The organism is Leptospira alexanderi serovar Manhao 3 str. L 60 (genome assembly GCF_000243815.2).
GTDB lineage: Bacteria > Spirochaetota > Leptospiria > Leptospirales > Leptospiraceae > Leptospira > Leptospira alexanderi.
The window spans coordinates 62,501-120,171 of record NZ_AHMT02000053.1 but is presented as its reverse complement, the minus strand read 5'-3'; the positions used below and the strand labels follow the sequence as shown (position 1 = coordinate 120,171).

Sequence of the window (57,671 nt, the reverse complement as noted above, 5' to 3'; positions counted from 1 at the left end):
CCGTCAAGACTGGCGATTATTCTAAATTAGCGTTATATATTCCCGCACAAGTCGGAGGAGCTTTTTTCGGCGCGGTTTTCAATTACTTACATTACCTTCCTCATTGGAAGAAAACAAAGGATCGGGGAAAAATCCTCGCGGCTTTCTCTACCGAACCGGCAATTTCGCATGTCGTGTCCAATTTTTTCAGCGAATTCTTAGGTACCTTTTTACTCATTTTAGGAATCGTTTCTATTTTCTCTCCTACGATGACGGGTTTGACCACTCACTTCGGAACATTCTTAGTGGGAATTCTTGTCTGGAGCATTGGACTTTCCATGGGAGGAACCACAGGTTACGCAATCAATCCCGCAAGAGATCTCGGGCCGAGACTCGCTCATTCTATTTTGCCGATCTCCGGTAAAGGTCCCTCAAATTGGAAATACGCGTGGTTACCAGTTATCGCTCCTCTCAGCGGCGCCGCCTGCGCCGGTCTTTTACTCGGGTATTTGAAAGTTTAAGGAAATTTTCTTTTTTGAATATGTGTAAAGTCCTAACATCTAAACCCTAACCACTTGAAACGTGGAAACTCCCACGTTCTATTACGAATTTGCTGAAGATTGTAACTGATTTCTTTTAAGGTTTTGGGATAAACTCTCACTCTTTTAACCTCGGTAAAAAACAACGACACAAAAAACGAATCTTCTTAATTCTGAAAAAAGCGGAACCTGGTTTTTTCCCTTTGGTCAAAGTTCTATACAATGGAGGAATCCAATGAAAAAAATTTTTAAAGTTTCCGGTCTGGTTCTTTTAGTCCTGGGGCTATTCGCAGGAGGATGCAGACATTACAGGTCTCCCGAAAAAAGAGCGGAGTTCGTCGTTAAAAAGATTACTTCGGAATTGGATCTGAACGATTCTCAGAAGAAAGAACTTTATCATATTAAAGATGAAATCTTGTCTAAGAGAAAAGAGCTTAAACTACAAGGACCGAGAATTCCGTCAGAAGTGCTTGCCGAGTTTCGTCAGCCGACTTTAGACGAGAAAAAAATCAATAAGTCGTTCGAACTCGAAATGAATAAGATGAGTGAGATGAGAACTTTTATGACAAAAAAAGCGATCGAGTTTCATACGATTCTCACCCCCGAACAAAGAAATAAGCTAGTGGATTTGATTACAGAGTTTCAACAAAAACACCGTCATCATGATGACTGAATCCGAATTTACGGAAATTGTAAGTTCCACTCGGGAAATTGTCCTCTCTGCGATAGAAAAAAACCTCGCAGAGAGGTTTTCTTATGCCATCGACGACGTGGCTCAGGAAACTTATTTTCGAGCGTACAAAGCCCTCAAGAAGGATCAGTTTCGCAAAGAATCAAAGCTGAGCACTTGGTTGTACACGATCGCGAGAAACGAATCCTTAAGAATGAACGACAAACTTAGAAAAGAGGAAGAGCGCGCGGAAAAATTGACCAAGTCCAAAAAAGAGGAAGATTTTCTCACAAGCCATACGGACTTAAATGGAAATTCGAGACATTCCGAATGGAACTCCCAGGAAATGATCGGAACGTTGCGCGCTCTTTTAGTTAAAATTCCCGATAAATATAGAAAGGTTCTCGAGTTTTATCTTGCGGGATATTCCGAAAGTCAAATCGCGGAGACGATGGGAATAAAACCGGGAACCGTTAAGTCGAGAGCGTTCCGAGGAAAAGAAATGATAAAACGAGTCAAGGAGAAATTTTATGAAAAATAATCGTATTTTTTCCCTGAAAGAAGAAATCCTAAAAAGAAAAAAAGACGGGAGTTGGGTGAGGGATATTTCTTCGAATGTAATTCGCAGGGATAAAAGAGAAACGAGAAACAAATGTATGTTAGTCGCTTCTCTTGTATTATTCATAGGGCTAAGCGCATACGTCGATTTTTGGGTCCAGGATTTGGATCTTAAAAATCAGGATCTTTTGAGTATAGGAATATTCGAGGAATTGGAAAACGCTCTGGATAAATGAAAATCCATTTCTTTTATATTGGATCGCTCTTACTCATCGAATCGAAACCGGAAAAGAATTTTATTTCCTGAAAGTTTCTTCGATTTCGTGTCGTAAGATAAAAGGATTCCGCTTCTTCCGAAAAAATCGAATTCTTCTCAAAAAATCCAAAATTACGCTCCGTTTGATTTCTACCGAGAACCGTTTTCGGTGAGGAAGAAAATTCAATAGGAGTATGAAGAATGAAAAACTTAGCGCATATCATTTTGGACGGAAATCTCACCTCCGATCCGGAAATCAAAACCTTAAACAGCGGAAAGAACGTAGCCACTTTCACTCTGGCGGTCAATCACGACTATAAATCCACACCGGAAGAACCAGGTGAGGTTTCCTTTGTAGACATCGAATTATGGGATCGCCAAGCCGTAAACGCGCACGAATATCTCAAAAAAGGGAAAAAAGCGACCGTGATCGGCGAACTTCGTCAGGATCGATGGAAATCACAAGACGGAAGTAATAGAAGCAAACTAAAAGTAGTAGGATATACGATTCGGTTCGACGGTTTGCCTGGAAGAAAGGAACGGGAAGCGGCTTAAAGATTTAAAGTAGAATGTAAATCTGCAACGCGACCTATCTCGCGACCCTTCAGGAGCGAGATTTGAGTTTAAGAAGCGTTGCAGAAAATAGATCGAATTTCGAAACAAGCTGAACCAATCGGGAATATTTTTTCACCTTTTTCAAAACAAAAAGACGAAAAACAAAGCCGTAAGATTTGATTAGACCGAAGACGGATTTTAAAAACCTTGGTTTTAGGAGTTCCTACATTCTAAAAACGTCATGAGTTCCCGCAAGATCACAATCCTAGAAGTTCAAGAATCGACCCGGTTGATTGCTTCCCTTTCTCGAATTTTAGAGGAAGAATTACCTCCGTATAGAAACGGTCTTCCCAAAGGATTTAGAGAAGAAGTGGATTGCGACGAGGATACGGTTTTATTTCTACATCCGGATTTTCCACCTTTGAATTTTGAAAAAATACGAGAACTCTTAGTACTTCCCACAAACGAAATGATTCCTATCGTAGCGATCGATGCTCAAAACCAGATTCTCATGCAGGCATTTGGAAATGAAGAAAGCCAAAGGTTGACTTTACAAACCGGTTACGCACATTATTTCAGTCGATCCAGAAACCGACTCTGGAAAAAAGGAGACACTTCGGGACATACGCAAAAAATTCTTCAAATCCTGTCTCCACCCAACCGGTCTTTTTTGGTCTATCAAGTGGAGCAAAAAATTGCGGCCTGCCACGAAGGGTACTACAGTTGTTTTTTTAGGGAAAGAATGCCAGGAGGAGAATGGAATCTATTGCCAATTTCGAGAAATTTTCTTCCAGAAAAAAACTGAAATCGTACTCTGTCCCTAGATTTTTTTTTGAAAGTTGTTGAAGGAAATAAATTGGATTTATGAATATTAAAAAATTTTTGATTTTCTCCGGACTACTCATCGGGGTTTTTCTTCTGATCGCCGTCACAACGTTTTTTGTCGTGGACGAACTCAAAGGAGGCGCCGTCGGATCCGGACAGACCAAGATAGATCTGCTCATCGAATCTGGAGATACTCCCGGAAAGATCGTGGAAACTCTTTCCACTCACGGTATGATCAAATCCTCCAAGTATTTTCTTTATCTGGTTCGTTTTACGAGAAGCGCAGGAAAGATCAAACAAGGTCTTTACGAGATCAATGATGGAATGGACTCCAGAAAAATTCTTCAGGTAATCACCGAAGGAAAAGTAAAACTCGTAAACTTTACGATTCCGGAAGGATATAACAATCGCCAGATCGGCGATCTTCTGGTTTCCAAAAAGATCATCCCGAGGCGCCAAGACTTCTTACTTGCGGCGAGCAAACCCGAACTTTTGAGAGAATTCAACATTCCCTCGACTTCCGCCGAAGGATATCTCTTCCCGGAAACGTACAGCATTCCGATCAATTATCCGGTCGATAAAATCGTTCGAATGATGATCAAAAGATTTTACGTTCGAATTGCAAAGATCGAAAAGGCGAAAAATCTTTCTCCTTCCGAACTTCATAAATTCGTAATTCTTGGTTCCGTTGTGGAGCGCGAGGCGAAAAGGAACGAGGAAAGACCTTTGATGGCCGGAGTTTTCAACAACCGTTTAAAACGGGATATGCCTTTGGAATCTTGTGCCACAATTCAATATCTTTTTGATAAACCGCACAGCAGGATTTTCGAGAAGGACCTCAAAATCGTATCTCCATATAACACTTATTTAAACAAAGGATTTCCTCCCGGACCGATTTCCAATCCAGGCTTTCCCGCTTTGGAAGCGGCATTTTATCCAAAAGAAACCGAATACCTATTTTTTCTCTTAAAAGGAGACGGCTATCATTACTTCGCGAAATCCCTCAAAGAACATTTGGAAGCGAAGAAGAAGTATATAGACGTTCTTTACGATTAATTTAAGGCCTTATCCCAAAATATTAAAAAAATCACGATTTCTATGTCGTTACTACTCGGACGCATGAATAAAATACTATGATAAACTTATTTCGAAAATTAGAATCTTCCTCTAAAAAGTCGAGATTTCCCGATTTGACTTAATCTTTGAGAACCGCTATACTTTTGCAAAACCGACCGCTTATTTTCGAGTATCATTTTCATGCGTCCGAGTAGTAATAAAACGCAGTAGTTTCATAAACCGTCTCTTGGACGGTTTATGAGTTTTTAAATCGTCTTTTTACCGTTAACCATATGGGACAAACTTTCAATTCATGTTTCGAATTAAAGCAACTCGAATGTTGTTAGGTTAAAAAAGTTTCCGTAATAGGAAATTTTATTTTTCCAAACCCGATTTCGTATCGTAGGACTCCTACCTTTTTCAATGAATTCTTTCTCAGTCGGCAATTGAGTTTTGCTCTTTTGAGTTCATGAATCTCAACTTGACAACTTTGAACAATTCGATAAAACCCGAAAAATTCTTCTGTACAAAAAACGGATTATACAATCGAATTTCAAAATAAGATACCCGATCATTTTTTTAATCTTTTCGATCAGGAAAAATCATATGGCCACTCCGGATTTAGAAATCAAAAACGTAACACGGGAATTAATGGAAGTTCAAAAGGCTTTGAACGTTTTTCGGGAAAAGCAGAAGAATCAGGAATCCGTTGACGAAGCGGCCGTGGAGTTCGTAACCAAGGCGGACTTAGTCATCCAAAGAGCCGAAAAAAATGAAATTTTTTTGACCGACGACCAAAAAAGAAGAATTAGGAATAATCTGCTGAAAATCCGCACTTCTTTGGTCCGCAATCAATCTTCCTGAGAGGTGGAAGTTTGACATTGTATTTTAAACAGTTTATGTAGGAATTTAGTGAAAAAAGTCTTTAAAAAAGATTCTTAACAACGGTTTTTTTACTCAATTATCCCTTTACAAGAAATTAGTCTTTGTGGGTTTATTTAAGAAAGCATTACTAATTGGAGTTGTAGCAGGTAAAACTTACCGAAGAAAATCATAAATAGGAATGTTCTAATGCTGTTTTTCTGTGACGGAAGCCAATTTAATTATTTGAGAAACAAGAATATTAAACAAGTAAAATGAAACTCTAATGAATTATAAAAAACTAATACAGGTGTTAGGATTTTCACCTAAAGAAAACACTTCCGATATTTTTCAAAAGAAATATAGTGGCTATGTTATTGAAATTAATTTTGAAAAAGAAACTATAAATTTTGGCAATAAGATAAAGGGGGAAAGTAAAACCACTCAAAATTTTAGTCAAACGGAAAACTGGGTTGTTTTAGAATGCGTTGATAGATTACTTGAAAAGGGATACCGGCCACAAAATATTACCTTAGAAAAAACTTGGAAAACAGGGCACGGTACAAGTGGAAGATTAGACATACTTGTTACCCGAGATAGTGGTTCTGCTTATATAATGATTGAATGTAAGACTTGGGGAGCAGAGTTTGATCAAGAATTTAAAAATTTAGAAAAAAATGGAGGGCAACTCTTTACATATTTTCAGCAGGACAAAGATGCAGATGTATTAATGCTCTATGCTTCGGGATTGGATGGGCCAAATATTAAGTATAGAAACGAAATTATTAAAATTGAAGAAGATTACAGGCAAGCAGGAAATGTAAAGGATTTCTTTGAACGCTGGAATAAGCTTCCAAAAGCGAATGGAATTTTTGACAATTGGGTTTCTCCTTACGAATTTCAAAGTAAAGCATTAACCAAAAACGACTTAAAGACTTTGAAGCAAGAAGATAGTAGCTTTATTTTTAATCGTTTTTTGGAAATTCTGAGACACAACGTTGTTTCTGATAAACCCAATGCTTTTAATAAAATATTCACACTTTTCCTTTGCAAGATTGTAGATGAAAATAGAAATCCTGATGAGCAATTACACTTTCAATGGCTCGAAGGAGAAGATAATCACATTTCATTTCAAAAAAGATTAACGGACCTTTATAATAGGGGAATGCTTGAGCTTTTGGAAAAGAAAGTTACTGACGTAAGCGACATCGAATTCGATAAACAATTTTTACAAGTAGAAGAAAAATACAAAGACAGATTCAAGGAGATCTTAACGGAAATAAGACTTAAAAAAAATAATGAATTTGCGATAAAAGAAGTCTATGATGACGCTTCTTTTGAAGAAAACGCAAAAGTAGTAAAAGAAGTAGTTGAACTACTTCAAGTTTATCAGCTGCGATATAATTACCGCCAACAATTTTTAAGTGATTTCTTTGAATTGCTTTTGACCACGGGGTTAAAACAAGAATCCGGACAGTTTTTCACTCCGGTGCCCATTGCTCGTTTTATTATTAAAAGTTTACCATTTCTAGAAATTACGGCCAAGAAAATTGAACAGGGAAACAAGAATGATTTGCTTCCGAGAGTAATTGATTATGCAGCGGGTAGCGGGCATTTTATTACGGAGTCCATGGAGGAAATTCAAAAGTACATTGATAGTTTAGATGAAGGTAAATTTAATCCAGCGACGAAAAGAGCCGTAAAAAAATGGAAAGAAGACCAATTTGATTGGGCTGAACAATATGTGTATGGAATTGAAAAGGATTATCGTTTAGTAAAGACGGCAAAAGTTAGTTGTTACCTCCATGGAGATGGTTTAGCAAAAGTCATTCATGGGGATGGCCTGGGAGATTTTGCTACTTCAGCTGAATTCAAAGATTTACTGAAAGAAACAGACAGAACCTATCCTCAAGACAATAAACAGTTTGATGTTATTATCTCGAACCCTCCTTATTCGGTTTCGGCTTTTAAAGGGTTGATGGATAGCGAGAAGTCTGAAAAAGCTTTTGATTTATATAAAAGACTAACTGACCAAAGCTCTGAAATAGAATGTTTATTTATTGAGAGAACGAAACAATTATTGAAAGATGGTGGAGTCGCCGGAATCATTTTGCCAAGTAGTATTTTAAGTAATACTGGAATTTACACCCAAACAAGAGAAATTCTTTTAAAATACTTTGAAATTTTAGGTATTACTGAATTAGGTTCCAATACCTTTATGGCGACAGGAACTAATACCGTTACGCTTTTTTTAAGACGTAGAAATAATGTGGATGCTTTTAATATTGAAGAAGCCATTAAAAAGTGTTTCATCAATCTAAAAGACGTTACGATAAACGGTATTGAAAAACCCATTAATAAATACATTGCTCATGTTTGGGGTTCGATTTCTTATGAGGATTATAAAACCTTATTACAAAAGATACCAAATAAAAATATTGAACAGCACGAGATTTATAAGGAATACGTTAAGAAAATTAAAGCTAACAACGAGCAGGAACTTTGGAGCAGTATTTTAGCTTTAGAACAAGACAAACTGCTTTATTTTATCCTTGCCTATCCTCAAAAATTAGTCTTGGTAAAAACTGGTGAAAAGGATGCGGAAAAACGTTTTCTCGGTTATGAATTTAGCAACCGCAGAGGAAGCGAAGGCATACATGCCATTCAACGTAGTAAAAGTATAGATGAATGTACTCAATTGTATGACGCTGATAGCTTTACTAATTCCGGAAAGGCAAGCACCTATATTTACAAAGCTTTTAACAATGAATTTGATTTAGACCTGCCTGAAAATTTGCAGCAAAATGTAAGCTACCATAATTTGGTCGATAAGCTAATCTTTGATCGAGTGGATTTTGAAAAAAGCATTTCACTTTCTGCTAAAAAAAAAGTAAAATTTGAGGAGGTTTGGAAAACTGCTAAGCTGGAGTTTTTAAGTGATATCGCTGATATTCAAAAAGGTAAAACAATCACGGAGGAAAAAGCCGTCAAAGGAAATATTCCTGTAATAGCGGGGGGTCAAAGTTTCTCTTATTATCACAATAAATCAAATAGAGAAGGCAATATTATTACTGTTAGTGCTTCGGGAGCTTATGCAGGATTTATAAACTATTTCGATATTCCAATTTTTGCTTCAGATTGTAATACGGTTAAATCAAAAAACGAAAAAAACATATCGACTAAATTGATCTTTCACTTTTTAAAATCAATTCAAAGAGAAATATATCAATTACAAAGAGGGCAGGCACAGCCTCACGTCTATGCTGATGATTTATCAAATGTTAAAATACCCCTTCCTTCGTTCAGTATTCAGAAAAAAATAGTTTCTGAAATTGAGAAATTAGAAAAGCAAGAGCAAGAGTCAGTTGAAAATTTAGAAAAATTAAGACAAAGCATAGGAAAAATAATTTCCAAATCATCGGGAAAGCTAACTAAACTCGAAGAAATAACTTCTAAGATAGGCAGTGGAGCAACTCCAAACGGAGGAAAAGGTAATTATCAAAATAGCGGGATAAGTCTAATACGCAGTCAAAATATTTATGACAATGTTTTTGTTGAGAAAGGACTTGCATTCATTAATGAAGAACAAGCTAAAAAATTGGACAATGTAATCGTTGAAAGAAGTGATATTCTATTTAATATTACAGGTGCTTCAATAGCAAGATGTTGTATTGTTGATGAAAAATATTTACCTGCAAGGGTTAATCAACACGTTTCCATAATTCGCACAAATGAAAAAGCATTACCAAAATATGTGCAGGCTATCCTGGTTAGTTACGAATACAAAACCAAGCTTTTAGAAATTGGAGATGGAGCTACATCAAGAGAAGCAATTACGAAACTCCAATTAGAAGAATTTAAAATTCCATTACCAACAATTCCAGAACAGAAAAGAATAGTTTCTGAAATCGTAAAAATTGAAAAGAAAATAACAGAGTTAGAAAAACAAATTGACTTGATCCCGAAGCAGCAAGAAGCAATCTTGAAGAAGTATTTGGTATAAAAATCATCACTTTATCTATCTACTATCACTGCACAGATAATCGGTTAATTTTACACTTTTTCTAGTCTTTCTCCCGGATCGCTCCTCCAAATCGTTTTTGACATCCTTAGGCCTCTAAAAATAGCATATCCCCTAAGTGGCAAATATTGAAGTAGGTGTGATCGCTGCGGCCGGTAAAGGAACACGAGCCTATCCCAGAACGACATACATTCCCAAACCCTTATTCGAATTTCAGGGAAAAACGATCCTCGAACGAAACGTCGAGCTGATGCAGAGCACGTTTCGTGTTAAAAAAATTTATATTATAGTTGGCCACCTCAAAGAAATGGTACTTTCCGAAATCGAAAAAATTCGGAAGAATCATCAGAACGTGGAAATCATATCCTCTCCTTGGACCACCAAAGGTCTTGCGAGCGATATCGCCAGTTTGGAATCGCAGATTCGTTCTCCGTTTATTACGATCCTGGGGGACGAGTTTTACTTTCATCCGGATCATAAAAAATTCATACAAACGTTTCGAAAACATCCGAAACTCATCGCCTCGATTGGCGTTCAAAAAACCACCCTTCTTTCCAGAATCCGAAAAAATTATTCCGTGGAACTGAAAGGGGATCGGATCTTGGAACTCGTGGAAAAACCTTCCGACCCTCCGAACAATCTCCTCGGTCTGGGAAGCTATCTTTTCACTCCCGCTTATTTCGAATATTTTAAACAAACTCCCCCTTCGGCCAAAAACGGAATCATCGAGATCACGGACGTAATCGACCTGATGGCAAAAAAAAGCCGCAAAGTTTTCGCGACGGAACTCGACGTGGAATACTTCAATATCAATTCCATGCAGGATTATCATCACGCGGTTTACGAGATCCGAAACGAGGAATTCGCACGTTTTAAAACTACGCTGATCGTCCCCACAAAAAACAACGAAAGATCCATTGCGGACGTGATCGTGGATTTCCGGGGGAAGGTAGACGAAATTTTGGTGGTCGACTTTGGCTCTACGGACAAAACATTAGAAATTGCTAAAAAAGAAAAAGCGAAAGTTCTTTCCTTTAAAACCGAAGGGGGCGAAAATCATTTCGGAAAACAAATTCGTGAAGGAATCCGGGCCGCTTCCGGGGATATCGCGATCATTATAACCCCCGACGGATCGTATCGATCGAAGGATTATCCCAAACTTTTAGAATATCTAAAAGACTCCGATATGGTGATCGGAACCCGAACCACAAGGCAGATGATCGAACAAGGTTCTAATCTTCTTCCCGGAGTTCGTGTGGTCAATCTGATCCTCGGAAAACTCATCGAGGTTTTTTGGTGGGGAATGGAGCCGCGTTTTACGGACGCGATGTGTTCTTACTTTGCGATCTGGAAGGATTCTTACTCTAAAATAGAGCCCGATTTGGAAATGAATGACCGGAGAATCATTCCCGAACTGATGATGGAAACCGTTCGTTCTTACATGCGTTGTATCGAAATTCCGATCTCCTATTATCGTCCGATCGAATCCGTTCCGAAGAACACAACCCGCGAATTCCTTTCAATCGTCCGTTTGATGCTGAAGAAAAAATGGTTCGGAAACTAATTTAGAATTTTGTAATTATAAAATATGAAAAAGGGATATTTATGGCAAAAAAAGTTTTAGTGACAGGCGGGTGCGGATTTCTGGGTTCCCACGTTTGTGAAACGTTTCGTAAACAAGGTTGGGATGTTGTCAGCTACGACAGTATGACCAAATACGAGTTGAAAAGAACCGGATATGGAACTGAAGCGACTCGCGAATACAACTGGAATTTTTTAAAAGCGCTCGGTGTTACGATGGTGAAAGGGGATATCAGAAACCTAGAACATCTTACCGATCGTACGGAAGGTTGCGATTTTATCGTTCATACGGCCGCGCAACCCGCGATGACAATTTCCTGGGAAGATCCCGAACTCGATTTTACCACAAACGTATTAGGAACCTTTAATGTTTTGGAAGTCGCCCGTAAACGGAATATTCCGGTCGTTAATACGAGTTCCATCCACGTATACGGAAATTCAATCAACGACACTCTCAAAGAAGGCGCTACATCCTACGAAAGAAGTCCTGTCGCGATCGGAGAAGATCAGCCGGTGATGGTGGGAGAAATTTCCCCACTTCATGCTTCTAAGATGAGTGCGGAACACTACGTAAAAACGTACGTGGATATGTATAAGATAAAGGCCGCTTCGTTTCGTTTTACCGGAATTTACGGCGAACGCCAGTTTGGCGGAGAGGATCACGGCTGGGTGGCGAACTTTGCGATTCGTTCCGTATTCGGTTGGCCTTTGCGGATTTTCGGAACCGGTAAACAAGCACGCGATATCCTTTATGCCGCGGACGGAGCGGAAAGTTATCTCCGATGGTTTGAAAATCCGACTCCCGGAGTTTTTAACATCGGCGGAGGTCCGGATCATAAAATTTCTTTATTAGAATGTATTCATATGATCGGAGATATACTCGGTAAAAAACAGGAGATCGTATTTGACGTAGAAAGACCGGGAGATATGCGCTATTTTATCTGCGACATCACCAAGGCGAAAGGATTCGGATTCAATCCTAAATTCAAACCGAGAGAAGGCGTGGAAAAACTGATCCGCTGGATCCAAGCGGATAAATCCGTGTTCGAAGTCAAAAAATGAAAAATCTCGTCGTCATCCCCGCTTACAACGAGGAAGAAACGATCCGCGAAGTTGTCGAACGAGCTTTGAAATATTCGGACGTGATCGTTGTCGACGACGCTTCCAAAGATAAAACGCCGGAAATTTTAAAAGTGCTGATTCGCAAATATCCGAAGAACTTGTTTACGATTCGCCACGAAAAGAACACTCATATTCCCGGTGGGATTCAAGATGGAATGAAGTTCGCAGTCGAAAAAAAATACGATTCGGTTGTGACGATGGATGCGGGCCTTTCCCACGATCCGGATAAACTTCCCGAATTCATCAAAACGGAAGCGGACCTCGTGATCGGAAGTCGTATAACTACCGACGGGGTTCCACTTTACAGAAAGCTAATATCTTTCCTCGCGGCCAAGGTGATGAATTACTGTATTTCTCCGGGTTTGTTCGACGTATTCGGTTATCGTTTGAGGGACTGCACCTCGGGTTATAGAAAGTACTCTAAAAAAGCGTTTACTTGGATCGCAGGGACCGAATTGGAATCGGTCGCGTTTGATTTTCACATGGAGGCTCTTTCGATCGTCGCTAAAAACAAAGGAACGATCCGGGAAATCGGAATTCACTACGTGTTTTCCAACTCTTCCTTCAATCGAAGGGTTTTAAAACAAGCGATTCGGTTTGCGCTAAAATTATTAAAAAGAAAACTCGGTCTCGGCGGTTAAGAATATGCAGAAACTTGAATCTTTATTTCGAAAAATAGATTCTCCCCTAAAAGGCCTGATTGTTCTCGTTTCGTTATACGGTTTTGTAACACTTGCACTTTGGTCCCGTTACGAGTGGAATCCTTCCGCGATGGTGAATTTTGGAGAGGAATTCATTAAAAAGAACGAAGCGGAAACCCCGAGCGGAGTGATCGCATTTCAGGGAAAAGAAGGGGATTTAGGAGCCGGTTACGACGGTCAGATTTTTTACTATTATTCCAGATCAATTTCCAATCTGAGTCTTCAATGGCCGGAAGGTTTCGACGCCACATACAGGGCTCCTAGGATCGGTTATCCGTTGTTAATTTCTCTCTGGGGAATTTTCGGTACATGGGGAAACATCGCAGGGATGTATGTCTTAAGCATTTCGCTGCTTTATCTTTCTTATTTGGCTCTTCGCGTACTTTTAAAGGAAAAATCTCATTGGGCGATTTTATATCTCGTCTCTCCGTTTACGCTGGCGAGTTATTCCGTTCTTGTAAGCGATACGATCATGGTTTCGTTGATCGTTCTTGCGATTTATTTTTACGAAAAGGAAAACTACGTTCTATTCTATGTTCTCTCCGGTCTCGCTTTGGTTACGAAAGAACCCGCGTTATTCTATCTTTTCTCGTTGGGACTTGCGGCCTTGTCCCGCAAAGACGTGAAGAAGATGTTGATCGTAGGTTCCACTTTACTCGTTCCCATTCTCTGGCAGATTTATCTCAAATATACTTTGCCGAATTGGACTCCGACAAGACTTGCGGTTTTTATGATTCCGTTCGAAGGAATTTATAAATATCTAATGGAGTTGGCTGCGAGTTTTATGAGCGGAGGAGGAATCAAACAGATCGTTCGATCCTTTTCCAAGTTTCCCCTCGTGCTCCAGTTTCTGACAATGTTCTTGATTCCTTTTACGGGATCCTGGAAGAAGGGAACTTTTTATAAGGTAGGTTTTTCTCTGGTGATCTTGATGATCGCGATCGCCAATCACTATCATTTTTGGTCGGAATATATCAATACGATTCGCCTTTTTACATTTGCGATTCCCTTCTATCTTTTTATCAAAGCAGAGGACGAGGAAATCGTCGATCGTCCGTTTTTGTATCTGTTTGGTTTGAATTTGATTTTGATTTTGGCGAGACTTACGGTTCTCTACAAAGTTCAAGATTATGTTGTAAGGTAAAATTTTAAATTTTGTGAAGGGAAATTTCGGAATCATAACTTTATATACATTTAAATTATAAGTTTTTCTTAGGATCCGGTAAACTTTTTACTCCAAGATTCTCCAAAGAAGATTTTATCTCTCTTAAATCGATGGGCGGAATAGTTTTATAAAACCAATAACCTAGATAAATTTTTTGCATGTCATCTAAATTAATAATTCCTTTAAATTCAATTTTTTCTTTATGTTGTTGGATTTCAATTTGTTGAAGAGTAAATATCCTCTCTTGAAAGTAAATAAAACAATCCGAATCAAAAAATGCGTATTTATCTTTATCAATTTTGAAATATGCATTTTGAGAAATTTTATCTGAATGATATGAGGTCGTTGTTGTAGCTAAGTGGAAATAAGATAACCCAGATAGAATGCCATTTTGCCCAATACAGATTAACCACCTTGCTTTATTCTCACCGGCATACTGATGAAACACATAGCCATCCCATCTATAGGTATGCGGTATCACTAACATTAGTGATTACTAAAGTTTATTTTTTTAATTCTTTGTAAAGTAGAAATAGTTCTACTTCATGAGGAAGATTTTCCAAAGACTCAAATTCATCGGTATAATCCATTGGTGAATCCGGACCGTTGCCATAATAAGCCTTTTGCCAAGATTTTATATCAGCATGTGATCGATTTGAGATATCTTCAGCCTTTGAAGAATCGTCCACATGCTCATTTATAATTGAACGCATTATATTTACATCATCCTGATTGAAGTAATCAAGATCTGCTTTTATAAGAGGTTCGATCAATTTCATTGAGTAAGTTTCTGTTTTTTTATCGATAACTTCAAAAGTGATAAATTTATTTTGTTCTTTGATTTCATTATAGATTTCAATTGGAACTGGGCCTCTATCCATTGCTACGTATTTTAGTCCAAGTGTAGGAATACCATATTTTTTGAGGGAGGTAAAGTCTACATATGCAAGAAGTTTATATAAAAATGTTTGAGATATTGGTCGTCCTGCTTTTTCTTTAAATCCTTCAGCAAGGAAGGTGATCGCATTTTGAATTTTAATATCCATTGAAGCTCAGTTTATAATTCTAAAATTATACTATATATTTGTATAGTATCATACTATTCCTGTCAGCATTGACAACAACTTTTTTTAAACTTTTGCAACTCTTAAGAACACTCTGCTTCAGAATTTTATCCAAAATCTCATTCATTTGGTCCCTATTAGAAAAGCTAAATGCTTCCTCCCACAATAGAGTTCCATATACTTTGGATTGATTTTATGGTAGGTCCCGTAATGTATTCTTTTCAAAAGACTCCAAAAACACTCAATATTATTAGTATGAGTTCCATCGGCTGATATGAATTCCTTACTATAATCTACAGTGAAATGTTTTCTTTTAAGTCTATCTAAGATTTTATATCCTTTAAATTCATCGGTAAAAATTTTTGTGTTATTGGACAAAAAGTAAAATTTCCCGCAAGCGATTGATAGAAGAACTCAGCGAATGGCTCTCTAGGGATCGCGTTTCAGATCATTCGGCGTAGTCAAGAAATTGCTTTCCCTATATATCTTCGATTTACGCAGATCTCAATTTCTTGACTGGAGCGGAAAGCGCGGTTCCGTTCTGACTTGTCAGAACGGAATGCGGCCTGATTTTTTGGGCGTCTTTCGACATAATGAACATTTGACTTTGATTTCGAAGTGTTGTATATGTCCCCGGGAAGGTTCGTTCAAAAAGCAAATGACAGTGGTAGAAGTAGTGATTTTGTAGGTTTCAGATTCGAATTTTTTACTTCAGGATTAAAAACCCATGAGCGCAACCCATACCGTCGTTGATCAAGCGACCGCGAAAAAAGCACTTTCCGTTTCCGCAGGAATTATCGAAGAAGTTACGAAGGCCCTTGCGGCACGTTGCAATGTAAACGGAAAAGTTTCCGTTGACAAGATGGACGAAAACCAACTTGTTCAATACCAAATCGCCTGGCTTACATCCGAACAAAAAATCGCGGAAAAGTTTATTGAATACGCTTGGGATACTTCTCGCGGAACCGGCGATCTCGAACAGGAAATGGCGGTCGTGTTTGCGGCTGAAACCGTGAACCACGTTCGTTCCGAAATCAGTTCCCGTCCTACCGAGTACGGAATCAAAGCTTCCGACCTCGTTTCCAAAATTTTCAACGAAGAAATCAATCGATTTTTAGAAGGCGCGATGGCGATCCAAAACTACAACCAGATCGCGGACAAGATCGTAGCTAAGGGTCACTTCGGCGCTTACGGTCTGGACGACGATCACGAGATGTTTCGCGAGACTTTTAAAAAGTTTGCGGAAGACGTGGTTATGCCTCACGCCGAACACGTTCACAGACACGACGATATCATTCCCGAAGACATCATCGGCGGACTTAAAGACATGGGTTGTTTCGGTTTATGTATTCCCGAGTCGTACGGTGGAATTCAGCCGAACGATAAACCGGACAATCTTTCCATGCTCGTCGTTACCGAAGAACTTTCCAGAGGAGGTTTGGGAATCGCGGGTTCCTTGATTACAAGACCCGAGATCATGTCCAAGGCTCTACTCAAAGGCGGAACCCAAGAACAGAAAGACAAGTGGCTTCCGTTACTCGCATCGGGAGAAAGAATGGCCGGAATCATGGTGACCGAACCAAATTACGGTTCCGATGTAGCGGGAGTTTCCGTTACCGCCAAACCGGCCAACGGCGGTTGGGTGATCAACGGTGTTAAAACCTGGTGTACCTTTGCGGGTTATGCAAATCTTCTATTGATTCTTTGCAGAACCGAGTCCGATCCTTCCTTGAAACACAAAGGACTTTCGATTCTTCTTGCGGAAAAGCCGAGCTTTCCAGGTCACGAATTTACTTACACTCAACCGGAAGGCGGAAAGATCGAAGGTAAGGCGATCGGAACCATCGGTTACCGAGGAATGCATTCTTTCGAAGTTTCTTTTGACAACTACTTTGTTCCCGCCGAAAACCTGTTAGGCGGAGAAGCGGGTAGAGGAAAAGGATTTTACTTCCAGATGGAAGGATTTGCGGGCGGAAGAATTCAGACCGCTGCTCGTGCACACGGAGTGATGCAGGCCGCTTTGGAAGCGGCGCTACGTTATGCGCAAGAGAGATCCGTATTTCAAAAACCGATCTACGAATACAATTTAACGAAATACAAAATCGCAAGAATGGCGACCATCCTTCAGGCTTCTCGTCAGTTCGCAAATCATGTAGCGAATCTTTTGGATAATCACAAAGGCCAGATGGAAGCGACTTTGATCAAGTTTTACGCTTCCAAGGTTGCGGAGTGGGTAACTCGCGAAGCGATGCAGATTCACGGTGGTATGGGGTACGCGGAAGAATACGCGGTATCCCGTTACTTCGTGGACGCTCGAGTGTTCTCGATCTTTGAAGGCGCCGAAGAAGTGATGGCCCTCAGAGTAATTGCAAAATCTCTAATGGATCAATACGCAGGATCGTAAAAACGACGAACCGACAAATTTAAGGAGATTGGACGGTAAGCGGCTAATGCCTTGAAAACTGCATTCCGAAATCGTAATGCAGAAGTTGGTTCTTTGAAAAGGATAAGCGGTAGTGGATCGGTATTTATAGAAAATATGCTCTTACAATTCTGTACTCAGTCCTTTGAAAGGGGAAAGCCTTCCCCTCGCTTCAGACACTTCGTGTCTTTCGCTAGCTACCCTGAAACGCGAAAGCGATGCGCTGAGTTTGCCGGGCAATTCAATCTTAGAAAGGGCCCGAACCCAACTTTTACGCGCGAAATTATGAAATCAAAACCTTGGAGTAAACTACTCGGGTTGACGCCAAGAAAATCGAACGCGCGATCGGTGATTCTTTAAATACTTCGAAACCTGAAGAGCCTGCGAACCACGGCGTTGTCTAAGAAGTTCGCATCGTTGTTTTACGGAATTTTAAAATCCGTAGAGTGTCAATAGAAACGAAACAAACATACGCCGCGAAGCAAATGCGTTGTTTCTCAAGCATAGCTGAGATAAGCGATCTGTGGAGAGCGAAACACTGAGTTTCATTCTATTGACCATTGTTTCTCTTATTTTTAGTAAATTTATTTTCGAATGAACTAGGTGTCTCAAAGAGAAGCGACTCATGCGGTCTAACATTGTTGTAAAGAGAAACCGCTTTGGGGAGCATTTTTGAAGCCGTTCGAAGGAACTCACACCGTAAAGGAATTAGGTATTTAACGTGAGTTCGGTACAACAAAATACGAAAGCGATTATATGTTTCGACCGTAGGGAGAGCATTGAGTTAAAGCGCGGGTCGCGAGCCATTATCTATGAAATTCGCGAGCTGCGACGACGCCCATAGCGAGTCGCTGCACTTTAGTTTCTTATTCCCCCAAACTTTCTTACGCTGAACTCACGTTATTATAATATCGATTATAAATGGTTCGGGAGAGATAAATCTCTCAAACTATAATATGAGTTATCCATGGGGGCAAATGAATCAAAAAATCATAGACTCTGTGCTTTGTTTGAGTCACTCTGGTTAAAATTTTGTAGGCGGTCTATGGTGAAAAAAAACATTTTGTTGGTTAGTATATTACTATTTTTTAATTCTATCTTTGCGGTGGATATAGTAAATAAGGACAAGAGTTCGTATCGAATTCAGTATGATGATGCGGGTACAAAACACGATGAGGTTTTAAATCCGGGGAAGAAACTGAGCAGTATCTGCGGAGAATGTACGGTTCGTATTTCCGGTCTTGGCAGTTTTCAAGCTGCGGGGAGCGATAAGATTGTAATTCAGAACGGAGAAGTGAAAGTCGAATAAGGAATAGTTTAAAGTCCCTAGGTAAATTCGGATCAAATTTGACTAAGACACAAAGGAAACTAAAAATGAATATTTTAAAGAAAGTAGTAACGATTGCTATCGTTCTGATAGTTAATTTTTCGGTAGCTGCTGTGAACCATGGTACATTCGCCAATATCAAAGGCCGAATCGATAAAGAAGGTTTTAGTGATGGCAAATTGTCGGTTTTGAAATCGGAAGCCCCTAGAGCGACATTCACCGCCGAACAAGTGGCGGAATTGATGGATTTGTTTAGCTTTTCAACGGACAAAATCAAAGCTCTTACTTCACTTCGGAATCGAATCGAGGATCCTGAAAATGCATATGTGATTGTTGAACGTTTTTCTTATGATAAGGATAAGAAGAGCGCGGCAAGTTTATTGGATGGCATAGAATCCGCGCTACCAAAGCCCCCAAAAGTGACGAAGAAGATCGTCTGCTGGGGAGAAGGACCGGGACGCTATTGTTATACGGAATATACGGAACAATAAGAAGGATATAATAATTTATGAAGAACACAAAAGGAATTTTTATTCTAGCGATTACTTTAATGTTTAGCTTGGCTGGTTGTATTTCAGTGCAGGCTTTCAAAGGGAATCAGCTCAAAATGAAACAAGTAAAGAGCATTTCGGTGATTCCGACGGTGCAAGACCCTAAATTAAAAAGAGAAATTACGACTACTTCTCAATCAAAACATACTATAAATACGGGCGGAATATCCGCGGTCGGTATAGGCCGCGATTTCGCATACGCATTGAGTATTACGGGACCGAGTGCGAGTTCCGAATATAAAAACAGTCGCACCGTAAAAGGCGACTTCATCGACCCTGAAATTGTGGCTAAGAATGCGGCAACATTAGAAATTGCCGATACTCTTGGTTCTACTTTTATAGACAACGGTTATAAACTAGTCGAAAGAAATCAATTGATATCGGTCCTGAATCAAAAGAAGCCGAAGTTATCCGGTTCCACAGTAGAAGAGAACGCGATCGAATTGGGAAAATTGGCGGGGATTGACGCCGTTTTGATGATTGAAGTCACTAAGCTCGCACAGAAAAATATTTTTACTACGGATATGAGTACAGGTGAGAGAGTTTCGAAAACGCAATACGAACTTAAATATCAAATCAAGCTCGTTTCCACACAGGATGGTTCGATCGTTATGACGGGGATTAGCCCTCCGACCGGCAGTAGCACCTTTAGCGATTCTCTGGAAGAGTATGCGCAAGGGATGGCCCATGCGGTCGCACGTGAATTGGACGGAACTTTGAAAGCTTGGAAAGAAGGAAGTGTGAATTAATCGAGGGTGTCAATATCTTGTAGCCTATAGATTTTCATAGGCTACTCTTCTTTCTATTGGTTACGCTCTTCTGGATAAAAATCGTACTTTAGTTCTTGTCCAAAGGAGAATAAATATTCCTTTCTCCGCTAATTCCTTTCAGTCGTTTTGCTCCTACAAATTCAAAATTTTCTTTTCCGGCTTTGATTGTAAATTCTTCGGTGGTAAGGATGTTCTTTCCTAAATCCTTGCACAACGACTCCACCCGAAAGGCCTGATTGACTGCGTTACCGATCACGGTAAAATCGAGTCTGTCCTTTGCGCCAACGTTTCCGTAAACTACGTCTCCAACATTCAGAGCCATACCCAAATGAATTTGGGAATCCGGATGTTCCGTATTCCATCGTATTACAGAATTCTTAATTTTCTGAGCGGCATTCAAAGCCGCTAAACAGGCTTGATTCGGGTCGGTTTCCGCGGGGAAAACGGCAAGAATCGCATCTCCGATGAATTTTAAAATTTCCCCTTTTTCTTCTTGAATCGGCTGTGCAGTAAGTTCGAAATAATTGTCCAAAATTTCCACGATTTTTTTGGGAGAATTGTTTTCGCTCAAATAGGAAAAGTCCCTTAAATCCGCACAAAGAATTGCGGCGTACATCGTTTCACCGGTCCCTCTTCTAAATTCTCCCGACAAAACTCTTTTGGACGCATTGGAACCTAGATATACTTCTAAGAGTTCGTTGATGGCAAATTTCCTGGATTCCAGGTCCAAACGTAAGCAGAGAACGTTTCGAATCGAATTCAAGAATTCGATTTGTTCCTCCGAAAACCCTCCGGGAGCGTCCGTGCTCCAGGACATAGCGCTTCGAATATTTGTTCCGAATACGGAAGCGAAAATACAATAATCCGTTCCGCCCTTTTCGTATAAATCGACACAAATCGGGTACGAAAGATCCGCGTCCGGACCGGTCAACTTGCAACGAATGAAATCCTTTTGTTCTTCTCGAATGAGATAGATAGGACTATCCTTGTATTGCTGCTGCTTGAGTCCCTCATGCGGAATGAATAATACTTGTGTCTCCTCTCCCCTCGTCCAGATGAGAGAACGCACCATCACCTCGGGATGCATAGTGGGAATACTTGTAAAAAATCTCCAAACCGGAACTCCCGCCTCTATAATATTTCGATTCAGCATCTCTATCAGTTCCTTTGCTTCCAGGGCTCTGGATTCCGGGCTGGTTAACCAATTCAGAATACTTTTCATTCCCTCATCACTTGCAAACGTTATGTTTTGTTTTAGATTGTTCATGCGGTTTTACACTTTTGTTTTAGACGGTTGACCTATGATTTCGATTTTATTCAAAGTTGATGTCTAAAATTCCTCTCCTAAATAAGAATTCGTTTTAAAATTCAGGATACCCTACTATGTAGGAATCAGAGTTTCGGAAAAGACGTTGGCATTGAATCTTTCCATTCGGAAAACGACCCGTTATTTTGCATTATGTTCTTTGTTTGAATCGAATTATCGATCAAAAAAGAATCATACAAAATGTAAAGATAATAGTTTTCATATTCAAAAATCTTTGTCTTGGTTTCGCAATGAACGATTCGTTCTCAGAACAATTCCAAAACAATATAAAGCCTAACCTGTCTTTTTACCTTTTAGCCCGCCTGTTTTCATTCATGGAATTCTAAAGCCTTTGTTTGTGAAGAAACAAAAACCCTTTTAGGAAAAAATCGCTGAGACTCTCAGGTCTTAACAAGAGTATATTTCAATCCTCGTTTTAAAGCTCCGTTTTAAAAAGCTGTGAACCGTTCTCCGGATATGGGCACCAGAAACAATTTACAACTTTTACTTGCTCCTTAGGCCGAACTCACGTTAGATTAGTTAGGAAATAGAGTTGCTCAAGAGTTTGTTTTTTGAGGTATAGTTGGAAAGAAGAACGTGGATTCTCCTTAAAAAAACAGGCATATGAGCGATTCTCAAACAAACGGCAAAAACAAACCGGCCATTGATGAAATTCAAAAATGTATCCGGCTTCTGGAATCATTGACGGAAAATCCCGAACTGCTAACGTCTATTCCCGAAAAAGAACGAATCGCATTGATGACTGTTGCGGGTAGGATTTCCCGACCTAACCGGAACGAAATTCGGATTCGAAACAAAACGATCAAACATTCCAGAAGAAAAGAGATCGTCGCTCAGGAAAGAAAAGCGAGAGCGGCGACCGGAATCCGAACCGCAAGAACGACCCCAGTATTTAAGGCGCCTCTACAAATCACCGATCAAACTGATATCTGGAAAAGCGAGAACGCACCGGAACTTTCTTCGCCTCGCAACTGTTATATTTGTAAAAAGGAATATACCCGGCTTCATTTTTTCTACGACGCCATGTGTCCCCCATGTGGAGAATTGAATTATAAGAAAAGATTTCAGACAGCGTCTTTACACGGCCAAGTCGCATTGATCACCGGTTCTAGATTGAAGATCGGTTATCAAGCGACCCTAATGCTTTTAAGAGCCGGTGCGACCGTGATCGCGACCACTCGTTTTCCCGTCGATGCCGCATTACGATTTTCTAAAGAAGACGATTTTTCCAGATGGTCTGATCGCCTCCAGATTTTCGGTCTGGACTTAAGACATACTCCAAGTGTGGAACTTTTTGCGAGTTATATAGAACAAACCGTGGATCGTTTGGACATTCTCATCAACAACGCGGCCCAGACGGTTCGTAGACCTCCCGGGTTCTATACTCATCTGATGAAATTCGAATCATTAGACTTTCATGATATACCGAAAGAAGCGGGACAACTTCTAAAACTTCATAGAGATTGCAAACGGAAACTTGCGTCTTTCGGAGGAACCGACCTTGCGAACGAGGCCGCGCTTCCCGTAGGTTGGAACGGAAAAATTCCCGGAGTGGGAATCCGTTCCTCCGCACAACTTTCACAAATACCTTACTCCCACGATACTTCCTACGAGTGGAGTACGGTTTTTCCCGAAGGCCAAACGGATGCGGATCTTCAACAAGTCGATCTTAGAAAAACGAACAGTTGGCGGCTTAAGTTAGGCGAAATTCAAACTTCCGAGATGTTGGAAGTTCAGCTCGTAAACGCGGTCGCTCCTTTTGTACTTTGCAATCGTCTTGTTTCCGTTATGCGACGTGAGAACACGGGCCTGAAACATATCGTAAACGTTTCCGCGATGGAAGGAAAATTTCATCGTTTTAAAAAAGAGGACAGACATCCTCATACCAATATGGCAAAAGCCGCGTTGAACATGCTTACGCATACTTCCGCGATTGATTTTGCAAAAGACGGAATTTATATGAACGCCGTCGACACGGGCTGGGTAACCGACGAAGACCCGATCGAGTTATCCCAGAAGAAGCAGGATCTCCATGATTTTCAACCTCCTTTGGATATCGTCGACGGCGCTGCGAGGGTCTGCGATCCGTTCTTTGACGGAATTCTCACCGGAAAACATTGGTGTGGTAAATTCTTAAAGGATTATTTTCCGATCGATTGGTAAAGAAAAAGAATACATTATATTTAACGCGAATTCGACTTAAAAAAGTTTGGGCGAATAAGAAACTAAAGTGTCGCACTTCCTAAGGGGCGTGCGACAGGTCGCGAATTTCATAGAAAAAATGACGACCAATCGAACGATCTATCGGGAGTGAGATTGCCAAAGGCCGCGCTTTCTACTCTAATCAACAAATTGAGGGTTTGTTCGAAAAATGAAATTCTTTCGTCGCTCCAATTTGTTGATCTTAAAACACGACCCATAGGGAGTGTTTTGCTTTAGTTTCCACCTTCAATCGCTTTCGCATCAATTATATCGAAATCGCGTTATTTACTTCGAAAGATCTTCGGGTTCTATCTTTTTTAGTCCTTTGAAATAGCGGAAGAACTCGTTTTCGATCGTTTCTCTTCTCGAATTCTTAGCGGCACCCAAAACCAACAAACGGTCCTTTGCTCTCGATAAACCCACATAGAGAATTCTCCTTTCCTCTTCGATCGTTTCCAAAGGAGAATCGTATCTGGCGTTCCAGCCGTCCGCGATGTCCGTAAAAACGGTATGAAATTCTAAACCTTTACTAGAATGAATCGTCATAAGATAACGATCTGGTATTCCAATTCTTATATATTCAGAAATTCTAAAATTAGATCTACATAAAATTTTCAAATCTTCCCCGGAGCTGGGAATCGCTCGAATTAAAAAAGGAATCAGATCGGCCGCTTCTTCCATGAGGATCTTACCGACGAAAGCTTTCCCTTGACGCGAAGGAAAAACCTCTTTTTCGATTTTTTCCCGATTCTTTCGGATCGGAATCGCAGACGTTTGAATGATCTCCGGTAAGGAGCGATAATTCGTATTTAAGAAATGAAGCTTGCAAGGTTGGAAAAGTTTTTGAAAACTTAAAAACGCTCCGGGTGCGGTTCCCCGGAAACTATAGATCGCTTGGCTGTCGTCCCCTACAACGACAATTGACGCGCTCCGGGATAACAACTGAAGAAACTCAAGTTGTTCCAAATCCGTATCTTGAAATTCATCTACAATGATTTTTCGAAGTATATTTCTGGATTCATGAGTCCATTCTTCCTCATTTCGAAGACCGTCCAAAAACATTCTTACCAGATCGTCGAAGTCTAAAAAACCATTCTCCTTTTTGTATTTTTGATAAGCGAATTCGAGATTCTTTTTGAGCTCGGCAAAATTCTCGCGGATATAAGGAATATTCTCTGCCCAAAAAAGTTCGTAGGGAATCCCTCCGATTTCATTTCGTTCTTTTTTTAAGAATTCGCGATAGAATTGATTTTTCTCTTCCAACGGAAGGATCTTCGGTTTTTGAACTATAAATCTAGGATGCCAGCGACCCAGCACATACAAACAATACGCGTGAAACGTCTGGACTCGTATGGAATTTTTCTCGGTAGACTTTTGAATTCTATTCGAAATTTCTCCGGCCGCTTTTCTCGAAAATGTTAAGACTAAAATAGATTCTTCTGGAAACAGATTTTCAACCAAGATTCGTTCAATGATCCCTACCATCGTGCTTGTTTTTCCGGAACCCGCCGCAGCTATAACTTGTACGAATCTTGAATTCTCTTCGATCACCGCTTTTTGGGCCGGGCTATATTGAACTTCCTTTTTCATTTTTTCTCCTCTTACGAATACGGTTCCGGATTTCAAATCTTGGAGAGGGAAAATTCAATTTTTTTAATGTTTTTTACCGGCTTAGAAGCAAGGGTAAGAACTCTTCTTTGAAACTTAAAAGAAGAATTGTATCTAAAAATAGGAAATTGCTCACTCAATCTGTTTTCTACGATTGATTGCCGATTACCTCCGCAATCGTTCGGAGCTCCGCGAATTTACAATCAGGGGTTAGAACCCGATTTTCCGCTTTGTTACCTCAGTGATTTTAATTCCGACTTGGATCGCAAAAATTCCTTTGGTATCTTTGGCCGCGATCTTGGTTACAAACTTACGGATTACAGGATTTTGCAGACGCAGTTTAAAAAGGAATGGCTTACGGAACCGAGGCGAAAATCGATCTTTCCGAAGACGTTTCCTTTTTGAATAAGCTGGTATGTCGTATGAGTTAGATAATGTTCCGGATAACGCGCATCCGATCATCGATGGTTCTAAATCCAAATACATAGATCCGGACGCCGTGGAAATTACAGAAAACTTTAAGATTGTGGCAAAGTCGCGCAAAACAAAATTTGAAACAAATTATTAAATTAAAATGTACATTTCAAAGCAGAGTGTGGCATTACGATTGAAAGCGGATTGATAGTTGGATAATTTGAGAATAATTCCTAAATTGATGTATAAAAATTACTTTAGAATATTTAAATATAATGTTTCTTATTTTTATATATTTATACAGACCACCACTCGTGAGCATGAATATAATACTATGATAAACTTATTTCGAAAATTAGAATGCCGGAATCTTCCTCTCAAAAGTCAGGAATTCTCGATTTGACTTAATTTTTAAGAAACGCCACACTTCTGCAAAATCAATCGCTTATTTTCGAGCATCATTTTCATGCGTCCGAGTAGTAAGTTAGTCAAAATTTACTTTAATTATTTTTTATTTTCGTATTAACGTTTTTTTAGATTTTTTTGTACAGAAATTTCACTTGAGTAATCAATTGCATTACATGAAATATTACCAAAGCTACACATACCTTATTCTATTTATATAGAATGAATTTTTATTTGATATTTTATGATAGCCGCGCAATGTGTTCATAAAAACATTTTTTCATTTCTTTTTATTAGAATATTCTAAAAAATGAAAATATCTGTTTTCATTTAGAAGCAAAAAGAATGGTAACATGTTAAAACGACGTAGTATGTTTTCCACTCAATCGGATAGTCCGACTTATCAACAAACCGGTTCGGACAAAATTTGCCAGGAATGTATGTTTGTCTTATATCCCTAGCGTGCAAACTACGTCTTAATTTTTCAAAAAAAGGAGGTAAGAATGGGTCGTTGGATAGTTCTGACGGTAGTTTTGTTAGTTTCAATTGGAGTTAGTTTTACTTACGGGGGAAACTCTATTTCATCGAGTGGTATCCCAGGTTCGATTGTTCAAAAGCCTACTGATAAACCAAATGATAAACCTATTAAGATCGTTGCACATAATGGGAAAAATTATTGTTACACTCCTATGTTTAACAGTAATGAAAGTTATATACAGCTTCAGGGGTGCGGGGATAAAACTCCTAAAGCAAGATACGACGTGTTTCAAAGAATTTCTTATTACATTAATAACACGTGGCTATGTGTTACCACTCCAGAGAAAGTAATTAAAGGGGAAACAAACTGGGATTATGTGAGCCTCAGACCTTGTACTATCAATGATCCTCAACAAAGATGGATAGTAAAGAACAACGCCTTTTGGACTGCGGATGGGCGTTATCGGTTGAAGGATGTGCACTGGCTTGCCTATATCTCAAAAACCTCCAAGGATAACTACGACCACACCTTAGACTCTACGATGAATGATTGGGTTAAGACAGTGGCTACTCCTGGAAACGTTAGTATTCAGACTTCCATAGCTTGGGATTCGAATTGGGGCGATGGGCTTTGGAATAATATAGCCGGCCGCTACTTTATTCGTTCGGGAGGTTCGGATAGAAATACTACGCCTATCTACTACAATCCCGAAAATGGACATCTTGCCCAATTCAATCCTTCTAGTGGACTCCTCACTTGTATGTATTCTAAGGTAGGTAAATATAATTGGAATTGGGTTTATTGGGTACCGTGTAGTGACGCACCTGTCACCAGTAAGGAGAATTCCGCGTATTGGAACATATATTTTGAGACAAAAGAAGGAGGGATGATTACAGATTATCAAGGCAATATACTTAGAGTTACCAAGGCCGGGCCGCATTGGGGTGTTGCTTATACAGTTAAACCCTCTTATTTGGAAACAGATACTACCCATAGTCCTACGTCTCTGTTTTTTGTTGATAAAGATTTATTGAATTGGGCACGTTACACAACCGGTAATCTTGGAAATACAGAACAGTACTGTCCAGCCGGCAATAAGAAAAGCCATGCGTATAAAAGAGTAAAAAGGAACCTACCATCTGACTTTCAATTAACTGATGATTGGATTAGAAGGTTTTATGACATAGCTAGATCAGCCACATATGAATCTGCAAGACCCGGTTACAGACCCCAGCAGGCGGGGGTGTGCGGCGTTTGCCTACTGCATAGCTTTCAAATGTTAGCAGAACTCCAGGAGTATCATTCTCAAAGACCACTTCAAAGTGGAGGCTATTTCTTCGATACAGCTCCTGATAGGGATCCTTTTATTTCGTTTAGCCGACGTTATCAGGAATTGTACAGGTTACTTACAAATGTGCCTGCGACATACGCTAACAGAGGCAGAGTGTTGGCATACGCATCTACTGCGATTATGATGCCTCAGTACGAATGGGAAAGTTCTGCTCCAATGACCACTCGGCCTGAAATGTTATCTCATATTAGATCACTCATAAATTCACCTCCTGGAAGTATTTGGTTGGTATTAATGAGAAGGCAACGTACGAACGGAGCTATTTCGGGACATGCTGTTCCAATTATTAGGACCTCTGAGGGGTTAGTGGCAATTCGAACAAACACACCTACGACATCGTTTAACGACTACAGGTCATCTTTAATGCCCAGGACTAATCCGGAGGAGATACTTTCTAATCTGGAAGGACCGGACAGAACTATGCTAGTACTTACAACGATACAGCCGGTGGGAGCTTACGAAAGTGTTTTTGGCCTCATGGTTTCTAACAGAGATTGCACTGGAGAAGGAGACGACAGAAGAGGTTCGAGAAGATATCCAATCAGCTCGTTAGTAAATCAGTGTTCGGGAGGCAGGTGCACGTTACAGTAAATGATCTAGTTTAAAAACTATAATGGATGTTAAGTATCGAAATCGCATTACTTAGCATCCACTAAAGGCTTTACTTGGGGATCTTCTGCCGATGGAGATTTGTAGATAGCCTTTAAATCAATCACCAACTCTTTCTTCTGTTTGTAAGAAATCCATTTCAAAGAATTCCTAACCATAGGAACGATACAAAGTTGAACTTGTACATTAGGAAAAACGGATACAATAGTTTCCGGAAATCCCTTCAAACCGTCAACACAAGCGATTAGGATATCTTCAACTCCGCGAGACTTTAAATCGGTTAAGATCTGAAACCAGAACTTTGCTCTTTCGGTGCGTTCTACCCAAACGCAAGAATCTCTTTTATTCCTCGCAGATTGATTCCTAAAACCAAATAAAAAACTTTGTTTAACACGAATCGACGTAAGAAAGTCGGGCGAATCCAGCCCTTGCATACAAGGGCTGGACCGCGCTTTTCGCTCCGATCAACAAATTGAAGGATCATTCGAAAAACGTAATGTTTTTATCATTTCAATTTGTTGATCCCGCTACAATCGCTTTCGCATTTGTTAAACCGAACTCACGTTATTCGCGAAATGATTGCTATCTCGAACTTTTACGATCAGCTCTTCTGGGATTTTTCCTTAGATTAACTCATCGAATAGTTCTTCCGTTCGATTCTTTGATTTGCTCATTCTTGTGACTTTTTGTTTATTCACAAGTCATTTACACACTTAAACGAATACAATCGCTAAAGGTGTTATTAACAATCTTGTGTAAATGACGTTTCTTACTACTCGGACGCATGAAAATGATACTCGAAAATAAGCGGCCGGTTTTGCAAAAATACAACGGTTCTCAAAAATTAAGTCAAATCGAGAAATCTCGACTTTTTAGAGGAATATTCCAACATTCTAATTTTCGAAATAGTTTATCATAGTATTTTATTCATGCGTCCGAGTAGTAAAAAACGAATCGAGACAGATTCGATCACCGAAAAGAAGCAGTAAAATCGTTTTAGAAAATTCTTGATCTTGAATTGGAGTTTATCCAGAAGTTCATTGCCTTTTCCGCTCGAAGTAAAAATCGATCCGATTCTGAAAATTTTAGGACAACATTTAAAGTTTTTTCGGGACTGAATTTTTAGACTTGGCAAACACATGATATATAAAACGATATTCTTCAAGATTCCAAATCGTTGTTCCTTAAATTTGGATCCCAATCAAACTTCTTTTTTCAGAAATACGACGAAAGAAAGGTTATAAGATAAAATGACGGCGCAAAACTCGATTCACATTCTCCCCCGCAAAAGAACCCGCTTTCGCGGAATGGTTGGGTCGATCCTACATCATAAAAATCCGGAACAATCCCGAATTCTATTGCAGGATATTTGTCTTTTAATTTCTGGAAAATCGATCATCCAATCTCAGTTGTTTTATTTATCCCGAAAGTTTCAAACCATGGATCTTCAATTAGGAGACGAGGTTGAGTTCGACGCGAGAATCAAACCGGATCGAAAAGGCATTTCCTCAAATTCGATCCGATTGAATTATCCGACAAAAATTTTTCGTTATAATCCGGAAAAAGAGCGTTTGCTTTTTTAGGGTTTTACGCGTTTGACTTACCCGCTCCCGGATAAATCCTATCCTAAATTCAATTCACAATAGGACCTCGTTCTTTCGAACAAGGGAGGCAATTTGGAAACTCTTCAGTTTTTTCTCGATCTCTTTTTAAATTTGGAAACACATTTGGATGCGATCATTCAGACGTATCAAAACTGGACTTACGTTATTCTATTCTTGATAATTTTTGCGGAAACCGGTTTGGTCGTAACACCTTTTCTTCCCGGAGATTCCCTACTTTTTGCCGTCGGAGCGTTTATTGCGAGAGGTTCTCTGGATCTGGGAAGCACGTTGATTCTTCTCATCATTGCCGCTATTTTAGGAGATACCGTAAATTATTCGGTCGGGAATTTTACCGGAGAAAAGATATTAGAAAAAGAAAAAATACCGATGATCAAAAAGGAACACTTGGAAAAGGCACATCGGTTTTACGAGGTTTACGGCGGAAAAACGATCATCATCGCAAGATTCATTCCGATTATACGCACTTTTGCGCCCTTTGTCGCCGGAATCGGAACGATGACCTACGTTAAATTTATTACATATAATGTCGTAGGTGGAATTCTATGGATCTCTATTTTCATTCTGGGCGGGTATTATTTCGGGAACCTGGACTTCGTAAAAAGAAATTTTAAAATTGTAATATTTGCAATTATTATTATTTCTGTCATGCCAGCGGTGGTCGAATACCTGAAGGAAAGAAAAAAAAGTCGGGCTTAAATTTTTTCGATCCAAAAAAGCTCGCTCAGATGTTATCGAAAGATGAACTTAAGAGAAAGTTTTATTTCCAAATTCGCGGCGAGCTTTGTAAAACCCAGATTCGAAATCTGGTTTGCGGCCGTTCTCATTCCCGAAAACGACCAGGCTTTTTGGGTCCGATATTCCACACTCAATCCTAGAAACAACCGCGACCTGTTTCCGATGGGAACACTTTGGGCGTCTTTATTTGATCGTAAAAACCCAAAGAATCATCGAACTACGGTGCAGTCTTTTCCCTATGAGGACGTTTTGATCAAAGAACATGCGATCGAATTTCCGGAAGCGTCCGTAGGACCCGACCACATGCGCGGCAAAATCCAAACTTCAAAGTCGGAAGACCTGGCCTGGGATTTGGAATTCAGACATAAGCTGGAACCCAACGGACATCTTCCGCGTTGGTTGGAAAAAACTCCGATTCCCAAAACGAGAAGTATTGTCTCTTCCCCTTTTACGGAGGTTGCCGGTTGGATTCGACTTGCAAACCAAAAATTCACATTCCAAAATGCGAATGGACATTTCAATCATATCTGGGGAACAAATCGAGTTTCCGAATTATTCTGGACCTTCGTTCCTAAATTCGACAACGATCCGGACGATTGGTCGATGGAAATCGCAACGGTCCGCCCCCAGCCGTTTATTCCGACTTTGACCTTTGTCACTCTTCTGAAACGAGGAATTCCGATCCACCAGCATTCCATCCTTCGTTCTCTGAGAAGTTCGACAAAAGTAGAATATCCGAAACTTCGTTTCAAAACACGTCTTAACGACTATGAGATATCGGTGGAAAGCGAAATGGATAAGGATCAAATCGCCGGTTATATCTATCGAGATCCGGATGGAAGTCCTAGATACATAGAGCAAAGCGACATAGGTAACGTGAAGTGCGTTATACGTCATCAGGGAAAAGAAACCGTTTTAAACGCAAAACAAGCGGCGGGAGTGGAGTTTCACGGACTGCGTCCTTGGAGAAAGGATCACGAATATTTAGATCCGTACCGGATTCAATTTTAGAATTTTCTGATTAGAAGCAAATTATCTCAAAAATACTTTATCTTTGTTTAAGACGCCGATTCCAATCATTCTAGAATATTTTTGAGATAACTTCTAGTCGATTATTCTTGAGACAAAGATTCAATGTTCGATTCGTAACGGGCTCTTTCTCCCGGTAAATCCGACTTTCCGGCGAGTTCGATCCCTAAAATGAGATGGTTATTTTCGTCTTTGGCCAACCAGCGAATCAAACCGTGAACCGTAAACGGAGCCTGCATCTTAAAAAAGATGTCGAACACAAAATCGTCCTGTTTCGGCAAAGCTTCGACCAAATGGGGATTTTCGATCTTAACGCAGATTCCCGTCTTAGAAGCGTCCAGGATCTGAAAATGTTCGGCCGTTTTCATCGTATTCGACTCTTTGATTCTATCTACCATTTCGCTAGCAAGAGTTTGAAGTTCTAAAACGTATTTTTCCGTAAGTTCTTGTTCCTTGCTCTGTATTGAAAAGTAACCGATCGGGATTTGTTCTCGCTCGAGATTCAGGTAGATAATCGGAACGATCAATTCGGAAACAATTTGTTGATCCTTATATTCTCTGATGCAGGAGGACAAATCGTCGTCCACTTCCTTTTCGTAGTTGATCCTTTCCGAAGAACCATTTTTATAAGAGCTCTCATCTTGGGTATTTTCTATGAGAAGATACTTGAGCGTTTTTTTAACGATTTGGAATTTACGATCCAAATCCGGTTTGAAAGTATCGATGTCCACGATGTCTTTCGTTTTTTGTTTGAGACGATTCTTATAATCTTCGAAATTTACTTTTACCAAGGTCGGAATATTGAACATATTCGCTTCGATTATGGCTTTGGAAGATACCACGTTAGTCACATACATAACCCCCGGTTCGACCGCAAATCTTTGATTCTCCCTATCTTTCCTCGCGATCGCAAGCTTTTTCACCTTAACAATAAAAAGCGAATTTTCCAATTTCTGAAGAAGGACACATTCCAGTTCAATGTATTTTGCGAGAATCATATAAAGAATAAAGGAACTTCCTTCCTGAAAATTTTCCACATTCAAAAATTGAATGAGAATCTTTCCGTCCTCTTCCAGAATTTTTCTAATCATCGCCTTTCGATCAAAGGGATAAGTTTTGAAAGTGAGTTCTTGTTCTAAAAGATACTTTGCAATGACATGATGCTTCTGTTCAACGGAAGTAATGATATCCATTTCTCTTTCGGTTTTTTGCAAATATTCCATCAGTAATGCGCTTTCAAAATCGATTTAAGATGAGTATCTTCCTTGGAAAAATTCAGTAAACGAAAAAATTTAAATTATAAAAAGATGAAGTTTATTATAATGTTAAAAAATGCTTGAAAATACTCATGGAATGACTTACTGAATATAAGTTAAGATCCAGGTGAAAGCCGCAACGATCTCAATGGAATTTTTTTGTAAATTCGATATTGATTCGATTGTACTAAATCCGATTTAAAACAAGAATTAAGAGTTTGTCCTAAAATCCATCGAGCGCCAATAGAAGCAGACGCCTGAGTTTCACAAAAATGTAGGAACGTTTTAGATGTCAGAGCTTTAGTGGTTAGTGTAGTGTGTAAAGTCCTAAGCACTATGGTGACTAAACCCTCGTTACTAAAACGTGGGAACTTCTACATTTTATTACGAACTTATGGAATGATTGTAACTAATTTTTCCTAAGGTTTTGAGACAAATTCTAAATCACAAGCTTTGCTCGGATTTCAACCAAAAGATTTCCTGTTTGAGTCAAGTGCGTCGATTCTCATGAAAAACGAACGGACTTAGCTTGTAATGCGTCTTAACACATATTTTTAATGAGAATTTACTGTACCTAAAGCGATGTGATTCAAATTTTAAACGAACGACTTGTTTTAAAATGCTTTTTCATTGCAAGACGACTTCCAAAGTGTTCTCATTAAAAAGCCTATGAAATTTCTAAACTGCTTGGGCCATAAACTTTTTGTTTTTCTATACATTGCTCTGATTTTCTATTGTGCGACTGTATGGACCCAATCCAGTGTTTTCGGTAAAAATTCCCCGCCATCAACAGCCGCAAATGAATCTTCCGAAGCCCCAGAAACCGAAAAAGAAAAAACGGCTGAACTCAAACTAGAAGATCTCGTATCTCAAGAAGATAAGTTTACATTCGATTACGATTTAGAAATGGTCCGTTACAGTGACCCGATCGAACAGATTCTTATTCAATATTTTTCGGAAATAGAAAACCCGCCTCCGGAAAACCTCCATCTCTCGATTTAACAATTTCGAAATTTTCGGGCCTTGATCCGAAGGAGTCTATATGAATATCTTATACTTTTTTCCTAACATTTCTTGGGACGACTTGAGACACGATCTTTCCTCTAGTATCGTCGTCTTTTTGGTCGCTCTTCCCCTTTGTATCGGAGTTGCATTTGCATCAGGTACACCTATCGTTTCCGGTTTGATTAGCGGTATCGTGGGAGGTATCGTAATTTCTCTGATCAGCAAATCACCTCTATCCGTGAGCGGTCCCGCCATGGGACTTACAGTGATTGTCTTCGATTCGATTCAAACATTAGGAAGTTTTAACGACTTTCTTTTTGCTTTTTGTTTGGCCGGAGTTTTACAAATCACATTAGGTTTTTTGAAAGCAGGAATTCTAAGTAATTTTTTCCCGTCTTCGGTGATCAAGGGAATGTTAGCGGCAATCGGAGCGGTTTTAATCTTAAAACAGATTCCGCACGCAATCGGTTACGATATGGATTACGAAGGAGATATGGTCTTTTTTCAACAAGACCAGGAAAATACTTTTTCGGAGATCCTGACCGCGTTTCATCGTTTTACTCCCGGGGCAATCATTTTGTCTTCTGTTTCCTTGGTTTTGATTTTGATCTGGGAAAAACTAAAACTCCATAAAAAATTCATAATTCACGGATCTTTAGTCGCGATTCTGGCCGGTGTTTTGTTAAACGAAGTTTTTAAAACTTTCGAATTGGGTATCGCCGTCGGCTCGGAGCATATGATTCAGCCGATTCAACTCAACGGGATTACGGACTTTTTTCAGGGAAATCATTTCCCGAGTTTTTCTCAATGGAAAAATCAGGCGATTTATCTGACCGCGATTAAGATTTGTCTCGTGATGAGTCTTGAAACCCTATTGAACCTGGATGCGATCGAAAAGTTGGATCCGCAAAGAAGGATTGTCTCCAAAAACCGCGAGCTGGTTGCCCAAGGAACCGGAAATTTATTCTCTGCGATTCTTGGCGGACTACCCATCACGTCCGTAATCATTCGAAGTTCCACAAATTTACAAGCCGGAGCGAAAACCAGATTCTCCGCATTCCTACACGGCTTGCTGATTCTTTTATCTCTGATTTTGATCCCGACTTGGATCTCAAAAATTCCTTTGGCTTCTTTGGCGGCCGTACTTTTAGTCGTAGGTTATAAACTTACGGATTATAAAATTCTCCAAACACAATACCGAAAAGGAATGGATCAATTTATTCCGTTTATCTCAACGTTGATCGGAATTGTTTTCTCAGACGTTCTTATCGGAATCGGAATCGGTTGTTTATTTTCCGTGTTCTTTATCGTAAGAAGGAATATTCTGAATCCTTACGAATTCAACAAAAAGGAAATGAGTTACGGAGTCGAGGTAAAGATAGACCTTTCCGAAGACGTGTCCTTTTTGAACAAATCGAGCATGTTGTACAAACTGGATAAGGTTCCGGATAACGCACACTTGATCATAGACGGCTCCAAGTCCAAATATATCGATCCGGACGTTTTGGAAATCATCGAAGACTTTAAGATCGTAGCCGAGTTCCGCAACATCAAAGTGGAGATTATCGACGTGACCTCTTCTTATCAGAAGATTAAAAACAAACCCTTGGACCCGATCATCCAACAAGATTATCAAAAACTTTTCGAGAACAATCGAATTTGGGTAGAAGAAAAACTATTAAAAGACCCGGATTACTTTAAGAATCTTGCTTTAGGCCAGACTCCGAAATATTTTCTTATATCGTGCTCCGACAGCAGAATTTCAGTCAATGAAATGACGGGTACAAACGCAGGCGAGCTTTTCGTTCACAGAAACATCGCAAACCTAGTAATCGATACGGATATGAACCTGATGTCGGTTCTTCAATATTCCGTCGAAGTTCTGAAAGTCAAACATATCGTCGTTTGCGGTCATTACGGTTGCGGCGGAGTCAAGGCGGCGGTAGACGGCAAATATCACGGATTAATCGACGCTTGGCTCAGACATATCAAACAGGTTTACCGAATGAACCGAAAAGAACTTTCCGGAATTTTAGACGAGGATGAAAAACACAAAAAACTCGTAGAGTTAAACGTGAGAGAACAGGTTTATAACCTTTGTATGACTACGATCGTTCAAAACGCGTGGAGTCAGGGAAACGATCTTCAACTTCACGGCTGGGTGTACAATCTCAAAGAAGGTATGCTCCTGGATCTCAACATAGATATAAACAAGGATTTTCGCGACTACGACATTTTCCGATATAAATTCGAAACGCATTAATCATCGTATATGAAAAAGAACTACGATAAGACATTTACTGTTTAGAAAAGTGAGTAAATTCATATTTTTGAATATTCTAACAGAGGGGATTTATTTCGAAGGACGATAAAAAACGACTTAAATAGGCTCGACGGATATTTCGAATTTTTCAAAAATGCTCATTTCGTTTTTAAAGCGAAGTTTTGGGAAATGATAAACAATGATTGAAAAACCTTAAGGTCGTTTTTTCCGTTGACAAGCTCTGAGGTATGGTAAGCTGGAGATATGGTTTCCTCAATTTTTAAAACGTGGATCGGATGCACTTTGTTATCCGTTCTTGTGTTGATTTTGAATTGCGGACCAATCTGCGGATTCGATTCCAAGACAAACAGAATTGTCGAAACTCCGCTATCTTCGGCTTCTTGTCATCAAGAATCGAATTCGGAAAAGACTTCCGGTTGTGAATGGGATTCCAGTTCAATCGTTCTCACGGATTCCCACCTTTTCAAACTTTTAAGGTTCTTCATACCGCTGCGTATTTATTCCGCAAACCCGTCCTTTTCATTCTTTCCTTTGTTGGCGCGGATGGAGTTTGTTTTCGATTTTGTCGAAAACGGTTCGAATGAAATTCGATCTCTCGCTTCCGTCCGTCTTTTAATTTAATCTTTAATCCCCGCAATCTTTATTCTTTCGATTTTGAAATCGGATGGAACGGATATATGTTCTTCCGCTTCAAGAATTAGAAGTAAACGTCTTTTACCGCTTGTTCTAAAGCGTAAATTTTTCACCCTAAAGGACTCAAATGCGAGGTAAACTATGCAGATGAAACGGAGTCGAACTCCCGAAAACATATTCCGTTTTTTTAAATTAGTATGGAACTCGATAAAAAATATTTTTTGGATCGGATGCGTTTTGAAACGTTTCGTAATTCTTACCGTTATTTTAGTCGTTCCGATTCGATCCGAAGCTCATTCCGAATTGGACATCCGGACTATTCTTGACTTGGCGGAAAAAAATTCTCCGTTACTTCTTTCCCTGAATGCGGATTTGGAATCGCTTTTTTATCAGCGTAAACAACAGGGAAAAACTCAAAATCCTTTTTTGACTCTGGATTACGGTCAAAGAAGTGCGGCCAACGAAAGCGGAGCGGAATATGCGCTTCAGTTCGAACAACCCATATATTTTCCGGGCCGCAAGGAACTGCGCCAGCTTTTGGCGGATAACGATTCCAAAATTAAAGAGATTCAACTCGCGGAAGCAAACAATTCGATTCGATTCAACGCGCTTAGATTCACTTATCGTTATTTAGTTTCCGTGGGTAAAAGAAATCACGTCAAAGAACGTCTTAAAAGATTATCGATCTTGGAAAGTTATATCCGCGCTAGACCTTTCATAACCCCGCAGGCAAAGACAGATCTATTTATCATTCAAAGAAAAATTTTGGCTCTGCGAAAACATTTTAACGATCTCGAATTGGATTCGCATAAACAATACGAGGCTATGAATTTATATCTTATGCTCGAATCGATTCCTTCGTTTCGAATCCCTTTTTTTTCGGAAGGAGTGAAGTTTAATTTCAACGAACTTCAAATCAAAGCGCTTTCGCAAAATCTGATTCTCATGGCAGCCAAAGAAGAAATCGAAAAGGCAAAGACAGAACTCAATCTCGCGAACTTAGAAAAATATCCGGACTACTCCATCGTCAGTCAAGTAGGAGAAGACCGGTCGGGAGTCTCTAACCGATTTTACGACTTCGGTCTTAAATTTAGAGTTCCAGTATGGGATCAATTTCAAAATAAGGTTTCGGCCGCCGAGGTCAACGTAAAATCCAAGCAGGGAATTTTTCATCATCAAGAAAACCTCGTAAAGACCGCTTTTAAACAAGCTTTTTTAGATTACGAACAGTCCAAGGCCAATCTCAAACTTTTCAATTTATCAAAGTTAGACGAAATAGAAAAAGATTTGATCTATGCAGACGTGGAATTTAAAAAAGGGAGAATTTTAATGTTGAGTTATCTGGAATTGGAAAACCAACTTCACGAAACTCATCACGCGATATTGGACGCACAAATCGCCCACCTCGAAGCGCTACTCAATCTACTATACATCACGAACGAAAAAGAAATCATAGGAACGTTTCAATATGCTGTCCAAACTTTTGAATATCAGCTTAAATAATCCGATCCTCTCCGTTGGAACCGCATTATTTTTATTTATATATTCTTTTTTTAATTTGAACGAAGTTCCGATCGACGCGGTTCCCGACATTACGAACACTCAGGTAATCGTAACCGTCAAAACGGGTTCCTTGGATCCGGAGCAAATCGAAAAAGTAATCACATTTCCGCTTGAAACCGAACTGATGGGAATGCCGAATCTGATCGACGTTCGTTCCATATCTAAATTCGGACTTTCTAATATATCTTTGATTTTCAAGGAAGGCACGGATATCTATCAAGCCAGAAGTATGGTTTTAGAAAGAATCACAAGCGCTAAAGAAAAACTTCCGAAAGGAATAGTTCCCACGATCGTTCCGAATACAACCGGACTCGGGGAAATTCTCTTTTATACTGTGGAAGCAAAACCGGGAAGTCGCCTAACGTTTCTCCCGGAAAAGGATAGGTTACTTTACTTGAGAACCGTACAGGATTATATGGTTCGTCCTCAGTTAAAATCTCTTGTGCCTGGAATCGTAGAAGTGGATTCCAACGGAGGATACGAAAAAGAAATTCATATCGATCTAAATCCTTCCAAAATGCGGACTCTGGGAATCACAATCGATCAATTGATCGGAGAACTATCTACGATCGGAGAAAGTTTCGGGGGAGGTTTTATCGAAAACGAAGGAAAACTCTCCATTGTCAGAGCGTATGGAATTAAGAAAAACCTAAACTCTTTGTCCGAGCTTACGGTTCGTCGTACTCTCACCGGCTCACCGATCCGAGTTTCCGATATAGCGCAAGTGAAGGAACACGGCAAACAGAGATTAGGCGGAGCAAGTTCCGAAGGAAAAGAAATCGTTTTAGGAACCGCTATGATGTTACGGGGAGAAAACAGTTATCAAGTCAATGCGGACCTGAATCGAGCCGTGTTTCGTTTAGATCTCCCGGAGGACGTACAAGTCAGAGTACTTCTAGAAAGATCGTTTCTGATCCATTCCACAATTCGAACCGTGATTAAAAATCTTTCCGAAGGCGCAATCCTAGTAATTTTGACCTTATGTTTCATTCTTTTCAACATAAGGGCCTCGATCATTGTTGCGACGATCATTCCGGGATCAATGCTTTTGACCGCGATTTTTATGAGGGTTTTCGGAATTTCCGCAAACCTAATGAGTCTAGGAGCAATCGATTTCGGCCTCCTTGTGGACGCCTCCATCGTAATTACCGAAAACGTTCTGATACGATTTGAAAGGAATTCCATTGTCAATCGAGAGGAGAGGATCAAAACAATCCTGAACGCGTCTTTGGAAGTTTTAAAGCCCGTGTCTTTCGGAATCGTAGTCATTATGCTCGTATATGTTCCAATTATAACGTTAGACGGAATATCCGGAAAGATGTTCCGTCCGATGGCCCAAACCGTTCTTCTAGCGTTGGGTTTTAGTTTGATTTTGGCGGTGTTTTTTCTCCCTCCTTTGTTGTTCTTTTTTATTACCCCAACAAAACATATCTCAAGCCGAGAGTTAAAAAAAAGTAAAATTGTAACGTTGTATGAAACGCATCTTTCGATTCTATTGAATAAACCGAAACCGATTGTAATCGGATCTGTCGCGTTTTTCCTGCTTACTCTATTCATCTATTCCAGAATGGGAACGGTTTTTCTTCCGAAATTGATGGAGGGAGATTTGATGCTCGTAATCGTAAGAGAAGGGAATATCAGTATAGAGGAAAGTTTGAAGGAACAAAAGGAAGTGGAAAAAATCCTAATGCAAATGCCCGAGATTCAAAGCGTGTTCTCCAGAATCGGAACCAGCTCCGTGGCAAACGACCCGATGGGAACCTTCAACGCCGACACGTTTATCATTCTTAAAAAGGAATCTCTGGAAGATCTGTTAAAGGAAAAGAATTGGGAGAATTTTTTAAACCGAATCCATAAAAAAGTCCAAGAAAATTATCCTAGATCGGAACTGACTCTGAGCCAACCTCTGGAAGCGAGATTCAACGAACTTCTGGAAGGCAGTAGAGCGGATATCAGCGTAAGAATTCTCGGAAAGGATTTAAATACTCTCTTAGATTTACAAAATTCTTTGAAAGAAAATCTACATAAGATTCCGGGAGCGGCGGAAGTGGAACTCGACCCGATCATGGCTCTTCGGAAATCCACGGTGATCGATATCATTCCCGATCAATCTAGATTAAAGTATTATAATATATCTCTTCCTTTATTCAACAACGTAGTCGAGGCGTCTATGAGCGGATTCGAATTGGGAGGATACTACGAGGAAGAAGTTCGGTTTCCGATTAAAATTCGACTCTCCGAAGAATTCAGAAATCGTGAATCCGAAATATCGAATATAGGAGTGGGAACACAGGACGGAGGGATGATTCCGATTAAACTTCTCGCTTCTATCGAAAAAAAAGAAAGAATCATGACCATCTCCAGAAATAAATCCAGAAGATTTGTGGCGGTTTCAGTGAATCTGCGTGGAAGAGATTTAGAGGGATTCTATTCCGAAGCGAAGGATAAAATTTCAAATATGAATATCCCTCAGGGTTATTCCGTGTTCTGGGGCGGACAGATTGAAAATCTTTCGAAGGCAAAAGAGAAATTATCTATCATACTCCCTAGTACATTTTTGATGATTTTTGTAGTTCTATATCTAGGTTTGAAATCGGTTCGTCAAGCCTTACTCGTATTCTTTTGTGTTCCGTTCGCACTAACCGGAGGAATTTGGTTTCTCTTTTTAAGAGGGATGAATTTAAGCGTTTCCGCTTTCGTGGGATGTATCGCGTTATGCGGAATCTCCGTGCTAAACGGGCTCGTCAAATTGGATACGATTCATAGGATTCGCGAAGAAAAAAACATTCCTCTAAAAGAAGCGGTTTTAAAAGGAGCTACGAGCAGAATTCGCCCCGTAATCATGACAGCGCTTGTAGCGTCTTTCGGATTCCTACCAATGGCATTCGGCTCGGGACTCGGATCGGAAGTGCAAAAACCTTTGGCAACCGTAGTGATCGGAGGAATCGTATCTTCCACATTATTAACTCTGGTTATTCTTCCGGTTTTCTATTATTGGTTGGAAAAAACTTCGGAAAATTAAACGAACTCCGACCGTACAGATGTAAGATTTCTTGACTGTCGCATTCAACATTTTGAGACGGGCAACGACAAGGAATTTCAAAATTGTCGGCACATTTTAAATAGAAAGATCACTCATAAAATAAATTTCCATACGGTTCTACTGATCTCTATATAATGGAGTTCCCAAGATCCTACCTCTAAACGGGAATCTGTGCTAAAGTTGATGGTACTCCTTTATGTAGGTATCAGTAAAAGACTAATTTCAAGTCGGATTAACACATTTTCTCTTAACAAAGAATACTTAAAAACCAATTGTTGTCCATATGGCCCGGGAGGATATCATATATGAAACCAAAATACAAACTGAGTTCGGATCCTAAGATTACAAACAATCTAATTTTAAGACTGAGAATAATTGAGGGACAGATCCGTGGAATTCAAGGAATGATCGAGAGGGAAGAATACTGCGACGACGTGCTCAATCAGTTATACTCTATAAAATCGGCTTTGGATGGCATGTCTAAAATTTTACTCAGAAGCCATATTCAAACCAGTGTAATCGAAAGGTTTAGAGAAAACGATTCTAAAATCTTAGAAGAGTTTATGATCACCATAAATCATATTCTTAAATGAAAATGAAATGAAAGAAATCAAATTAACATTAGAAGGAATGACCTGTACCCATTGTTTAAGAACCGTAGAATCCGCTCTAAAAAAAATCGGACTAACGGGAAAAGCGAACCTGGAGAAAAAGGAAGTCGTTTATCAAGGAAAAGGAACTCCGGAAGAATTATCTAAAATCAAATCGATTCTTCTGGAGGAAGGGTATATCCTGGGTGAAATAAAATGAACGTTAAAAACGAAATTTTTCCCGACGGAATCACATTAGACGTCATCGGAATGACTTGTTCAAATTGCGCGCTTAGGATCGAAAAAGGACTCAAGAAAGTTCCGGGAGTAAGAGATGCGAGAGTTAATTTCGCTATGGAAACCGCAAAGGTGGAATTCAAATCTTCGATAGAGATAGAACGTCTATTAGACAAGATCGATTCTCTTGGTTACCGAGCCTTTGTTCACGAGAACCTTGAAATCCGCGGAGAGGCCGAAAAGGCGCACGAAAAAGAATTCAAAAACCTGAAAGTTCGCGTTTTCATATCCGCCCTTTTGTCCTTTCCCATGGTTTCCGGCATGGTCGGACATATCGCAAATAATCAAATTTTTGAATATTTTTCTTTTATAATTAACCATTGGCTACAATTTGCACCCGCCACTCCGATTCAATTTTGGATCGGTGCGCCTGAACAGAAAGTTATATTTAGAAACAGGACCGTAAACTATTTGATTATGACTAGTCCTTCTTCAAAGCGCCGTTAACCCATTCCTTGTAAGAAGAAAGATTGCTGATCTTAGAAACATATTCACTTGTTTCCGGACCGGTTTTGATTCCATAAGTGATAAACCTTCCCACGACAGGCGCATAAAACGCGTCCGCGATCGTGAATTCCTTTCCGAACAGAAAAGGTCCTTGATAAGAATCCAAACATTTTTTCCAGATGAATTCGATTCTTCGAATATCCTTCCAAACCTCTTCGGAAAAAGTTTTTCCATGAAGTTTTTCGACCAAGTTCATCGATAAATTTTTTCTGAGATCGGTAAAACCGGAGTGCATCTCTGCAACAACCGATCGGGCAACGGCTCGTAAAGTTTTGTTCTTCGGCCAAAGATTTTTTTCGGGAAAAGTCTCAGCCAAATATTCTACAATACTGTAAGTGTCCCAGATTCTGACATCACCGTCCGCAAGAACCGGAACCTTGCCCGCGTCAGAATAAAATCTGATTTTTTCGTGAAACTCGGGAGTATTCAAAGTAAGTGAAATTTCTGTGAAAGGTATATTATTTTCTTTTAATAAAATCCAAGGACGCATGGACCAAGAGGAAAATTTTTTATCGCCGATAACGAGTTGAAGATCTATCATACGGCCAAATTCGGCGGCGGGCCCAAAGTTGTCACTCCATCTATCAGGGAACCTGAACTCCTTGTAAAATTTTAACCTTTATTCACATTAACCTCTGAACTTCTATCTGCACTAGAAATTATCTTAAAAATACATTATCTTTGCTTAAAATGCCGATTCCAATCCTTCTAAAATATTTTTGAGATAACTTCTACTGATCTCTACTATAAAAGAGTACCGCCAATTTTAGCGCAAATCCCCGTTTAGACGCAGAGTTTTGGACACTCTATTATGTAGTGATAGTAACATCTAAGATTTATCCGAAAGAAACAGTAGAACCTGAGTTTCGGGAGTGGTTGAAAAGTTCACCGGATAGATTTCGTAATCTACTTTAAAAGCTCTTCTATTTTTTAATTCCAGGTTAGACCAAACGTTCTGCCAGAGTTGAACGATGATCTCCGGAATTTTCCCTTTGGAAGAAGACAGTTTTAGATATCGCCCTTCCGGAAGTTGAACGGTTTCGAAAGGACCTTTTTCATCGGAAGGAATTCCGATGAAGTAAAAATACTCTCCGTTTTCATCGCTTTCATAATCCTTATAAACCGCATAGATGAAGTCCTCCGTTCTTTTAAGTTTTGGTAAGACTTCGGAAAAAAATTTTCCCCAGAGCTCTGGAATTTTTCCGCCTTCCCCCATTTCGTCCGCATTTTTTGTGCGGACTCCGACTCCGATCAGATTCTTTTTCGGCATTAAACTTTGTTTCATAAATTTATCTTTGTTCGTCTAATATGATACAAGAAAAAGCATACGAATTCTTCTTTATAGAATTACGATATTAATCCGATGAATATTGTCGTTTAAACTCGCGTGTCTATCACTTAACTCATTCAATTTTCTGATTTTTATCAACATTTCGAAGGGTTTTCAAAGACCTCTTAGTTGACGAATCGAACTAAATACTTAGGTATGTTTATAGCGGTTCAATATAAAGAAGAATCGATTATTCCTTAAGAGATAGGGAGGGATCTATGCCTACAATGAAAATCAAAATTGAGGAGGTAAGAAAAATATGAATCTTTCCTCGATTTTAATTTCTTATTTTTATCAATATCCTCACGCGATGTTCATCACAAATCGGTGCGGTATGATTGAGTACATTAACCCCGTTTTTGAAACTCTTTCGGGTTACAACCGAAACGAGTTGATCGGGAAGAATCCAAGATTATTTCAAGCGGGCGTCCATGACCCGAATTTTTATGAAGAATTATGGAAAACTATTCTTTCCGGAAAAGAATACGAAGGAAATTTTTTAAACCGAAATGGATCGGGGAAACAATTTCCTGGAAAGAAAGAATTACACCTCTTCGGGACGAAACGGGAAACATTTCAAATTTCCTGTGTAGAGTGGACATTCCTTCGGAAGATGAGAAAGTAACGAACACACCGGAAGAGAATTTGATTTCTGCGGAAGGTGCTCAAAGTGAAAAAGCCAGAGAATTGCTTTTTTCTCAACTTCAAAAAGATTACGGTCTAACATGCCAAGAAGCAAAGATCTGCGAACGTTTAGTCGCGGGTCAAACAAGGGCCTCTCTGATTCAACAACTTGGAGTACATTCAGGAACTCTAAAGAATCATCTCAAGGCAATTTACAGAAAGACGATCGAAAAAGATTTAGCCCAGCCGGGCCAAGGAAGAGATAAATTACAAAGACTCACAATGTTTTTGATTCGTCTTTGCTAACATTCAATTTAAGAACGAAAAGGATCGGAATCGAGCTCCGATCCTTTTCGTTTCAATGTTTTCCCCAAATTCTTTCCAAGTAAGCCTCTCTTCCCGAACCCTTTCGATACAATTTATAATGCTCCGGATGCGTTTTACAATAATTCTGATGATAATCTTCCGCGGGATAAAAGGAAGTAAACGGAAGGATTTCGACTAGGATCGGTCCGGAAAACTTTTTGGACTTTGCAATTGATCGTTTGGATTCCTCTGTCGCTTTTTTTTGAAATTTATTGTGATAAAAAATTCCAGGTTTATACTGATCCCCTCGGTCCGCAAATTGTCCTCCATTATCCGTCGGATCGATTTGTTGCCAAAACACTTTTAAAAGTTCCTCGTAACGAATCTTAGAAGGATCGAATTTGATCTGAACGCTTTCTCTATGACCTGTTCTTCCATGACTCACGTCTTCATACGTAGAATTGACCTCTTTTCCACCCGCATAACCCGAAGTAACCGAAATCACTCCCGGAAGAGATTCGAACGGACCTTCCATACACCAAAAACAACCGCCTGCAAAAGTAGCTTTTTCCGTTTTAGGAACTGCCATCAAAGTAGAAAAAAAGAATACGATACAGATTAAAATCAATCCTCTCAAGTGGAACATTCCGGCCCCTCCTCGAAAGGAAATTCGATCCTTCGACAAATCGGTTACAGAAGAAATAGAGGAACAAATTTTTCCTGTAACTTTCCGTCTTCAAATTCTATTTGTGAATCTTTGGGTTTTTAAATTTTACATCTTCCTTTCCGATATGATTTTCATTTCGAAAGAAAAAAATTCTATGTTTTCTTTTAACGAATCTAATTTTAAGAACGGAATATGAAAATCGCAATCTTAGGAACTGGAATCGCGGGGCTTAGCGCATGTTGGTATTTAAGCAAGGAACACGATGTCGTTCTGATCGAGCGTCATTCACTTCCGGGAATGGACGCACACGGAACGGACATAGAATTAAAAGATGGAACGTTTCGTTTCGATGTTCCTTTCCGAGCGTTTAAACAGAATTATTATCCTTGTCTGATCGAAATGTACAACGAAGCGGGAATCGCATTCAGACCCGTGGATTATTCCTTCTCTTTGAGCGAAAGAGACGGATCCACATACTTTCAGTTCAGCACCTTTGGATTCGGTGGAAATTTCTATCCGTTCATTTCTCCGGTTTGTTTTAAGAACGTAGAATCCAGAAAAATTTTTTCCGACACGATTCGTTTCTACAGCGAGTCCGCAAATCAATGGGAATCACTCAAAGGAGAACAATTTACGATCTCCGGATTCCTACAAAGATTCGGATATTCGAAAGAGTTCGAGGATAAGTATCTGATCCCTATGTTCGCCACCATCAATACCTGCACACTCAAAAGTGCTAAGAATTATCCGGCGGAAGCGGTGATTCGATATCACTCGAACGGATTGAAGTTTCTGCGATTTTTAACCGCCAGCCGAGGAACGAGAGACATCACGAAAAAACTTTCGATCGGAGCAAAGGAACTCAGACTAAAGTCCAATCCCCAAAGGATCGAACAGAACGGTAAAAAAGTTTTCGTTTCTTTCGACGACGGAAAGGAGGAATTCGATCGGGTCGTGGTCGCCACTCCTGCAAATCAGGCAATTCCGCTTCTTCCGGACGATATGACTCGGGAGAAAAAACTTCTTTCCTCATTCCGTTACGAAGAATCGGAAGTTTTGATGCACACCGACTCCTCTTTTATGCCCAACAAAAAAAGACATTGGGCTCCTCTTTGTTTCACTCTTTCGCCGGAAACGGATAAACCTTCGGCTACGATTCGTTTGAACAAGGTGCTTCCCGAAATCGGAAAGATCGAAATCTTTCAAACCTGGAATCCTTTGGAAGAACCTATGCAAGGAACACTGATTTCCCGTTCCCGATTTGAAAGACCGATCATCGATCTGAAAAACCGAAAGACCACCGAAGAATTGAAGGCCCTTCAGGAACAACCGGGAAGAAAAATCTGGTTCTGCGGTTCTTATGCGAGGTATGGAATTCCTCTTTTAGAAGCGGGAGTTTCCACTTCCTTGGACGTAAGACGTTGGGTTGAGAATTCAATGCGTTCTTAACCCGGTTTCACGGCCGCGTAAAGAACAAATTGAAAGTATCTTTTCATTCTTTCTCCGCCGAGAAATTCCGCAAAACGGGAATACTTGCGAGCGATCCTTTGCGGGATGTAGGGCTCTTTCATTTTCTTTTTGAGAAAACTCGAGAATCCTCCGAAGACATCTTCCTCTAAAAAATCGAAACCATCCGATACGAATCCGGAAGACCTTAAAAGTTGGGAAAGGGAATCGGGTGTGACTCGGTTATTTTTAGGAATAGAACTCAATGTACAAACTAGATCTCTCAGCCAAGAGTCTATAATTCCCAATCTAGAATTTTTTAAGACCAACTCCGCGGAAACGAACCTACCTCCAGGTTTTAATATACGGAAGACTTGCCTGCAAAATTCTTTTCGATCGGAAAAGAAAGAAGCGCTGTCCAAACAAAGGATTCGATCGAAGGACTGATGCGGAAAAGAAACGATCGCCGCTTCGACGGGAGAACAAATCAGTTCAGGCAAAGTATCCGATCGAGACTCGAACAGATTTTTTGCAAACCCCACTTGCGCCGAAGAGCCGTTGACTCCGATAAGATCGGCAAAGTCTAGGAAAAATTCTTCCCTCCAGACAAAGAACTGATCCCCACATCCGAAGCCTAAGTCCAATACCTTGAGTCCCCGTTTAAAATCCGCTCTTTTGCCTAAGAGTCGAGCCAACGCCTTACAGGCAGTCGGATAATCCGTCGTGTCTTTCCAATAACCCAGATTTGCCCAGGAAGAATTTTCCGGATTGAGGTAAAGATGTGTGAGAGTATCCGGAGTTTCTTCCGGTTTTATTTTTTTAAAAAGTCTCATTCAAAAAAAACTTCCTAAGGAAGAATAATCGAAATTTTGCATCGAATCGGCGATTTGAATCATTCTACTAAGTTCCTAATTTTTATCTTCGGAAGATTTTTTTTGTAAAATTTCAATGCAGGTTCATGTCGCATTAATGAACGGCTATACATATATTTAGCCCGATCGATCCTATCTATTATCGCACTTTTAAATCCGATTCAACAAGGAGCAATTTGCTGTTTTGAAAGATTCAACGGCAAAAAAGTTGATCCGATTTTCGTCGACCCATTCGGAAAAACTTCCGATGTCGTAAAAATTTTTTCAATCTTTACGGAATTTGGTTCTTTTTCCAAAGAGAGAACTTCGAAGAACAAGTAAAACTTCTCTAAGAAAAAATCAAAGATCGATTTTCGACGATTCGTTTTTTAGAGACAGGTAAAGTCTCGGTTGAAACTAGAAAGATCCAAAAATTGGAATCGGCTCTTTCGCAAGTTCTTCTTGGTCCTAGAAATTAATGAAAATAATTTCAAGATTTTACGAATGGGTTCGTCTCAAACACAAGAAGGAAAGACTTTCTTGAAGCCGTAGCCCTCGAAAGTTGATCTTGGAAAATTTATTTATGTTTTTAGAATGGTTTTTCCTTATGAGACAAGTCGGCAAGAACTTGCACTAAATATTACTCGGATTAAGTATTTTAATTGAAGTTTTTTTTATACCATTCTTGATAGATAAAAATTTTGCCATTGGCAATAAACGCAGGGATCTTTCTGCATGATCGAAAAACGAATCAACAAATTCGGGGAAAACGGAACCTTCGCAACGAAGACCATCCCCAAGGGAACCTTGCTGTTCAGTTACAGCGAGTGGATCGAGGACGAAGAATTTGGATGGAAAGTTCTAACGGTCGACGAAGCTGAATCGCTTCCCGAATCCGAAAAGGACATTTTCATGAAATACGGATACGATGTGGACTTCGGGTTAGTGACCGGACCTACCAGCGATCAGTATGTTATCAACCATTCCAATTTCATGAATCACTCCTGCGATCCAAATATGTGGTACGATCAGGATGACAACATCGTAGCAAAAAGGGAAATTCGAGCGGGAGAAGAACTTACTATCGACTACGCGAATTTTATCGTAAACTTCGATCAAACCTTTGAGTGCGGTTGTGGGTCGTCAAACTGTAGAAAATTTATTCGGAAGGACGATTGGAAACTTCTGATTCATGAATATCAGATGAACTTTCCAAAATTTATCCAAAAAGAAATCAAAAAGCTTTATGTCAAAATTCCGGTCTAAAGAGGCTCAAAACGAAAATCTTACTTTCTAACCTTTAGAATCTTTTCCAGGATTCCTATCCTGAGAAGTCCTGGAGAATCTTCCGACACTGCAGTATTGGTGCTTCGGGCGTTTTCTATTGAATAGAATACGTCCGGTTCCACGTTCTTGACGATCGTCATTGCCTGACCGATTTTCTTTCTTTTTAAAACCGTAAAAACGATTTTCACCGGTCCGCGGCTTCCCTGCCCGTTCATCGCCGTAACTCGGTATCCGGCCTCAGCAAGTTTGCTTGCTATTTCATCTCCGTTTCGGGGAGAAATGATTCTCAAAAGAGAAAAACCGATCGCCAGTTTTTCTTCGAGAAACATTCCGATAAAAGTGCCGGTCGCAAATCCTCCCGCATACGCGAGATAGCAAAGGGCGTTGTTTAGATTTTTAATGACCTGAGTGATCACGATGACCCAGAGAAGGACTTCTAAAAATCCGAGAGAGGCCGCAATTACTTTCTTCTCTCTAGTAAGAAGAATCACTCGGATCGTTCCGATCGACACGTCGGTAACTCGGGCAAGAAAGATAAAACAAGGAAGAATACAATAATCGAAGATAGGATTTCCGGGACTCAGTTCCATACAAGACAAGAATCGCCGAAAGAACGATTCTCGTCGATGAGAATTGTATCGTTCCACTTTTCTATATTTCTCGTTAAGACGAAACGTTTCCTATAGGAACGGAAACCTTGATAAAGAAAATTGAATATTTACCGTTTCATGGTTTCGGAGTAAAAAAGATCCATCGTCGGCTTATTTTAATGTGAGTTCTGCGTAACCAACGCAAAAACGATTCTCCCAAACTTTTTTATATTGAATTCACATTATTTTAGACAAAATGGCGCCCTTCTTTCTAGTTCGAGGGTTAGATTGCCAGCATTTACCACAAAACAAAAAAACCAACAGAAGAAACTAAAGCGAAAAGAAATCAGTTACGATTATCCAATAAGTTCGTAATAAAATATAGGAGTTCACCTTACATTTTATAAGAAACGGCAAGTTCCCCAAAAAACTTCGATCAAAGAGAAAATTCTTCCCGAATCACTGGATGATTCTTGAGTATATCCAATGCTTCTTGTATCAATTTTTTACCGGTTTCCGTATGATTCCATACGTTAAGTCCGGACGGGTGTGGCAACGGAATCCAATCGAGTCGGACTCCATAGAATTCCCGTGAAAAAGTTTTACCGATCACGTCCTCAAGTTTGTATTTTCCGAAATCAAACAACTGATCGATCGCGAGTTTGCCGATAGGAATCAAAAGTTCCGGTTTATGAAAACGGACTTCAAATTCGAGAAACTCGGAACAATTTTTCACTTCTTCCAAGTCCGGTTTACGATCCCCGCTTTTCGCCTTACCGGGAAAACATCTGCAAACAGCGGACATATTCACTTTACTTCGAAAAGTTTCCTCCTCGATTCCTATTTTTTTGAACCAGCCGAAAAGGGTTTTTCCCGCCGTATAGGCAAAAGGTTTGCCAAATCTTTCTTCGTGAATTCCGGGAGCTTGGCCTAGACTGATAATTCTTGAGGAAGGAATACAACCGTGAACCGGATTGCCCCGCATTTTGGGACATTTCCTACAACTCAAAAGACGATGAATATGATTCGAATATTCTAATTTTCTACTTTTCATGGGACGGAGAAATTGAATTGATAAATATTCCGAACATGCACGTCAAATCCTCTTCCACTCAAGAATTTAAAACCTGTCCGTAATATATATCACCCGGTTTTCGGATTTTTAAAATTCCCTGACTCCGTCGGAGATTCGAACCGAATATAATTCAGGCTCCGTTTCGAACTTTCCCAAGTAGCGAGTTTTTATCTTTTCAAACAAAGTATTTTTCCTACCCACTTTGTCCAGTATCAAAATACAACCGCCAAAACCGCCTCCGATCATTCTTGCGCCCAGAGTTCCTTGGACTTTCAGTTCTTCTACGATAAAATCCGTTTCGTCACAAGAAACTTCGTAATTTTTGGAAAGAGAATCGTGGCATTCGAAAAGGATCTCGCCCACCGTTTTCGCGTTACCGTTCTTTAAACTTTCGATTACTTTCAAAGTTCTTAATCTTTCTCCGACGACATGTATCGCTCTTTTTATTTCGATTTCATTAAGACCTTTTTCCAAATCCTCCAGTTCGGCTTGATAAAGCGTTCGAATGGAAGGTTTGTGTTTTCTGATTTTATGAAACGCGGATTCCACTTCTTTTCTACGGCGATTGTAGTCACTGTCCTTCAGAGAATGTTTTACTTTCGAGTCGATCAGATAAAACTCGCAACCTTCCAAATCCATCTCATGAAAATCGTATCGTAAACTTTCCGTATCGAGAGAGATACAAAACCCTTCCTTTGCGGTGGAAATTACAAACTGATCCATAATTCCACAATTAACACCGACAAAATGATTTTCAGCCCTTTGGCCTAACAAGGCGATTTCTTCTCTGGAAAGTTTCCAGTCGTGAATTTCACAAAGAGCAAACGCGACCGCGACTTCAAACGCAGCGGAAGAAGAAAGCCCCGCGCCTTGAGGAATATTTCCCCAGACAACTAAGTCAAAAAAATCCGAAATGAAATTGAGTTTTCTAAACTCCTCGATCACTCCGTAGACGTAATTTACCCAAGTACGTTTGGAATCGAACACGATTGATTCCGTTTCAACTTTTTCTCCGGAAGAAACGGAATAAATTCTAAATTTTTGTTCTCTATTTTTACGAATCGCAATTCGAATCGAAAAGTCGATCGCCGCGGGAAGAACGATTCCCCCCGCGTAGTCCACATGCTCACCGATTATGTTGATTCTTCCAGGAGCCGAGAAAAAACGAATGTTTCCACCGCTCGAAGGAAATTCACTTTTTAGAATTTTTGTTAAGTCCTCTTGATTCATTCAATCCTTTTTAAAAATCCCGAAGACATTGCTAGGAGGCTTTTGTTCTAGTCAATCCTTCTCCGCCTTTTGCAATCCGTCCTAAATCGCAATTTCCCAACACAAAGCTTTGGAAGTCCAGCGTCATTGCGACGCACGTACGATTCGGATTTTTCTTGCCCGCCAATTTCGTTTTTCCAAACTGTGCAAGCGTTCCCTTTTAGGGCGAATTTAGAACGCTTTCGTCATTAGAAATAGGAAAAGGGAATTTCGTAATAAATTATGATTCGATTAGAAACCAGATTCGCTTCTTCCTTTGTACATTCCCGGAAATTCGAATCTTTTTTAACGGAAGCGGAATCTTCTAGACGCACACTTCATTCTTTCCAGGGAAAAGGAAACGAATATTTAGGATGGTTGAATCTTCCCAAAGAAATCAAAGAATCGGAAATCGAAAAAATTATCCGAGTCGCTCAGCGATTAAGAGACTCTTCCGAAGTAATCGTTGTAATCGGAATCGGAGGCTCCTATCTCGGTTCCCGGGCCGTACTAGAAGCAACCCTTCCATTTTTCAGACGATCCTCTAAAGGGAATCCGGAAATCTTTTTTGCGGGACATCATCTCGAATCCAGATATTTGTCCGAATTGATGGAATATCTCAAAGACCGAGATTTTTCAGTGAACGTCATCTCTAAGTCGGGAACGACAACGGAACCAGCAATCGCATTCCGCCTATTTTGGGAACTACTTCGTAAAAAGTACGGAGCGTCCGCGGCTTCGAGAGTTGTGGCCACCACGGACTCTTCGAAAGGCGCTCTAAAAACGTTTGCGGACGCGGAAGGGTTCGACACGTTTACAATCCCGGATAACGTAGGCGGAAGATATTCCGTTTTAACCCCGGTCGGGTTATTTCCTCTGGCGGCGGCCGGGATCCCGATTCGAAAATTTATATTAGGATCTCAGAATATTTTAAAAGATCTTCACGCCGAAACCGATCCCGTCCGGAATCCGGCCACCCATTATTCCGCCCTTAGGAATTATTTTTTATCCGAAGGAAGGCATATAGAAATATTAGCGAACTTTAATCCTTCACTACGATATATTTCCGAGTGGTGGAAACAATTGTTCGGGGAAAGCGAGGGAAAAGAGAACAAGGGAATTTTTCCCGCCTCCATGGATTTTACGACCGATCTACATTCTCTCGGACAGTACGTTCAAGAAGGCAAACGAATTTTATTCGAAACAGTTTTAAGCCCTTCCGACGTTCGTTCAAACCTGATTTTGAAACCGACTCCGGACAATTTGGATTCTCTAAATTTTCTTTCGGGAAATACGCTCGGACACGTGAACGAACAAGCCAGACTCGGAACCCTACTTGCGCATGCGGACGGTGGAGTTCCCTGTTTGGAACTCATTTTTCCGGATATATCGCCCGAATCCTTGGGAGAAGTAATGTATTTTTTTGAATATTCCTGCGCGGTCTCCGGTTATTCTTTAGGTGTAAATCCCTTCGATCAACCCGGAGTAGAAGCGTATAAAAAGAATATGTTCGCCCTTTTGAACAAAGTCGGTTTTGAAAAAGAGGGAGACTTTCTTCGCAAAAGAATTCTCGGAAACTAAAAGCCAAAGTTACACTTCCATGATGTTGGGAAAGAAGAACGTCAGTTGAATTTCTTTTCAATGAAATTAACTTTCTTACTTGACATCTTTTAAAATCGAGAGATGGATGAAAGAATGAAGAGGTGCGAAATCGGTTTTCCTCTAACGGCCTATATTCTGGCGTTTTCGTTTCTGTCGATTTCCATCCTCTCTTCCAGCAATTTTCCTGGGAAGTTCCATCCTCACAAACAGACAATAAACGAGGTTGAATCCGAATACAAAGAGCCGGTTCAGTTGGAGGAAGAATTTGAATTCCTTCTTGGTTCCCTCTCTTTAACCCATAAAAACATTCCATTCGTATTCAAAGGCAAAATCACTTCCCTCCAGGATAGGTTCCAATTCCATTTCTGTAACATCCAAACTCTCAATCTGTCGAATTTACCTCCTCCTTCTCTCGCATAACTAGTGTAATATTCCAGTGTTGTCCTCACTGTTTCCGTTCGCTTGCCATCTTATTACTCGGATGCACGAATAAAATACTATGATAAACTATTTCGAAAATTAGAATGTTGGAATCTTCCTCTAAAAAGTCGAGATCCCGATTTGACTTAATTTTTGAGAACCGTTGTACTTTTGCAAAACCGACCGCTTATTTTCGAGTATCATTTTCATGCGTCCGAGTAGTAAGCGGAACTTATTTAGGTCTTCGATCCTCACTTTTGTCACAGTTGATTCCAAATATTGTCTTTATTATTATTTGCAACTTACGGATCTCCAAATTTTGTCAATCCAGGTTCCTTAAGAACCTACTCGTTCTTCTCGATTGGTATACTTTTTCCCGTGAAGTCGAACATAACGAGATTTCAACCTGGAAAAAATCGATTTTCTAAATTCTAAAGTTCGCATATATTCTTTTTCCTAACCGAGCTAAAAATAGGTTTTCTTTCTCGAAAAACTTGTATAGTTTTTTTGGGGAATTTTCTCCTCAAAAAAAATGGACCAAGAATTCAAAAGATGGCCTCATCTTCTCAAGAGGATCAAAGTCGGCGCACGAATCGAACTTACGGGATATATATTCAACAATACATTTCGACTGAATCTGGAAAAATTCGTAAAACTCTGCCTCGAAAACTACAACAAAAACGATCTGACTCCCTTTGTTTGTTCCGTGATCCAGGAAATGCTTTTACGTGCCGGAATCTCCAACCTGAGAGAATACTTTTCCCAGGAAAACGGAATCGATTTTTTGGATCAAAATTCGTTCGATTACAACGAGGAGGAATTTAGAAAATTCTTAAATACCTTAGAACTACGTTCGGTGCGAAACTCCCTAAAGGCAAAGGGTTTATTCTTAAAAGTAATCATCCGTCACAATCGCACGAGGTTTATCGCCGAAGTATTAAATAACTCTAAAACGATTCCTTTTATGGAAGAATTTCTGAAACAATACATCGCATTCTCGATGGAATATAAGGATTTAATGGATTACTATAAATTTTATCCCGAAGACAAGGAAGGCAGGGACTTAGGACTCGCATTTTCGATCCTGACGCTCCGGGAAGTCGGATTAAAACCAGAGTTGTTTCGAATCAGTACTGAGGAAGAAATATATACTTCCAGAATAGAGATCCCTCTCGGAGAGGAATACGGAAGCATTCGTGAACAAATTTTGAACGACAAGGAAATTTTTCCCTTTCCGAAAGACAATCATAAACAGGAAAACGAACCTCCTTGGCAAACGAACCCTTGTAGTCATTGCGGAAGAACCGTGGACGATCGGATTTTATTTTCTAAAATTCCGGATGATATTCCGATCAAAAATATCCCGAAATCCATCCAAACGGGAGGCAAAATCTGCGCTTGGTGTGTCGCTTCTTATCTCTGAACAGAAACCCGGCAGAGTTCCAGAAATTCTTCCCAGCGAGAACCCAAACGTCCCGAAAAATCTTTTTCCTTTAAAGAAAGATAATATTCTTTTTCTCCCAAATCGAGCACCTCTCCGGGAAATAATCTTCCGGCTAATCTTTGTTTGGCGGCAAGTCCTTTGAAAATATTAGAAAGATCGAAAAAGGTTTCCGATTGAATTCCGCTCAGAACCCCGCTGTTCAACACGGAAATTCCGACATAAAATAGATTGCCCTTTCCGAAAACGATCTTCCCGTCGTCGAGTTTAAGTCCGGTATAATTCGCGGATTCCGGTTGAGGTAAAAGATACAAAAGACAATCGTTTTCCGAAAGAGAATTTGGAATTTGGAAAAGATTTTCTGGAAAATAAAGAAAGTCCGGATTTACGATCCCAATCGTTTCTCCCATCCAACCGGCTTTTTCCAGTCCGGTTCTAATCCCTCCTGCGGTTCCCAAGATTTCTTTTTTTTCCTCCGAGAATACCAAAGGAAAAAGAGAAAACGTTTCGAGCTCTTTGCGGATCTTTTCTCCTATGTAATGTGTGTTGATGACGGCGCCTTCCGCGTTTTGTTTCCAAACATGGAACAAAGAATAATAGATGAGAGGGATTCCGTTTACGGGAAGTAAGGGCTTCGGAATGTCTTTTGTCAGCTCCTTCATTCTTGTTCCGAAACCGGCCGCGGGAATAAAAAATTTCAAAATGGAACCTTCATCGTTTTATTCCTTTCATAAATAAAGAATTGGATAAAAGTTCTTCTTTTAACAGATAAAAGAACACATAGAGTTGATCCGGAAACAAACCGGCTTGAACGACTTCCAAAAGATTATCGAGCGCGTTTAAAACGCTCATTCTGTATTTGTCCATCTTCTTATCGGCCACCAAATAGAAGTAAGAGCCGAGCGCTTTGTAAGAACGTTGAAGACACTGGATATAATAACATTCCTTGAATCTCGGAAAGTTCTGCTCGCTGAGCTTTAAAAAAAGCTGATAGAGTCCTTGCCTCATTCCGAACGAAATCGGTCTGTACGCGTCGTAAAGAATACTTGAAAGATCGTAAAAGGGAGTCCCCATCCTCGCGTCCTGAAAATCAATCATACAAATTTGATTCTCAGAATTGATCAAAAGATTTCTTCCGTGGAAATCTCTGTGACAAAAAACCTTCACCGGGTACTCGGCGAGAAAGGCGGAACATTCTTCGATGAAAATTTTCACTTCACTTCGAAATTGAGTTCTAAGACGAAATTCCTTCTGAAGCTTTAAATAATTAGAATATGTAAATGCGCTTTCAAATTCAAATTTTTCCAAATCAAATTCCCTCGAACTCACGGGCGGGATCGGATTCGTCTTTTGTAATCTAACTAGGATTTCGATCGATTTTACGAGCCACTCTCTGTATTCTAAGTCGTCCGTGACCGAAGTCAGATCCTTTTCTCCGCCGTCAGTCATTAGGATCAAAAAATGAATCAGATCCTTTTTGAGAATTTCCGGAACAACGAATTGTTCCTGACCCAGGAAATCCGCTATCTCGACAAAGTCGTATTGAAAACGAACGTCTTTGCAAAGAATGAGAGTTCTGTCCGGATAAACGACACGAAAGTATTTTCGATCCGAGGCTTCTGAGGTGATCGGATAAATTTTTTGAGGATGTTTTCCGGAAAAGTCAAGAAATTTCAATTCCTGATCCGTTAAAGAGATGGAAGTATTCATATCGTTTTGTCCGGAAAAACCAAACGAAATTCCGTTCCTAAATTCGGTTCCGATTCGATTTCGATTTTGATTCCACGCTGATCTGCTATT

Annotated in this window: 51 protein-coding genes and 4 pseudogenes (2 of these 55 running past the window's edge); 37 read left to right on the top strand and 18 right to left on the bottom strand. The window is 39.9% G+C overall.

Annotation, left to right across the window (positions count from 1 at the left end):
- From LEP1GSC062_RS18400 to LEP1GSC062_RS18335, 13 genes are all read left to right on the top strand, one after another.
- Positions 1–500 carry the 3' portion of an MIP/aquaporin family protein gene (locus LEP1GSC062_RS18400; protein ID WP_039942610.1) on the top strand. 223 nt of this gene lie to the left of the window's left edge, so the window shows 500 of its 723 coding nt (coding positions 224–723); the start codon falls outside the window, past its left edge; its stop codon occupies positions 498–500.
- A gap of 253 nt (positions 501–753) precedes the next feature.
- Positions 754–1,191 carry a Spy/CpxP family protein refolding chaperone gene (locus LEP1GSC062_RS18395; RefSeq protein ID WP_010576703.1) on the top strand — a complete coding sequence of 146 codons (438 nt, stop codon included), beginning with the start codon at positions 754–756 and terminating at the stop codon, positions 1,189–1,191.
- Positions 1,181–1,729, top strand: coding sequence for an RNA polymerase sigma factor (locus tag LEP1GSC062_RS18390; RefSeq protein WP_010576702.1), 549 nt, complete (start codon positions 1,181–1,183; stop codon positions 1,727–1,729). Before LEP1GSC062_RS18395 ends, LEP1GSC062_RS18390 begins: the two co-directional genes overlap by 11 nt.
- Entirely contained in the window at positions 1,719–1,982 is a 264-nt protein-coding gene (locus tag LEP1GSC062_RS18385; RefSeq protein ID WP_010576701.1) for a hypothetical protein, read from the top strand. The genes LEP1GSC062_RS18390 and LEP1GSC062_RS18385 overlap by 11 nt, the downstream gene beginning before the upstream one ends.
- A 221-nt stretch (positions 1,983–2,203) precedes the next feature.
- Complete coding sequence (locus LEP1GSC062_RS18375) at positions 2,204–2,557, top strand: single-stranded DNA-binding protein (RefSeq protein ID WP_002630835.1); 354 nt, start codon at positions 2,204–2,206, stop codon at positions 2,555–2,557.
- A gap of 241 nt (positions 2,558–2,798) precedes the next feature.
- On the top strand, positions 2,799–3,362 hold the full coding sequence (locus LEP1GSC062_RS18370) for a phosphoribosyl-AMP cyclohydrolase (RefSeq protein WP_010576699.1): 564 nt from the start codon (positions 2,799–2,801) through the stop codon (positions 3,360–3,362).
- 59 nt (positions 3,363–3,421) lie between these two features.
- A complete protein-coding gene (gene mltG, locus LEP1GSC062_RS18365) occupies positions 3,422–4,438 on the top strand; it encodes an endolytic transglycosylase MltG (protein ID WP_002630834.1) in 1,017 nt (338 codons plus the stop codon).
- Positions 4,439–5,044: 606 nt separating this feature from the next.
- Positions 5,045–5,302, top strand: a complete 258-nt coding sequence (locus LEP1GSC062_RS18360) for a hypothetical protein (protein ID WP_010576698.1) — start codon at positions 5,045–5,047, stop codon at positions 5,300–5,302.
- A gap of 283 nt (positions 5,303–5,585) precedes the next feature.
- Positions 5,586–9,302, top strand: a complete 3,717-nt coding sequence (locus LEP1GSC062_RS18355; RefSeq protein ID WP_020985112.1) for a restriction endonuclease subunit S — start codon at positions 5,586–5,588, stop codon at positions 9,300–9,302.
- Positions 9,303–9,459: 157 nt separating this feature from the next.
- Positions 9,460–10,884: a sugar phosphate nucleotidyltransferase gene (locus tag LEP1GSC062_RS18350; protein WP_020985134.1), complete on the top strand. Its 1,425-nt coding sequence runs from the start codon at positions 9,460–9,462 to the stop codon at positions 10,882–10,884.
- A gap of 41 nt (positions 10,885–10,925) precedes the next feature.
- Positions 10,926–11,963 (top strand): NAD-dependent epimerase/dehydratase family protein, encoded by a 1,038-nt coding sequence (locus tag LEP1GSC062_RS18345; RefSeq protein WP_010576694.1) that lies wholly within the window; start codon positions 10,926–10,928, stop codon positions 11,961–11,963.
- Entirely contained in the window at positions 11,960–12,664 is a 705-nt protein-coding gene (locus LEP1GSC062_RS18340) for a glycosyltransferase family 2 protein (RefSeq protein WP_020985062.1), read from the top strand. Before LEP1GSC062_RS18345 ends, LEP1GSC062_RS18340 begins: the two co-directional genes overlap by 4 nt.
- Before the next feature lie 4 nt (positions 12,665–12,668).
- Positions 12,669–13,868, top strand: coding sequence for an AZOBR_p60025 family cell surface glycopolymer formation protein (locus tag LEP1GSC062_RS18335; protein WP_010576693.1), 1,200 nt, complete (start codon positions 12,669–12,671; stop codon positions 13,866–13,868).
- Positions 13,869–13,923: 55 nt separating this feature from the next.
- Here the strand turns inward: LEP1GSC062_RS18335 and LEP1GSC062_RS18330 are convergent, their stop codons facing one another.
- The 3 genes from LEP1GSC062_RS18330 to LEP1GSC062_RS20605 form a co-directional block, all read right to left on the bottom strand.
- A complete protein-coding gene (locus tag LEP1GSC062_RS18330) occupies positions 13,924–14,337 on the bottom strand; it encodes a hypothetical protein (protein ID WP_208855151.1) in 414 nt (137 codons plus the stop codon).
- Positions 14,338–14,392: 55 nt separating this feature from the next.
- The gene (locus LEP1GSC062_RS18325) at positions 14,393–14,935 is read right to left on the bottom strand and encodes a Panacea domain-containing protein (RefSeq protein ID WP_020985021.1); all 543 of its coding nucleotides are present in this window, start codon (positions 14,933–14,935) and stop codon (positions 14,393–14,395) included.
- A gap of 141 nt (positions 14,936–15,076) precedes the next feature.
- Positions 15,077–15,331: a transposase gene (locus tag LEP1GSC062_RS20605; protein WP_010576690.1), complete on the bottom strand. Its 255-nt coding sequence runs from the start codon at positions 15,329–15,331 to the stop codon at positions 15,077–15,079.
- Positions 15,332–15,680: 349 nt separating this feature from the next.
- Here LEP1GSC062_RS20605 and LEP1GSC062_RS18315 point away from each other — a divergent pair, with 349 nt between their 5' ends.
- The 4 genes from LEP1GSC062_RS18315 (at position 15,681) to LEP1GSC062_RS18300 (ending at position 20,002) form a co-directional block, all read left to right on the top strand.
- A complete protein-coding gene (locus LEP1GSC062_RS18315) occupies positions 15,681–17,357 on the top strand; it encodes an acyl-CoA dehydrogenase family protein (RefSeq protein ID WP_010576689.1) in 1,677 nt (558 codons plus the stop codon).
- A 1,063-nt stretch (positions 17,358–18,420) separates the two neighbouring features.
- Positions 18,421–18,684, top strand: coding sequence for a hypothetical protein (locus LEP1GSC062_RS18310; RefSeq protein ID WP_010576688.1), 264 nt, complete (start codon positions 18,421–18,423; stop codon positions 18,682–18,684).
- A gap of 65 nt (positions 18,685–18,749) precedes the next feature.
- Complete coding sequence (locus LEP1GSC062_RS18305; RefSeq protein WP_010576687.1) at positions 18,750–19,193, top strand: proline and serine-rich protein 1 family protein; 444 nt, start codon at positions 18,750–18,752, stop codon at positions 19,191–19,193.
- A 17-nt stretch (positions 19,194–19,210) separates the two neighbouring features.
- Positions 19,211–20,002: a CsgG/HfaB family protein gene (locus LEP1GSC062_RS18300; RefSeq protein ID WP_010576686.1), complete on the top strand. Its 792-nt coding sequence runs from the start codon at positions 19,211–19,213 to the stop codon at positions 20,000–20,002.
- 88 nt (positions 20,003–20,090) lie between these two features.
- On the opposite strand, the gene LEP1GSC062_RS18295 is transcribed toward LEP1GSC062_RS18300, so the two are convergent.
- Positions 20,091–21,290, bottom strand: coding sequence for an adenylate/guanylate cyclase domain-containing protein (locus tag LEP1GSC062_RS18295; protein ID WP_010576685.1), 1,200 nt, complete (start codon positions 21,288–21,290; stop codon positions 20,091–20,093).
- A 663-nt stretch (positions 21,291–21,953) separates the two neighbouring features.
- Here LEP1GSC062_RS18295 and LEP1GSC062_RS18285 point away from each other — a divergent pair.
- Positions 21,954–23,513 (top strand): SDR family NAD(P)-dependent oxidoreductase, encoded by a 1,560-nt coding sequence (locus LEP1GSC062_RS18285; RefSeq protein ID WP_039942602.1) that lies wholly within the window; start codon positions 21,954–21,956, stop codon positions 23,511–23,513.
- A gap of 324 nt (positions 23,514–23,837) precedes the next feature.
- Here the strand turns inward: LEP1GSC062_RS18285 and LEP1GSC062_RS18280 are convergent, their stop codons facing one another.
- Entirely contained in the window at positions 23,838–25,142 is a 1,305-nt protein-coding gene (locus LEP1GSC062_RS18280; RefSeq protein ID WP_051201263.1) for a UvrD-helicase domain-containing protein, read from the bottom strand.
- A 116-nt stretch (positions 25,143–25,258) separates the two neighbouring features.
- Between LEP1GSC062_RS18280 and LEP1GSC062_RS18275 the strand changes: the two are divergent.
- Positions 25,259–25,716 (top strand): annotated as a pseudogene (locus LEP1GSC062_RS18275) (carbonic anhydrase); the annotation flags it as partial.
- A 766-nt stretch (positions 25,717–26,482) separates the two neighbouring features.
- Positions 26,483–28,399 (top strand): DUF1561 domain-containing protein, encoded by a 1,917-nt coding sequence (locus tag LEP1GSC062_RS18265; RefSeq protein WP_010576679.1) that lies wholly within the window; start codon positions 26,483–26,485, stop codon positions 28,397–28,399.
- Between the two features lie 83 nt (positions 28,400–28,482).
- Here the strand turns inward: LEP1GSC062_RS18265 and LEP1GSC062_RS18260 are convergent.
- Positions 28,483–28,811 (bottom strand): annotated as a pseudogene (locus LEP1GSC062_RS18260) (transposase); the annotation flags it as partial.
- An 856-nt stretch (positions 28,812–29,667) separates the two neighbouring features.
- Here LEP1GSC062_RS18260 and LEP1GSC062_RS18250 point away from each other — a divergent pair.
- The 3 genes from LEP1GSC062_RS18250 (at position 29,668) to LEP1GSC062_RS18240 (ending at position 31,788) form a co-directional block, all read left to right on the top strand.
- Positions 29,668–30,000, top strand: coding sequence for a hypothetical protein (locus LEP1GSC062_RS18250; RefSeq protein ID WP_010576676.1), 333 nt, complete (start codon positions 29,668–29,670; stop codon positions 29,998–30,000).
- 93 nt (positions 30,001–30,093) lie between these two features.
- Positions 30,094–30,738 (top strand): DedA family protein, encoded by a 645-nt coding sequence (locus LEP1GSC062_RS18245; protein WP_020985142.1) that lies wholly within the window; start codon positions 30,094–30,096, stop codon positions 30,736–30,738.
- Positions 30,739–30,780: 42 nt separating this feature from the next.
- Positions 30,781–31,788 carry a hypothetical protein gene (locus LEP1GSC062_RS18240; protein ID WP_010576674.1) on the top strand — a complete coding sequence of 336 codons (1,008 nt, stop codon included), beginning with the start codon at positions 30,781–30,783 and terminating at the stop codon, positions 31,786–31,788.
- A gap of 101 nt (positions 31,789–31,889) precedes the next feature.
- On the opposite strand, the gene LEP1GSC062_RS18235 is transcribed toward LEP1GSC062_RS18240, so the two are convergent.
- Positions 31,890–33,029 (bottom strand): DUF1577 domain-containing protein, encoded by a 1,140-nt coding sequence (locus tag LEP1GSC062_RS18235; protein WP_010576673.1) that lies wholly within the window; start codon positions 33,027–33,029, stop codon positions 31,890–31,892.
- 702 nt (positions 33,030–33,731) lie between these two features.
- Between LEP1GSC062_RS18235 and LEP1GSC062_RS18230 the strand changes: the two genes are divergently transcribed.
- Together LEP1GSC062_RS18230 and LEP1GSC062_RS18225 are read left to right on the top strand one after the other, a co-directional pair.
- Positions 33,732–34,064 (top strand): hypothetical protein, encoded by a 333-nt coding sequence (locus LEP1GSC062_RS18230; protein WP_170875469.1) that lies wholly within the window; start codon positions 33,732–33,734, stop codon positions 34,062–34,064.
- A 40-nt stretch (positions 34,065–34,104) separates the two neighbouring features.
- A complete protein-coding gene (locus LEP1GSC062_RS18225) occupies positions 34,105–36,330 on the top strand; it encodes a SulP family inorganic anion transporter (RefSeq protein ID WP_020985052.1) in 2,226 nt (741 codons plus the stop codon).
- A gap of 158 nt (positions 36,331–36,488) precedes the next feature.
- Here the strand turns inward: LEP1GSC062_RS18225 and LEP1GSC062_RS24355 are convergent, their stop codons facing one another.
- Positions 36,489–36,692, bottom strand: coding sequence for a hypothetical protein (locus LEP1GSC062_RS24355; protein WP_208855153.1), 204 nt, complete (start codon positions 36,690–36,692; stop codon positions 36,489–36,491).
- On the opposite strand from LEP1GSC062_RS24355, the gene LEP1GSC062_RS18220 reads away from it, so the two are divergent.
- From LEP1GSC062_RS18220 to LEP1GSC062_RS18195, 6 genes and pseudogenes are all read left to right on the top strand, one after another.
- Complete coding sequence (locus LEP1GSC062_RS18220) at positions 36,595–36,972, top strand: hypothetical protein (protein WP_010576670.1); 378 nt, start codon at positions 36,595–36,597, stop codon at positions 36,970–36,972. The genes LEP1GSC062_RS24355 and LEP1GSC062_RS18220 overlap by 98 nt on opposite strands.
- 153 nt (positions 36,973–37,125) lie before the next feature.
- Complete coding sequence (locus LEP1GSC062_RS18215) at positions 37,126–38,487, top strand: TolC family protein (protein ID WP_020985147.1); 1,362 nt, start codon at positions 37,126–37,128, stop codon at positions 38,485–38,487.
- Complete coding sequence (locus LEP1GSC062_RS18210; RefSeq protein WP_020985035.1) at positions 38,453–41,569, top strand: efflux RND transporter permease subunit; 3,117 nt, start codon at positions 38,453–38,455, stop codon at positions 41,567–41,569. Before LEP1GSC062_RS18215 ends, LEP1GSC062_RS18210 begins: the two co-directional genes overlap by 35 nt.
- Positions 41,570–41,895: 326 nt before the next feature.
- Entirely contained in the window at positions 41,896–42,183 is a 288-nt protein-coding gene (locus LEP1GSC062_RS18205) for a metal-sensitive transcriptional regulator (RefSeq protein WP_010576667.1), read from the top strand.
- Between the two features lie 7 nt (positions 42,184–42,190).
- Positions 42,191–42,400 carry a heavy-metal-associated domain-containing protein gene (locus LEP1GSC062_RS18200; protein ID WP_020985115.1) on the top strand — a complete coding sequence of 70 codons (210 nt, stop codon included), beginning with the start codon at positions 42,191–42,193 and terminating at the stop codon, positions 42,398–42,400.
- A pseudogene (locus LEP1GSC062_RS18195) lies at positions 42,397–42,870 on the top strand (cation transporter); the annotation flags it as partial. The gene LEP1GSC062_RS18200 and the pseudogene LEP1GSC062_RS18195, both read left to right, overlap by 4 nt.
- Positions 42,871–42,898: 28 nt before the next feature.
- On the opposite strand, the gene LEP1GSC062_RS18190 reads toward LEP1GSC062_RS18195, so the two are convergent.
- Together LEP1GSC062_RS18190 and LEP1GSC062_RS18185 are read right to left on the bottom strand one after the other, a co-directional pair.
- Positions 42,899–43,525, bottom strand: a complete 627-nt coding sequence (locus LEP1GSC062_RS18190) for a glutathione S-transferase family protein (protein ID WP_010576664.1) — start codon at positions 43,523–43,525, stop codon at positions 42,899–42,901.
- Positions 43,526–43,813: 288 nt separating this feature from the next.
- A complete protein-coding gene (locus tag LEP1GSC062_RS18185; protein ID WP_010576663.1) occupies positions 43,814–44,269 on the bottom strand; it encodes a GyrI-like domain-containing protein in 456 nt (151 codons plus the stop codon).
- A gap of 304 nt (positions 44,270–44,573) precedes the next feature.
- Between LEP1GSC062_RS18185 and LEP1GSC062_RS18180 the strand changes: the two are divergent.
- Positions 44,574–45,244: pseudogene (locus LEP1GSC062_RS18180) on the top strand (PAS domain-containing protein).
- A gap of 52 nt (positions 45,245–45,296) precedes the next feature.
- Here LEP1GSC062_RS18180 and msrA read toward each other — a convergent pair.
- Entirely contained in the window at positions 45,297–45,890 is a 594-nt protein-coding gene (msrA, locus tag LEP1GSC062_RS18175) for a peptide-methionine (S)-S-oxide reductase MsrA (RefSeq protein WP_039942676.1), read from the bottom strand.
- Positions 45,891–46,103: 213 nt separating this feature from the next.
- Between msrA and LEP1GSC062_RS18170 the strand changes: the two genes are divergently transcribed.
- A complete protein-coding gene (locus tag LEP1GSC062_RS18170) occupies positions 46,104–47,360 on the top strand; it encodes an NAD(P)-binding protein (RefSeq protein ID WP_010576661.1) in 1,257 nt (418 codons plus the stop codon).
- Here LEP1GSC062_RS18170 and LEP1GSC062_RS18165 read toward each other — a convergent pair.
- Complete coding sequence (locus tag LEP1GSC062_RS18165; RefSeq protein ID WP_010576660.1) at positions 47,357–48,190, bottom strand: class I SAM-dependent methyltransferase; 834 nt, start codon at positions 48,188–48,190, stop codon at positions 47,357–47,359. The two genes, LEP1GSC062_RS18170 and LEP1GSC062_RS18165, sit on opposite strands and share 4 nt — an antisense overlap.
- Positions 48,191–48,943: 753 nt before the next feature.
- Here LEP1GSC062_RS18165 and LEP1GSC062_RS18160 point away from each other — a divergent pair.
- A complete protein-coding gene (locus LEP1GSC062_RS18160; RefSeq protein ID WP_004503818.1) occupies positions 48,944–49,474 on the top strand; it encodes an SET domain-containing protein in 531 nt (176 codons plus the stop codon).
- Positions 49,475–49,494: 20 nt separating this feature from the next.
- On the opposite strand, the gene LEP1GSC062_RS18155 is transcribed toward LEP1GSC062_RS18160, so the two are convergent.
- The 3 genes from LEP1GSC062_RS18155 to galK all read right to left on the bottom strand — a co-directional run bounded on the left by LEP1GSC062_RS18155 (position 49,495) and on the right by galK (position 52,390).
- Positions 49,495–50,085 (bottom strand): DUF2179 domain-containing protein, encoded by a 591-nt coding sequence (locus tag LEP1GSC062_RS18155; RefSeq protein WP_020985036.1) that lies wholly within the window; start codon positions 50,083–50,085, stop codon positions 49,495–49,497.
- Between the two features lie 436 nt (positions 50,086–50,521).
- A complete protein-coding gene (locus LEP1GSC062_RS18150) occupies positions 50,522–51,139 on the bottom strand; it encodes a uracil-DNA glycosylase family protein (RefSeq protein WP_078123952.1) in 618 nt (205 codons plus the stop codon).
- A 108-nt stretch (positions 51,140–51,247) separates the two neighbouring features.
- Positions 51,248–52,390: a galactokinase gene (galK, locus tag LEP1GSC062_RS18145; RefSeq protein ID WP_020985022.1), complete on the bottom strand. Its 1,143-nt coding sequence runs from the start codon at positions 52,388–52,390 to the stop codon at positions 51,248–51,250.
- 261 nt (positions 52,391–52,651) lie between these two features.
- Between galK and LEP1GSC062_RS18140 the strand changes: the two genes are divergently transcribed.
- The 3 genes from LEP1GSC062_RS18140 (at position 52,652) to LEP1GSC062_RS18130 (ending at position 55,853) form a co-directional block, all read left to right on the top strand.
- A complete protein-coding gene (locus tag LEP1GSC062_RS18140) occupies positions 52,652–53,989 on the top strand; it encodes a glucose-6-phosphate isomerase (RefSeq protein ID WP_010576657.1) in 1,338 nt (445 codons plus the stop codon).
- Between the two features lie 114 nt (positions 53,990–54,103).
- Entirely contained in the window at positions 54,104–54,430 is a 327-nt protein-coding gene (locus LEP1GSC062_RS18135) for a hypothetical protein (RefSeq protein WP_020985130.1), read from the top strand.
- A gap of 532 nt (positions 54,431–54,962) precedes the next feature.
- Positions 54,963–55,853, top strand: a complete 891-nt coding sequence (locus LEP1GSC062_RS18130; protein WP_010576655.1) for a hypothetical protein — start codon at positions 54,963–54,965, stop codon at positions 55,851–55,853.
- Here LEP1GSC062_RS18130 and LEP1GSC062_RS18125 read toward each other — a convergent pair.
- The 3 genes in view from LEP1GSC062_RS18125 to LEP1GSC062_RS18115 are tightly spaced (at most 10 nt apart) and all read right to left on the bottom strand, a layout consistent with a single transcriptional unit that may run on beyond the window.
- Positions 55,844–56,572, bottom strand: a complete 729-nt coding sequence (locus tag LEP1GSC062_RS18125) for a nucleotidyltransferase family protein (protein ID WP_020985037.1) — start codon at positions 56,570–56,572, stop codon at positions 55,844–55,846. The two genes, LEP1GSC062_RS18130 and LEP1GSC062_RS18125, sit on opposite strands and share 10 nt — an antisense overlap.
- Before the next feature lie 10 nt (positions 56,573–56,582).
- Positions 56,583–57,581, bottom strand: a complete 999-nt coding sequence (locus LEP1GSC062_RS18120; protein WP_010576654.1) for an aminoglycoside phosphotransferase family protein — start codon at positions 57,579–57,581, stop codon at positions 56,583–56,585.
- On the bottom strand, positions 57,578–57,671 hold the end of the coding sequence (locus LEP1GSC062_RS18115) for a hybrid sensor histidine kinase/response regulator (RefSeq protein ID WP_020985144.1). 1,421 nt of this gene lie beyond the right edge of the window; only the last 94 of its 1,515 coding nucleotides appear in the window; the start codon falls outside the window, past its right edge; the stop codon is at positions 57,578–57,580. The genes LEP1GSC062_RS18120 and LEP1GSC062_RS18115 overlap by 4 nt, the downstream gene beginning before the upstream one ends.

Excerpts from the sequence above, each read along its gene's own strand:
- LEP1GSC062_RS18395 (WP_010576703.1), top strand. The coding sequence starts at position 754 with ATGAAAAAAATTTTTAAAGTTTCCGGTCTGGTTCTTTTAGTCCTGGGG.
- LEP1GSC062_RS18390 (WP_010576702.1), top strand. The coding sequence starts at position 1,181 with ATGATGACTGAATCCGAATTTACGGAAATTGTAAGTTCCACTCGGGAA.
- LEP1GSC062_RS18385 (WP_010576701.1), top strand. The coding sequence starts at position 1,719 with ATGAAAAATAATCGTATTTTTTCCCTGAAAGAAGAAATCCTAAAAAGA.
- LEP1GSC062_RS18375 (WP_002630835.1), top strand. The coding sequence starts at position 2,204 with ATGAAAAACTTAGCGCATATCATTTTGGACGGAAATCTCACCTCCGAT.
- LEP1GSC062_RS18370 (WP_010576699.1), top strand. The coding sequence starts at position 2,799 with ATGAGTTCCCGCAAGATCACAATCCTAGAAGTTCAAGAATCGACCCGG.
- mltG (WP_002630834.1), top strand. The coding sequence starts at position 3,422 with ATGAATATTAAAAAATTTTTGATTTTCTCCGGACTACTCATCGGGGTT.
- LEP1GSC062_RS18360 (WP_010576698.1), top strand. The coding sequence starts at position 5,045 with ATGGCCACTCCGGATTTAGAAATCAAAAACGTAACACGGGAATTAATG.
- LEP1GSC062_RS18355 (WP_020985112.1), top strand. The coding sequence starts at position 5,586 with ATGAATTATAAAAAACTAATACAGGTGTTAGGATTTTCACCTAAAGAA.
- LEP1GSC062_RS18345 (WP_010576694.1), top strand. The coding sequence starts at position 10,926 with ATGGCAAAAAAAGTTTTAGTGACAGGCGGGTGCGGATTTCTGGGTTCC.
- LEP1GSC062_RS18340 (WP_020985062.1), top strand. The coding sequence starts at position 11,960 with ATGAAAAATCTCGTCGTCATCCCCGCTTACAACGAGGAAGAAACGATC.
- LEP1GSC062_RS18335 (WP_010576693.1), top strand. The coding sequence starts at position 12,669 with ATGCAGAAACTTGAATCTTTATTTCGAAAAATAGATTCTCCCCTAAAA.
- LEP1GSC062_RS18325 (WP_020985021.1), bottom strand. The coding sequence starts at position 14,935 with ATGGATATTAAAATTCAAAATGCGATCACCTTCCTTGCTGAAGGATTT.
- LEP1GSC062_RS18315 (WP_010576689.1), top strand. The coding sequence starts at position 15,681 with ATGAGCGCAACCCATACCGTCGTTGATCAAGCGACCGCGAAAAAAGCA.
- LEP1GSC062_RS18310 (WP_010576688.1), top strand. The coding sequence starts at position 18,421 with ATGGTGAAAAAAAACATTTTGTTGGTTAGTATATTACTATTTTTTAAT.
- LEP1GSC062_RS18305 (WP_010576687.1), top strand. The coding sequence starts at position 18,750 with ATGAATATTTTAAAGAAAGTAGTAACGATTGCTATCGTTCTGATAGTT.
- LEP1GSC062_RS18300 (WP_010576686.1), top strand. The coding sequence starts at position 19,211 with ATGAAGAACACAAAAGGAATTTTTATTCTAGCGATTACTTTAATGTTT.
- LEP1GSC062_RS18295 (WP_010576685.1), bottom strand. The coding sequence starts at position 21,290 with ATGAACAATCTAAAACAAAACATAACGTTTGCAAGTGATGAGGGAATG.
- LEP1GSC062_RS18285 (WP_039942602.1), top strand. The coding sequence starts at position 21,954 with ATGAGCGATTCTCAAACAAACGGCAAAAACAAACCGGCCATTGATGAA.
- LEP1GSC062_RS18280 (WP_051201263.1), bottom strand. The coding sequence starts at position 25,142 with ATGAAAAAGGAAGTTCAATATAGCCCGGCCCAAAAAGCGGTGATCGAA.
- LEP1GSC062_RS18265 (WP_010576679.1), top strand. The coding sequence starts at position 26,483 with ATGGGTCGTTGGATAGTTCTGACGGTAGTTTTGTTAGTTTCAATTGGA.
- LEP1GSC062_RS18250 (WP_010576676.1), top strand. The coding sequence starts at position 29,668 with ATGACGGCGCAAAACTCGATTCACATTCTCCCCCGCAAAAGAACCCGC.
- LEP1GSC062_RS18240 (WP_010576674.1), top strand. The coding sequence starts at position 30,781 with ATGAACTTAAGAGAAAGTTTTATTTCCAAATTCGCGGCGAGCTTTGTA.
- LEP1GSC062_RS18235 (WP_010576673.1), bottom strand. The coding sequence starts at position 33,029 with ATGGAATATTTGCAAAAAACCGAAAGAGAAATGGATATCATTACTTCC.
- LEP1GSC062_RS18230 (WP_170875469.1), top strand. The coding sequence starts at position 33,732 with ATGAAATTTCTAAACTGCTTGGGCCATAAACTTTTTGTTTTTCTATAC.
- LEP1GSC062_RS18225 (WP_020985052.1), top strand. The coding sequence starts at position 34,105 with ATGAATATCTTATACTTTTTTCCTAACATTTCTTGGGACGACTTGAGA.
- LEP1GSC062_RS18220 (WP_010576670.1), top strand. The coding sequence starts at position 36,595 with ATGGTTTCCTCAATTTTTAAAACGTGGATCGGATGCACTTTGTTATCC.
- LEP1GSC062_RS18215 (WP_020985147.1), top strand. The coding sequence starts at position 37,126 with ATGCAGATGAAACGGAGTCGAACTCCCGAAAACATATTCCGTTTTTTT.
- LEP1GSC062_RS18210 (WP_020985035.1), top strand. The coding sequence starts at position 38,453 with ATGCTGTCCAAACTTTTGAATATCAGCTTAAATAATCCGATCCTCTCC.
- LEP1GSC062_RS18205 (WP_010576667.1), top strand. The coding sequence starts at position 41,896 with ATGAAACCAAAATACAAACTGAGTTCGGATCCTAAGATTACAAACAAT.
- LEP1GSC062_RS18200 (WP_020985115.1), top strand. The coding sequence starts at position 42,191 with ATGAAAGAAATCAAATTAACATTAGAAGGAATGACCTGTACCCATTGT.
- LEP1GSC062_RS18190 (WP_010576664.1), bottom strand. The coding sequence starts at position 43,525 with ATGATAGATCTTCAACTCGTTATCGGCGATAAAAAATTTTCCTCTTGG.
- LEP1GSC062_RS18185 (WP_010576663.1), bottom strand. The coding sequence starts at position 44,269 with ATGAAACAAAGTTTAATGCCGAAAAAGAATCTGATCGGAGTCGGAGTC.
- msrA (WP_039942676.1), bottom strand. The coding sequence starts at position 45,890 with ATGTTCCACTTGAGAGGATTGATTTTAATCTGTATCGTATTCTTTTTT.
- LEP1GSC062_RS18170 (WP_010576661.1), top strand. The coding sequence starts at position 46,104 with ATGAAAATCGCAATCTTAGGAACTGGAATCGCGGGGCTTAGCGCATGT.
- LEP1GSC062_RS18165 (WP_010576660.1), bottom strand. The coding sequence starts at position 48,190 with ATGAGACTTTTTAAAAAAATAAAACCGGAAGAAACTCCGGATACTCTC.
- LEP1GSC062_RS18160 (WP_004503818.1), top strand. The coding sequence starts at position 48,944 with ATGATCGAAAAACGAATCAACAAATTCGGGGAAAACGGAACCTTCGCA.
- LEP1GSC062_RS18155 (WP_020985036.1), bottom strand. The coding sequence starts at position 50,085 with ATGGAACTGAGTCCCGGAAATCCTATCTTCGATTATTGTATTCTTCCT.
- LEP1GSC062_RS18150 (WP_078123952.1), bottom strand. The coding sequence starts at position 51,139 with ATGAAAAGTAGAAAATTAGAATATTCGAATCATATTCATCGTCTTTTG.
- galK (WP_020985022.1), bottom strand. The coding sequence starts at position 52,390 with ATGAATCAAGAGGACTTAACAAAAATTCTAAAAAGTGAATTTCCTTCG.
- LEP1GSC062_RS18140 (WP_010576657.1), top strand. The coding sequence starts at position 52,652 with ATGATTCGATTAGAAACCAGATTCGCTTCTTCCTTTGTACATTCCCGG.
- LEP1GSC062_RS18135 (WP_020985130.1), top strand. The coding sequence starts at position 54,104 with ATGAAGAGGTGCGAAATCGGTTTTCCTCTAACGGCCTATATTCTGGCG.
- LEP1GSC062_RS18130 (WP_010576655.1), top strand. The coding sequence starts at position 54,963 with ATGGACCAAGAATTCAAAAGATGGCCTCATCTTCTCAAGAGGATCAAA.
- LEP1GSC062_RS18120 (WP_010576654.1), bottom strand. The coding sequence starts at position 57,581 with ATGAATACTTCCATCTCTTTAACGGATCAGGAATTGAAATTTCTTGAC.